The sequence below is a fragment of the Roseateles sp. 22389 genome, from assembly GCF_052044995.1.
Classification (GTDB): Bacteria; Pseudomonadota; Gammaproteobacteria; order Burkholderiales; family Burkholderiaceae_C; genus Roseateles.
The window spans coordinates 1-56,068 of the sequence record NZ_JBQEOF010000018.1; the positions used below are offsets into that span (position 1 = coordinate 1).

A 56,068-nucleotide genomic window follows, 5' to 3' on the forward strand; every position below is an offset into this window, starting at 1 on the left:
TACACAAGAACCTGCGTGGCGGTTTCGCCGAAAACGCGCCGTGGGTGAAGGTCGACCGGTGCGGTCGATGCCTAGACTTTCTTCTCCAGCGCGACGCCATGGATGTCGCCACGACGTCGTGCTGGAACTTTGAGAAAGGAAGTTCCCATGAATGAATCGCCGCGCAGCACGTGCCAGTATTCGGTCGACGACTTTGAATGGATGGGCGAGGGTCTCCCGCCGCCCGATCTGGCGGAGCGCATGGCGGCCTACGTCGCCGCCCATCCAGACATGCAACGGCCGCTCCCGCCGGGGGAGAAAAGCTCCGCCGACTGGATTCGCGAAGGACGTCGGTCCCATGGTCGTCGTTGATGCCTGTGTCGCCATCAGCTGGGTCGCGCCTCATTCGAAGGAGGATGAGGTGTATGGCGAGCGCGTGTCCACCTTGGGGCGCATGGTGCCGCGCTCGCTGATCGCGCCGGTGATCATGCCGGACGAGTGTTGTCATGCGCTGCTCAAGCGCAGTCGGCGCGAGCGCTGGAGCAAGAGCCGGCTGCGCAGTGCCGCCGACCTGATCGAGCAGCACGCCGTGGGCCTGCTCAAGCAACGCAAGACGATGTCCGACCGGGCGCTGTTTGCGTTGGAGGCCAACGTCCAGGGGTATGACGCCCACTACCTGTCGCTGGCGATCGACACGGGCGCCGCGATCGCCACGATGGACAAGGGGCTGCGTGCCGCGGCCGCGCGATTGAATGTCCCGATCTTCTGACCGTCGAGGCCCGGGCCCTCAGTGCCCCTGCTCCCTCGCCCGCCGGAGCAACAGCTCCCGTTCCCGCGCATTGGCGGTCATCGCGGCGGCGCGCTCGAATTCCTCTTTCGCCTCGGCATTGCGTCCCAGCCTGGCGAGCAGGTCCGCACGCACGCTCGGCAGCCAGGGGTACTGCTTCAGCGCCGGCTCCTCCATCAGCTGGTCGACGATCTCCAGACCGACCGCCGGCCCGAAGGCCATCGACAGCGCCACCGCGCGGTTCAGCTCCACCACCGGCGACGGCTGCCGGATCGCCAGCACCTCGTAGAGCGCGGCGATGCGCGGCCAGTCGGTGTCCTCGGCGCGCCGGGCCCGCGCGTGGCAGGCCGCGATCGCCGCCTGCAGCGCGTATGGCCCCGGACCCTCGCCGGCACCCTCGTCGTCCCCGGGCTCGGCGGCCAGTCGCTCGGCGGTCGCCAGCGCCGCCAGCCCCCGCTCGATCGATCCCTGGTCCCAGGTCGACCGGTCCTGCTCCAGCAGCAGCACCGGCTGCCCCTGCGCATCGACGCGCGCCGAGGCCCGCGAGGCCTGCAGTTCCATCAGCGCCAGCAGCCCGTGGACCTCGCCCTCGCGCGGCGCCAGCCGCACCAGCATCCGCGCCAGCCGCAGCGCCTCGTCGCACAGGTCCTGACGGATCCAGCGCTCGCCGCTGGTGGCGGCGTAGCCCTCGTTGAAGATCAGGTAGAGCACCTCCAGCACCGCCGCCAGGCGGCCGGTCAGGGCCTCGCCGCGCGGCAGCTCGAAGGGCACGTTCGCCTCGCCCAGCGTGCGCTTGGCGCGGACCAGCCGCTGCGCCACCGTCGGCTCCGACTGCAGGTAGGCGCGGGCGATCTCGCCGGTCGTCAGGCCGGCCACCATCTTCAGGGTCAGCGCCACCCGCGCCTCCAGCCCCAGCACCGGGTGGCAGGCGCAGAACATCAGCCGCAGCACGTCGTCGCCGATCTCCCGCGCGGCGCGCTCGTCGTCCAGGTCGTCGACGAAGTCCGGCACGATCATCGCCTCGCGCGCATCGAGCTCATGCCCCAGCTGCTCGAGCTTGTCGCCGCTGAGCTTCACATGGCGCAGCCGGTCCAGCGCCCGGTGCTTGGCGGTGGTCATCAGCCAGGCCGCCGGCTTGTCGGGCAGGCCCTGCCTCGGCCAAGTCTCCAGCGCGGCCACCAGCGCGTCCTGCGCCAGCTCCTCCGCCAGCGACACGTCGCGGGTCAGCCGTGACAGGGCACCGATGATCTTGGCGGACTCCTGCCGCCAGACGGTGGTGATCGCGCGATGGGTCTCGTCGGTCATGCGCGCGATCGTACGGCCTGGGCGGCGGGGATGCCGCTCCGCATGCCGCACCTGCCGCGCGTGCCGCGCCTGACGGGCATGCAGCCGGGCGCCGGACCGCAGGCTTCGGCGGGGACGGCGATGTCGCCGCCCGGCGGTGCCCGCAGGGACTCAGGCGCCGGGGAACTGCGTGATGTCCATGTACATCAGCTCCCAGATGTGCCCGTCCGGGTCGGCATAGGCCTGGGAGTACATGAAGCCCATGTCCTGCGGCTCGCGCGGCACGGTGCCGCCGGCGGCCCGGGCCTTGGCGATCAGCTCGTCCACCTGCGCCTTGCTCTCGCAGGACAGGCAGGTCAGCACTTCGGTCGTGGTGTGCGCGTCCGAGATCTTGCGCGGCGTGAAGGTCTGGAAGAACTCCTCGACCAGCAGCATCGCGTAGATGTCGTCCGAGATGACCATCGACAGCGCCTGCTCGTTGGAGAACTGCGGGTTGAATTCGTAACCCATCGCGCTGTAGAAGCGCTTGCTGCGCTCGACGTCCTTGACGGGCAGGTTCACGAAGATTTGTTTGTGGCGCATGGTGCTTGTCCTGAAGCGGGGTGAGGGGGTCGAGCCCGAGCGGGTGAAGAAGCGGTCGCATCGTGCCCTCCGGCGGGCGGCGCCCCGGTCCTTCCGAGGCGTCCACACTGGCACGACGGCCCAGGCCCGCCGGTTTCGACAGGTCTCGACACGATCAACGAGAAAAACCGGGACGAGCTGTCCCGACGCGCCCTCAGGCCTTCGATTCCTCGTAGCAGGGCACCAGCGAGCGCACTTCCACCGTGCACCATTCGGCGGCTGGGCATTCGCGGGCGATCGCCAGCGCCTCCTCGCGGGTCTTCACGTTCAGCCAGAAGAAGCCGCCGACCATCTCCTTGGCCTCGGCGAAGGGGCCGTCGATCGTCGTCATGCGGCCGTCGCGCTTGGCGACGCGGGTCGAGCCGTTGACCGACTGCAGCGACTGCGCCGCCTGCAGCAGGCCTTGCGCCTGCAACTGGCCGGCGAAGGCGGTCATGCGCGCATAGGCCTCGCGGCCCTCTTCCGGCGTGCGCGCCTCGCGTTGGCCGACAGGTTCGTTGATCAGCAGGATGTAGCTCATGCGGGTCTCCGTGGGATGCGGGCGAAATGCCGGGGAGGCGGGTCAGCGGGCTATTGGACACCATGGACCGGATGTCCAGCCGAAGGTCAGGGGCATCGGCGGCGCCGGGGCGGTCGTCCGCGCCGCCGGCCGTCGATCCATCCAGCGGACTGTCGATCCGTCGTTTCCCCGGGCGGGTGCCGGGCGACCGCTTCCTACACTGCAGCGCATGACTCCCGCCCCGTCCCGACCGCTCTGGCGCGATGCCCGTCGCCTGCGTGCCTCCTGGCATGCCTGGATCAGCAACGATGTCCAGCCCAGCGGCCCCGCCTGGATGCAATGGATCTGGACCCTGGTCTTCTGCGCCGCGCTCTCGGCCGGCTTCACCGTGCTGGGGTTCGTCATGAACTTCCGGGTGGTGGACTGGTTCGACCTGCGCCTCTGGGGATGGTGGTACGGGAAGAACCTGACGGTGTGCCTCACCATCGGCGTGGTCATCCAGGTCCTGTTCGCGATCCTGACGCCGCGCCTGGGCGGCCGCGCCCGCATCCGCCAATGGGGCGACTGGCGCCGCACGCTGTTCTTCTCCGGCGTGCCCATCCTCGGCACCGTGATCGGCTGGCTGCCCGGCATGTGGCTGGCGGGGCTCACCTCCTGGGTCCGGCTGGACTGGGCGCAGGGCGGCAAGGTCATCGGCATCACCTCGGTGCTGTCGCTGGGCATCACCTTCGTGCTGCATCACTGGTTCGCGTCGAAGAACCGCCAGCTCAAGGCCGAGCGCCGCGCCACCGAGGCCCAGCTGCGCCTGCTGCAGGGCCAGATCGAGCCGCATTTCCTGTTCAACACGCTGGCCAACGTCCACTCGCTGATCGATTACGACGCGGCCAAGGCCAAGGACATGCTGGGAGCCTTCACCGCCTACCTGCGGGCCTCGCTCGGTGGCCTGCGGCGCGAGACCGGCCCGCTGGAGGACGAGCTCGCGCTGGCCGAGGCCTACCTGACGGTGTTGCGCACGCGCATGGAGGACCGGCTGCGCTTCGAGGTCCGTGCCACCCCTGAGGCCCGCGCGGTGATGCTGCCGCCGATGCTGCTGCAGCCGCTGGTGGAGAACGCGGTGCACCACGGCCTGGAGCCGAAGATCGACGGCGGGACGGTCCAGGTCGATGCGGCGCTGCGCGCCGGCTTCCTGGTTGTCGAGGTCCGGGACGACGGTGTGGGGCCGGGCGCGTCGCGCCGCGCGGGCAACGGCATCGCCCTGTCCAACCTGCGCGAGCGCTTGATGACGCATTACGGCGACCGTGCCTCGCTGGACCTGGTGGCCGCCGAGCCGGGATGCCTCGTCACGCTGCGCGTGCCGCTGGACGGCTGAACGTCGCCACCGCCACCGCCACCGCCACCGCCACTGCCCTGCCGCCCTCATTCGCTCCGTCCTTCGCTCCCTTCCATCCGCCCCTCCCGACCATGACCGCACCCACCGCCCTGATCGCCGACGACGAACCCCACCTGGCCCGCGCGCTCGCCGCGCAGCTGGCCGCCGTCTGGCCCGAGCTGAATGTCGTCCACGTCGCCCGCAACGGCTCGGAGGCGGCCGAGCGGATCGCCGCGCTGCGGCCGGACCTGGCCTTCCTCGACATCCAGATGCCGGGCCTGACCGGCCTGGAAGTCGCCGAGGGCATCGAGGGCGCGACCCGCGTCGTCTTCGTCACCGCCTATGACCAGTACGCGGTGCAGGCCTTCGAGCAGGAAGCGATCGACTACGTGCTCAAGCCGGTGGAGCCGGAGCGGCTGGGCCGCACGGTCGAGCGCATCCGGCGCGCGCTCGCGAAGCCGGGGGCGGACGCCGACGCGGCGCTCGACGCCCGGCTGCTGGCGGCGCTGCGAACGCTGCACGCGCCCGCGGGCGGCGGGGCCCGGCCCGCCGGCCCGCTGCGCTGGGTCCGCGCGACGCAGGGCGACCTGATGCACCAGGTCTGCGTCGACGAGGTGCTGTTCTTCCGCGCCGACGACAAGTACACCTGCGTCCAGACCGCCGAGGCCGAATACCTGATCCGCACGCCGATCCACGAGCTGGTCGCGCAGCTGGACGGCGAGCGCTTCTGGCAGGTGCATCGCTCGACCATCGTCAACCTGGACCATGTGGCCGGCACGCGGCGCGACGAACTGAGCCGGCTGTTCGTCCGCGTGCGCGGGCATGCGAGCGAGCTGCCGGTCAGCCGCGCCTACGTCCACCTCTTCCGGTCGATGTGAACGGCGGGGCGCGCACCGCGCCCGCGACCGGCCAGCGGCGGCCCGCCTGTCATCGGCGCCGCCTACACTGCCGGCCTCATGCAGCTCGATCCCCGCTCGATCACCGTCATGACCGCGCTGATGGCGGCGGTCCTGGGGCTGGTGCTGCTCGGGGTGCGGCGCAACTATCCGTCGACGATCCACGGGCTGCGGCCCTGGGCGATGGCGCCGATGACCTGCGCCTTCGCCGCCGGCGTGTACGCGCTGCAGGGGCTGTGGCCCGAATTCGTCGTCGCGCAGACCGGCAACGCGCTGCTGCTGACGGGCTGCGGGCTCTTCTATTTCGGCTCGCAGCGCTTCTTCGGCCGGCCGGTGAGCTGGCGGCTGTGGGGCGCGATCGCGCTGCTGAGCCTGGCGGTGCTGACCTGGTTCCTGATCCGGCCCGACTACCGCGTGCGCATGGTCGTGTTCACCGGGACGATGACGGCCTGCGTACTGGCGCACGCGCGGTTGGTCCTGCGCGACGGCCGCGGCTTCGCCGCGCGCCTGATCGCGGGCACGCTGCTGCTGCAGGCCGCCGTGCTGGTCGGCCGCGGCCTGGCGAGCTTCTGGGTGGACGGCGCGCAGTCCTCGCGCTTCGCGATGACGACGGTGCAGACCGCCTACATCGCCAGCTACTGCTTCAGCGTGCTGCTGCTGAGCGTGGGCGTCCTGCTGATGGCCAGCGAGCGGGTGCGCGAGGAATTCGAGCTGCTCGCCACCCGCGACGCGCTGACCGGCGCGCTGACGCGCCGCGCGGTGCTGGAGGCCGGCGGCGAGGAATTCGACCGCTGGCGTCGCTACGGCCAGCCGCTGTCGCTGGTGCTGCTGGACATCGACCACTTCAAGCAGGTCAACGACCGGCACGGCCACCAGGCCGGCGACCGGGTGCTGAGCGGCGCGGTGGCGGCGATGCGCGGGGAACTGCGGGTGAACGACCGGCTGGGTCGTTATGGCGGCGAGGAGTTCGTGATCCTGCTGCCGTCCACCGACGCCGAGGCGGCGCGGGCCTCGGCCGAGCGCGTGCGCGCCGCGCTGGCCGCGCATGCGCCGGAGCCCGGCATCCCGCCCTGCTCGGCCAGCCTGGGCGTGGCCTGGGCGCAGCCCGGGGACACCAGCCTGGACGCGCTGCTCGCGCGCGCCGACGCGGCGCTCTATCGCGCCAAGGCCAACGGGCGCAACCGGGTGGAGTGAGGCGCGCCCGTCGCGCAGCTCACTTGAAGAACCAGTAGCCCACCAGGATCGCGCCGACCAGGCCCACCGCATCGGCGAGCAGGCCGCAGCTCAGCGCATAACGCGTCTTCTTGATGTTGACGCTGCCGAAGTAGACGGCCAGCACGTAGAAGGTCGTCTCGGTCGAGCCCTGGATGATCGCGGCGAGCTTGCCCTCGAAGCTGTCCACGCCATAGGTCTTGAGCACGTCCACCATCAGGCCGCGCGCGCCGCTGCCCGACAGCGTCTTCATCAGCCCGACCGGCAGCGCCGGCACGAAGTCGGTGGGCAGGCCCAGCGCCGCCACGCCCGCGGCGATGCCCTGGACGACGAAGTCCATGCAGCCCGTCGTGCGGAACACCGAGATCGCCACCAGGATCGCGATCAGGTAGGGAATGATCTGCACCGCGACGCCGAAGCCTTCCTTGGCGCCCTCGACGAAAGCCTCGTAGACGTTGATCCGGCGCCAGGCGCCGACCGCGATGAACATCACGATGATGCTCAGGATCACGCCGCTGCCCAGCAGCCCGATGTACCTGGACATCAGCTCCGGCGGATAGCTGTGCAGCCAGCCGAAGACCGCGGCCATGATCGCGATGAAGCCGCCGACGAACACCAGCACCGGCGCGCTGAACAGGTTGATGCGCTGCACCCATGCCACCGCGACCAGGCCCGACATGAAGGAGATGAAGGTCGCGATCAGCGTGGGCAGGAAGATGTCCGCGGCGTTGAAGCCGACCAGGCCCTGGTCCACCGCCATCGCCTGGCGGATCGCGATCACCGAAGTCGGGATCAGCGTGATGCCGGCGGTGTTCAGCACCAGGAACATGATCATCGCGTTCGACGCGGTGTCCTTCCGCGGATTCAGCTCCTGCAGCTCCTTCATCGCCTTGAGCCCGAGCGGCGTAGCGGCGTTGTCCAGCCCGAGCATGTTGGCCGAGAAGTTCATCACCATCGAGCCCCCGGCCGGATGGCCGCGCGGCACCTCGGGGAAGATCCTCGCGAAGAACGGTCCCATCGCGCGGGCGAAGAGCTGGATCACGCCGGCGGTCTCGCCGACCTTCATCAGGCCCAGCCACAGGCTCATCACGCCGACCAGGCCGAGCGAGATGTCGAAGCCGGTCTTGGCGGTGTCGAAGATGCCGGTCAGCACCTGCGTGAAGATGGTCAGGTCGCCCTGGAACAGCCGCGCCAGCGCGACCGCGAAGCCGATCAGGAAGAACCCGATCCAGATGAAGTTCAGCACCATGGGCGCGGATTATTCCGGGCCGCGGCGATGCCGGGCGCTGCGCACGCTCGGTGTTGCGGGAATGCGAGCATCACGATCTGGCGGGCGGCCATAACCGGCCGCGGGGCCTAGCCTTCCTCCAGGAAGCGGTCCCGCACCTCCAGCACCTGCGGCAGCACGCCGATGAACAGCTCCACCAGCGCCGGATCGAAGTGTCGGCCGGCCTGCGCGCGCAGGTGCGCCACCGCCTGCTCCACCGGCCAGGCCGGCTTGTAGGGGCGGATGCTGGTCAGCGCGTCGAAGACGTCGGCGATCGCGACGATGCGGGCGTCCTGCGGGATGGACTCCCCGGCCAGGCCTTCGGGATAACCGCTGCCGTCCCATTTCTCGTGATGGGCCAGCGCGATGCGCCGCGCCATGCCGAGCAGGCCGGTCGCCTGATCGCCCAGGATCTCGGCGCCGATGGCCGGATGGCGGCGCATCACCATCCATTCCGCCTCGGTCAGCGGACCCGGCTTCTGCAGGATCGCGTCCGGGATGCCGAGCTTGCCGACGTCATGCATGGGCGCGGCATGCAGCAGGTCGTCGGCGTCCTGGTCGGTCCAGCCGGCCGCCAGCGCCAGCAGCTGGGCGTAGTGGCTCATCCGCACGACGTGCCAGCCGGTCTCGTTGTCCTTGTACTCGGCGGCGCGGCCCAGGCGCTGCACGATCTGCAGCCGGGTCTCGCGCAGTTCGTCCGCGCGCACCAGCGACAGGTGGGTCCGCACCCGCGCCCGCACCACCGGCGGGCTGACCGGCTTGGTGATGTAGTCGACCGCGCCGGCCTCGAAGCCCTCGGTCTCGTCGCTGGTGTCGGCCAGCGCGGTGACGAAGATCACCGGCGTGCGCCGCGTCGCCGGCTGCGACTTGAGCACGCGGCAGACATCCAGCCCGGAGAGCCCCGGCATCATGATGTCCAGCAGGATCAGCTGCGGCGCCTCGCTCTTCGCGAGCTCCAGGGCCTTCTGGCCGTCGCGGGCGAACAGCAGCCGGTAGTCGTCCTGCAGCACATGCCGCAGGACCTGCAGGTTGGCGGGCTCGTCGTCGACGAGCAGCAGCTTGGGACGGTGATCGGCGTTCACGACAGGCCTTGCGGGGCATTCGGCGTGCTTAGCCGGGTGCGCAGCGACTGCAGCAGCAGCAGGGCGGCGTCGAAGTCGAAGTCGTCCAGCGCGCGCGTCAAGGGCCCCAGCGCCTCGGCGCCGAGCGCCAGCCGCAGCGCGCTCAGCGACTCGTCGTCGAGTTCGCTGCGCTTGAGCGCGGCCGCCAGGCGGTCCACCAGCTGCTTCGCGGCGCGCAGGTCGCGCGCGGCCGCCTCGGCCGACGGATCGGCGGGCCGATCGGCCGACATCGGCATCGGCGCGCTGGCCGCGAAGCCCGAGGGCCGGCCATCCAGCTCCGCGACCGCGTCCAGCGTGTCCTGCAGCGTCAGCGCCAGCGTGTCGACCAGCGCCATCAGATCCTCTTCGCGCCCCAGGCGCAGGGCGGTCTCGACCGGCTGCGCGGCGGCGAGCAGCCGCGGCATCGCCAGGCTGCCGGCCACACCGCGCCAGCGGTGCACCAGCCCGCGCAGTTCGATCCACTGGCGCGCCTGCGTCAGCTGGTGCAGCCGCGCGACGCCTTCGCGCTGTTCCTCGGCAAAGCGGCGCAGGCCGCGTTGCCACGCGGTGACGCTGCCCCACAGCCGCAGCCCCTGCTGCCAGTCGAGCGGCTCGGTGCCGGGGCCCGCGGGGCCCAGGCCCGCCGCATGGCGCGTCGACGGCGCCGGCCCGGCGTCCCCGGCGCCACGGCCCGGCGACAGGCCCAGCACCCGGGCGAGTTCGGCGAACAGCCGGGCCGGCTCCACCGGCTTGACCGCGAAGCCGTCCATGCCGGCGGCCAGCGCCGCCTGCCGGTCTTCCTCCAGCACGCTGGCCGTCAGCGCGACCACCGGCGTGTGGCCGCGGCCCTGCGCATGCTCGAAGTTGCGGATCCGCCGCGTTGCGCCAAGGCCGTCCAACCCCGGCATGTGCACGTCCATCAGCACCGCGTCGAAGCGTTCGTCGGAGAAGGCCTTCAGCGCCTGCAGCCCGTCGGCGGCGAGCGTGACCTGATGCCCCTCGCGGCCCAGGATCAGCTGCAGCAGCTCGCCGTTCTGCGCGACGTCGTCGGCCACCAGCAGCCGCAGCGGCGGGAGGGCGACGGCCGCTTCGCTCGCCTGGGCCTCGGCGAGCGCCGCGTTGCCGGCCGGCAGCGGCAGCCAGACGTGGAAGGTGCTGCCCTGGCCGAGTTCGCTCTCGACGGTGATGCGGCCGCCCATGCGCTCGACCAGCTGCCGCGAGATGGTGGTGCCCAGGCCGGTGCCGCCGAAGCGGCGCGTCGTCGACGCGTCGGCCTGCGCGAAGGCGTCGAAGATGCGGTCCAGCCGGTCGGGCGCGATGCCGATGCCGGTGTCGACGACGGCCAGGTGGACCTGGCCGCCTTCGTGCCGCATGCGCAGCGTGACCACGCCGCGCTCGGTGAACTTGATCGCATTGCCGACCAGGTTCAGCAGCACCTGCTGCACCCGCAGCGGATCGCCCTGGAAAAAGCGCGGCGCGGCGGACGGGTAATCGAGGTGCAGCACCAGGTTTTTGCGCTGCGCCAGCAGCCGCAGCGAGTTCAGCGCCTGCTCGCAGACGGTGCGCAGCGAGAAGTCGACCGACTCCAGCTCCATCGCGCCCTTGTCGAGCTTGGCGGTGTCCAGGATGTCGTTGAGCAGCGCCAGCAGCGAGCGCGCCGAGCCGCGCACCGTCGTCAGGTGGCGGCGCTGGGCCTCGGTCAGCGTGGTGTCCAGCAGCAGCTCGGTGAAGCCGAGGATGGCGTTCATCGGCGTGCGGATCTCGTGGCTCATGTTGGCCAGGAAGGCGCTCTTGGCGGCGGCGGCGGACTCGGCGCGCTCCTTGGCTTCCTCGAGCTGGCGCTGCAGCCGCTTGGGCTCGGTGATGTCGAGGATCACGCCGTCGATCCACTGCGGCGCGCCCTGCGCGTCGCGCACCGCGCGGCCGCGCTCGGAGACCCAGCGCTCGCCGGCGTCGCGGGTGTGGACGCGGTACTCGAGCGCATAGGGCGTGTCGGCGGCGACGGCGGTTTCCACGGCCGCGTTCACCCGCGCCTGGTCGTGGCGATGGATCAGCGCGGCGAAGTGCTGGCGGCCTTCCAGGAAGTCGCGGGCGGTCCAGCCGGTCAGGTCCTCGACGGCGTCGTTGATCAGCAGCATCGACCAGTTCTCGTCCAGGCGGCAGCGGAAGGTCACCCCCGGGCTGTTGGCGATCACGGTGCGGTACTTGGTCTCGCTGTCGCGCAGCGCGGTCTCCATCACCAGCATGCGGCCGCGTTCCTCGACCAGCTCGGTGTTGAGCCGGCGCAGCACCAGCAGGCCGTTGGCGCCGGCGGTGATGGCGCTGATGGCCAGCGCCATCACGGTCACGGCCAGGGCGAGCCAGCCGGCGTTCTCGATCGAGGTGTTGCAGGGGCCGTCGGCCAGGCCGACGAAGCGCGCGGCGCCCATCGCCGTGTAATGCATGCCGGCGATGGCGCCGCCCATCACCACGCCGCCCAGCGCGATCGCCCAGGGCCGGCTGAGGCGGCCGGCCAGGCCGAAGCGGATCCACAGCGCGAGCATCGCCAGCAGGACCGCGACCACGATGGAGGCGCCGAACCAGGCGGGGTCGTAGCGCAGCGCGGCGGACATCTCCATCGCCGCCATGCCGGTGTAGTGCATCGCGCCGATGCCGGCGCCGACCAGCACGCCGCCGGCGAACAGGCGCCAGCGGTCGAGTTCGCGGCGCGAGAGCAGGGCCAGCGCGACCCAGGAGGCGATCAGCGCCGGGACCATGGAGGCGGCGGTGATGTGGGCGTTGAAGGCGATCTGCGCGCACAGCTGGAAGGCCAGCATGCCGATGAAGTGCATCGACCAGATGCCGCCGCCCAATGCCAGCGCGCCCGTGGCCAGGATGGACTGGCGACGCCAGCCCGTGGCCGGCTTGGCCATGCCGGCGACCTGCAGCGCCAGCGCCGAGGTCAGCGAGGCGACGGCCAGCGACAGCAGCACCAGGGCCCCGTCGTAATGGCCGGTGAGCAGCAGCGTCGGGGCGCCATCGCGAAGCAGGAAGAACTGCGGCAGCGCCGCGGAGAGTTCGGACACGGACGGGCGAGGAGCGGCATCCTGGCGGCGCCATTCCGAGGGACAAGGGAGGAGGCCGCCATGGTGCCAAGAAGCCGGGACGGCGGCCCGGCACAAATCCTCGATATCCAGCGCCCAAATGAAAGCGCCCCGCGATCGCGGGGCGCTGTACGGAATCAATCCTGGCCGCAGCCGTCGTCAGAAGGCGGGCACCACCGCACCTTTGTATTGGGCCTGGATGAAGCGCTTGACGGCCTCGCTCTGCAGCGCGGCCGCCAGCTTCTTCACCGCGGGAGCGTTCTGGTTGTCGTCGCGGGTGACCAGCCAGTTGGCATAGGGCGACTCGCCGCCCTCGATCGCCAGCGCGTCCTTGGCCGGGTTCAGCTTCGCCTCCAGCGCGTAGTTCGTGTTGATCAGCGCCAGGTCCACCTGCGGCAGGATGCGCGGCAGCGTGGCGGCCTCGATCTCACGGAACTTCAGCTTCTTGGGGTTGTCGGCGATGTCCTTGGTCGTCGCCAGGATGTTGGCCTTGTCCTTGAGCTTGATCACGCCGGCCTTGTCCAGCAGCAGCAGCGCGCGGCCGCCGTTGGTCGGATCGTTGGGGATCGCGACGGTGCCGCCCTCGGGCAGCGCGGCCAGCGTTTTGTGCTTGGTCGAATAGGCGCCGAACGGCTCCACATGCACCGCCGCGACGGCCACCAGCCGCGTGCCCTTGCCCTTGTTGAACTCGTTCAGGTAGGGCTTGTGCTGGAAGAAATTGGCGTCCAGGCGCTTCTCGGCCACCTGCACGTTGGGCTGGACGTAGTCGGTGAAGACCTTGACCTCGAGCTCCACGCCCTGCTTGGCCAGCTCCGGCTTGACCAGGTTCAGGATCTCGGCGTGCGGCACCGCGGTGGCGGCGACGCTCAGCTTCTCGGCGGAGGCGGTGCCGGCGGTGGCCAGCGACAGGGCCGCGACGGTGGCGGCGAACAGCTTCTTCATGCTTGCAAACTCCTCTGAGGAATGATGCCGCTCGCCTGCTTGGGGCGATCGGCGCTGAAAAGGGGGAGGCGGGGTCTGGTCGATGCCGGACGGGCTCAGCGGTGCGACACGCGGGTCACCAGCCAGTCGCCCAGCATCTGCAGCAGTTGCACCAGCACCAGCAGCAGCACCACGGTCACGACCATGACCTCGGTCTGGAAACGCTGGTAGCCGAAGCGGATCGCCAGGTCGCCCAGGCCGCCTCCGCCGATGACGCCCGACATGGCCGTGTAGCCGACCAGCGTGATCGCGGTGACGGTGAGCGCCGAGACGATGCCGGGCAGCGCCTCGGGCAGCAGTGCCTGGACGACGATCTGGCGGGTGCTGGCGCCCATGGCCAGGCCGGCCTCGACGATGCCGCGGTCGACGCCGCGCAGCGCGGTTTCCACCAGCCGGGCCAGGAAGGGCGTTGCGCCGACGACCAGCGGCGGGATCGCGCCGGCCACGCCCAGCGAGGTGCCGGTCACCAGCAGCGTGAACGGGATCAGCACGATCAGCAGGATCACGAACGGCAGCGAGCGCAGCACGTTCACCACCAGCGACAGCAGCGCGTACAGCCGGGGCGAGGACACCAGCCGGCCGCGGTCGAACAGGTACAGGGCGATGCCCAGCGGCAGGCCCAGCAGCGCGGTGAAGAGCAGCGAACCGCCCAGCATCAGCAGCGTGTCGCCGCTGGCGGTGGCGATCTCGGGCCAGTCGATGCTCCGCAGGGTCTCGATCAGCGAGGGGGTGACGCTCATGCGCGCAGCTCCTCGACCTGCACGCCGCGCTCGGCCAGCAGCTGGCGGGCGGCCTGGCGATCGCCGCCGCTGACGGCGATGGTCAGCTGGCCGTAGGGCTGCCGCTTGATGCGGTCGATGCGGCCGGCCAGGATGCCGAAATCCAGGTTCGCGCGCCGGGCGACCTCGCCCAGCAGCGGCTCGTAGGTGCGCTCGCCGAAGAAGGTCAGGCGCCACAGGCTGCCGGCGACATGCGCGTAGTCGTCGCGCTGCTCGCCCTCGTCGACATGCTCGGCCGCCAGCACGAAACGCCGCGCCGTGTCCGAGCGCGGATGCAGGAAGACCTGCGCCACGGGGCCGAGCTCGACGATGCGGCCGCCTTCCAGCACCGCGACGCGGTCGCAGACGCGGCGCACCACGTCCATCTCGTGGGTGATCAGCACGATGCTCAGCTTCAGCTCCTCGTTGAGCTCGGCGAGCAGGTCCAGGATCGAGCGGGTGGTTTCGGGGTCGAGGGCGCTGGTGGCCTCGTCGCAGAGCAGCACCTGCGGGTCCAGCGCCAGCGCGCGGGCGATGCCGACGCGCTGCTTCTGGCCGCCGGAGAGCTGGGCCGGATACTTGTCCGCCTGGTCGGACAGGCCGACGCGGGCGAGCAGCTGCTGCACGCGCGGCGCGATGCGCGCGGCCTCCCAGCCGGCGATGCGCAGCGGCCAGGCGATGTTCTGCGCGACGGTGCGCGAGCTCAGCAGGTTGAAGTGCTGGAAGATCATCGCGATCTTCTGGCGGGCGGCGCGCAGGCCGGCCGCGTCCAGCGCCTGCAGGTCCTGGCCGGCCACCACCACGCGGCCGCTGTCCGGGCGCTCCAGCAGGTTGATCACCCGCAGCAGCGTGCTCTTGCCGGCGCCCGAGGCGCCGATGATTCCGAACACTTCTCCCGGTTCCAACCGCAGGTCGATTCCTTGGAGCGCCGGCACGCGGCGCCCCTCGACCTCATAGGATTTGTGCAGCTGTTGGAGTTCGATCACGGACGAAAGACGGACGCTCGCGCCAGCTGGCCGCCGTTTCGGGACCTTTTGCCGGCATGCGCCTTTTTGGGGCGGAAAGCCGTGATGCTTAGGGATAACCCGGCCGTTGGCAAGCAATCAATGCTTATATGCATATGCCGGGGTGGGAATTCCGCTGAATTCTTATATCGGGAAGGCGGGGTTTCCGGTTGCTCAGGCGGGGAGTGAAAGGGACGCGAGGTCGCGGATCAGGTCCGCGATGTTGTTGCGCAGCGCGGCCTCGGTGGCGATGCGCAGCTGCTCCGAGGGGTTCAGGCTGTCGTCGACGCCCGCCTTCTGCGTCGTGCGCAGCGTGCGCTGGTAGAGCACCTTGCCGCCGTCGGCGGCGCGCTCCGTCAGCGTGTAGCGGACCGAGATCGCCACCTCCGGCAGCACCGGCACATTCGGCTGCGCCAGCGCCAGCACCTCAACCTGCAGCTGGTAGCGGCCGGTGTCGGGCACGTCAGGCATGAGGCCCAGGCGCCGCAGCGATTCCTGGTAGGTCTGGTTCAGCGTCATCGCGTTGATGCGGCTGCCCCACCAGCGCGAGGTCTCCTGGCCGCCGCTCACCGGCAGCAGGTCGATGTTGCGCCGCAACTGCGGGCTCAGCCAGGAGCGCAGCTGCAGCGACTCCATGTCGGTCAGCGAGGACTCCAGCGGCCGCGCCGGCGTGCCGCAGGCCGCCAGCAGCGCGCAGGCCATGGCGGCCAGCAGCGCCGGCATGGAGCGAAGAGGGCGGGCAGGGCGGCGGTCGATCATGCCGGGCATCTTGCCTCCAGGAAGCGGCCGCCGATCGCCCGATCTGAACCGGATTCCGGCGCCGGATCGCAGGACCGGAACGCGGACGCGCTCGCGGACCTGCTCACGGAACGGGGCCGCAGCCGCGGCTCAGAGCCGACGGTGCTGCAGCGCCGGCAACTGCTCGCGCACCTGCGCGATGCGCGCCGGATCGAGGCGGGCGATCGCCAGGCCCTCGCCCTCGGGCAGGCAGGCCAGCACTTCGCCCCAGGGATCGACGATGAGGCTGTGGCCCCAGGTGCGGCGTCCGTTCTCGTGCGTGCCCCCCTGGGCCGCGGCGATGACGTAGGCCTGGTTCTCGACCGCGCGGGCGCGCAGCAGCAGCTCCCAATGCGCCTGGCCGGTCGTGTAGGTGAAGGCCGCCGGGACGCTGATCAGGTCCAGCGGCCGCGGGCCGCCGAAGCTCATCGCGCGGAAGAGCTCCGGGAAGCGCAGGTCGTAGCAGATGGACAGGCCCACGCGCAGCGTGGCGCCGTCGGCGATCGGCGCATCGAAGCTCACCGGCGCCTCGCCGGCCTGGAGCACGCGGGCCTCGTCGTAGCGCTCGCGGCCGTTGTCGTAGCAGAAGAGGTGCAGCTTGTCGTAGCGCGCGGCCATCGTGCCGTCCGGCGCGAACACGCAGGTGGTGTTGCGCACCCGCTCGGCGGGCAGGGCCGCGCCGTCGATCGCCATCGGCAAGGTGCCGCCGAGGATCCACACGCCATGCGCGCGCGCCGCCCGGCGCAGCGCGCCCTGGATGGGCGCGTCGACGTCGCCGGGCCGCTCGGCGTAGGGCAGCTTGTCGGTGTCCTTGTGGCCCATGAGGCAGAAGTATTCGGGCAGCGAGACCAGCCGCGCGCCCTGGCGCGCCGCCTCGCCGATCCAGTGGGCGGCGCGCTCGAGGTTCTCCTCCAGCCGCGGGCCGGAGACCATCTGGATCGCGGCGATCGTGACCGGCGGCGCCGCCTGCGGGTTCGAGGTGCTCATTGGACGGACTCTCCTTGCGCGGTGGTGGCGTTGTTGTAGCTGCCCTGCGGCTGCGCGCGACGCGGCAGCTGCTCGATGCGCGGATCGGACCAGGTGCCGGTGACGCGGAACTCCTCGGAGTTGGCCGCCGCCAGCGGCTTGCGCAGCAGCCACTGGGCCAGGAAGGCGCCCAGGCCGATGGCCGGATTCACCGCCGCGTAGGCGAGCGCCGCGCCGCCGGCATTGATCTCGGGCAGCACCAGGACATGCAGGTCCTGGGTCTCGGCCGCCAGGTCGGCGCTGCCTTCCATCAGCACCGCCGCCTGCAGGCCCTTCATGCGCAGGTTGTCGCTGCGCGCGACGCCCTTGGCGATGCGGATGTCGCCGGTGACGTTGTCGAAGGCGAAGCCTTCGGAGAACACGTCGCGGAAGTCCAGCATCAGCCGCCGGGGGATGGATTGCAGGCTGAGCACCCCCAGCAGCCGGCCCACGCCGGGCTCGGCCTTGAGGAACTGCCCCGATTCCATCGAGACGTTGAGCTGGCCGCTCATGCTGGCGTAGTCCGGCGACAGCGGCGAGCCATTCCAGGCCACCTGACCGGTCAGCAGACCCTTGCCGCCGCGCAGCACCTGGCCCTGGCCCAGGCGCTCCATCAGCTTGCCGCCATCGGCGACGTCGAGCTTCCAGTCGAGCTCGGTCCGGCGCGTCGGCAGGCCGGGCTCCGGCGCCCATTTGCCGGAGGCGCTCAGCGTCGCGTCGGCGCTCTTGAGAACCAGGCGGTTGAGCTTCCAGTCGCGCGCGTCGCTCTGCTGCTGTGCGTCGATCTCGAGCCGGCCCAGGCGCTTGCCGCGCAGCTCGAAGTCCTCGACGACGATGTCCAGCGTCGGCACCGAGCGTGGCTGCTTGTCGAGCAGTTGCTCGACGCCGTCGACGTCGCTGCGCGGCACCGACAGCCGCGACAGCCGAGCGTAGACGCGGCCTGGGAGGTTGGGTTTGGCGGCGCGGACCTCGATCAGGCCGCTGAGCTGCTGCGCGTCCATCGATACCCGCCAGCCCGCGCCCGCGTCGTGCGAGACGCCGGCCGTGACGCCGTTGAGCGTGCGGCCCGACACCTGCAGCGTCTGCGCCTTGATCGTCAGCTGCGAGGGCGAGTAGCCGCCCTCCGGCGCGGCTTCGGCTTCGAAGCTGCCGGCGTCCTTGTCGCCGGTGAGGCCGGGCAGCGCGGTCTGCCAGGCGTCGGCATTGAACTGGTCGAAGCTGGCGCGCGCGATCACGCCCTGCGCGGGCAGCTCGGGCAGCTTCTCGCGCACCGCGATGGCGCCGCGCAGCACCTTGGCCTCGTGGGTCACGTCGCGCTGGTACAGCGCCTGCAGCGGGCCGGCCTCGACGCGCAATTCATCGCGCAAGGCCGCGCCGGCCGGCGCCAGCGCCTTGGTGGCGATGCGCATCGGCCAGGCCTCCTCGGCCGCCTTGTGCATCGGCGCCGGCAGGTTCACCGCGATGCCCTGCAGCGGACTGGTCACCGCGATCTCGGTCTGCCCGTTCTTGAGCACGCCCAGCTCGAAGCGCACCGCCGCCTGGCCGGTCATCACCGAGGCCACCTGCTGCAGTCCCAGCTCCGGCGCGTTGCGCAGGGCCTCGGCCGTGACCGTGCCCTGCGCGGCGAAACGCATCGTGCCGTCGGGCAGGCTGCCGCCGTCGAAGCTGGCGTCGCCGCCCAGCACGCGCGCCTGGCCGCCGCGGATCTGCAGGCCCTTCTGGTCGAAGCTGACCTGCGCGCGCGCCTGGCCCAGCAGCGGCGTGTCGGGCCGGATGCGGACGTCGTTGCCGGTCAAGGTGACCAGGCCCTTGACCGTCGTGTCGTCGACATGCATCAGCGGCAGCCGCAGGTTGAGCTTCAGCGCCATCGGACCGGTCGCGGTGGTCGTGTCCAGCACGTGGCTGGTGAGCGCGGCGACGGGCGAGGCCTTCACGTAGCGCAGCGCGTCGGCGAGCGCCCCGCGCGCCTGGCCGTCGATCTCCAGCACCGGCGCGTGGTGGTACAGGTCGGCGATGGACCCTTGCACGTTGACCAGGTCCACGCCCATCAGCCGGGCCTTGGCGTTGCGGATGCTCATCGCGGCGCGGTCGAAGACCAGCTCGGCGTCGAGCTGCTCCATCGCCGGCCACGGCGACTGGAAGGCGGGCAGTTCGCCCTCGGCCGGATGGCTGGGCACGTAGGCCAGCGTCAGGCCGCGGACCTGCCCCGACACCCGGAACTGCCCCTTGCTGCGCGGCGCGTCGAAGGGAAAGTCGATCAGGTCGCCCTGCAGGCGCACCTGGATGCGGTGCACCGTGCCGTCGCGGATGGCGTCGCGCACGTAGCGCCGCGCGTCGTGGCCCATCGAGGCCGGCAGGTAGCGCAGCACGCGCGGGGCCCGGATCTCGTCGATGCGGCCGGTCAAGTCGAGGCGGCCGTGGTCATGCGGACGCTTGCCGTCACCGCTCTGCCAGCTGCCGTCGACTTCGGCGCGCAGGTCGTCGTTGCTGAAGCGCACGTCGTTGAACTGCACCGTCCAGCGCGTGGCGGGCTCGGCCGGCGCCGACGCGGCGGTAGCCACCGCCGAGGCCGCGGCCAGCGGACGCGTCGCCGGCAGGGACAAGGGAGCGGGCGCCGGCGCGCGCTTGGCGCCGCCGACCGCCACCGGACGCTGGGCGCGCCACTGCACGCTGGCCTGCGCCTGCTTCAGCGGGACCGTCGCTTCCTCGAAGACGCCGGGCAGCGTCACCTCGCCGTCGGTCACGGCCAGGGTCGCACTGCCGCCCTGGTCGGTGGCTTCGAACTGCAGGTCGGCGCCGCGCACGCCGGGTCGTCCGGTCGGCGGCGAGGAGGCGGGATCCGACGGCGGCTCCGGCGTCGCGGCCGCCAGTTGCAGGCCCTGCAGCCGGCCTTTGGCGCGATAGCCGCGCGGCGCGTCGAGCGGGCCGTCCCAGTGCAGCTGCAGCGCATTGAGCAGGCCGCCCGGTTTCATGTCGGCGATCAGCTGGCGCTGCGCCTCGGCGAGCGGCAGGCGGGCCAGGATCTGCGCGCCCAGCGCCAGGTCCAGCTGCTGCGCCTGGAAGTCGCCGCCGGTGATGGTGCCGGTCCGGGCGTCGCGCTTGACCTCGAGCGCCCAGTCCGAGCGCGGCCAGTCCAGCCCGTCCCCCGCCTGGAAGCCCAGCTGCTTCGCTTCCAGCGAGAGCGATTGCGGCGTCTGCTTCAGCACCAGCCGGCCGCCGATCCGCGCCAGCGCGAGTTCGGGCAGGCCGGGCGCGACGCGCAGCTTCACCGCGCGCAGGCCCATGTCCAGCGTCAGGCTGCGCGGCTCGCCGCGGTCCACGTCCAGCCAGGCGCGCAGCGCGCCGTCGCCCTCGTTGAGCTCGAAGGGCAGGTCCACGTAGCGGCGCAGCTCGCTGACATCGGTGCGCGGCAGGTGGGCGAAGAGCTGGCCGCTCCAGCGCTGCACCGCGCCGGGCCGGTCCAGCAGCGACTGGGTGAACTCGCCGCGCAGCGTGAAGCGCTCGCCCCAGCCGGCCGGCGGCGTCGCGTCCAGCCGCAGCCGGTGGCGGCGCAGGCCGTTGCGCAGCACCAGGTTGAGGTCGAAGAGCTCCAGCGGCGGCGCGGCGCGCAGGTCGTCGACCCAGCGGATGCGGCCGTGAAGGATGACGAACTCGTGCTGCTCGAAGAACCAGTCGGTCGCCGCTTCGGAGGCCTGCGTGTCCGAGGGGCCGTCGACGCTGAGGCCGGCCACGAAGACCCGGCCCTGCGCGTCGCGGCGCAGCAGCAGCTCGGGGCTGTCCAGCAGCAGTTGGGAGAAGCGCAGTTCGAAGGCCAGCAGCGAGCGCGGCGACAGCGCGGCGCTGACGCGGGGCAGGTGCAGCGCTTCGCGGCCGGAGGCCTCGACGATGCGCACGTCGCGCAGGTCCAGCGTGGGGATCCAGCCCGACGATCGGGCGCTGATGGCGCCGATCTTCACGGGTACCCCCAATGCCTGGGTGGCTTGCTTTTCGAGCTGGGGCCGCCAGTCGTCGATGTGCGGCAGAATCGCCCAGTGCAATGCCAGCCAGGCCGCGATCAGCAGGGAGAACAGGCCCAGCGAAGCCAGACCGAGCCAGAGGGCGCAGCGTGCCCACCAGCGTCGCTTCGCGACCGCGGAACCGGAGTCAGAACTGGTGACGGCGGACGAAGACATGTAAGAGGGGACGGCGGTCGCCGAATCTAGCACAGCCATTTCCGGCCATGAGCCAGCGAGAGCTTTCTTTACCGATGGATTCAGTTGCCCCGGCAACCGCCGATCCGGCAGGCGTTTCGACGCCGGCCGCGAGCGCGGACCACAGCCGATTCGTTCAGCGCATCCGCCGCCGTTACGCGGCCGAATTGACCCTGCTGCCACCCGGCCTGCCGGATGACGCGGTCATGCGCGCCGTCGTCGACCGCCTGTGCGAAGGCGGTCGTGCGCTGCCCGCCGCGCTGCGCGTGATGCGCCAGCTGGTGATGGAACGGCTGGCGGTGCTCGACGTCGAGCAGGGCGCGCCGATGACCGACGTCACGCAGGCGATGACCCACCTGGCCGAGGTGGCGCTGGACATCGGCGTCGCGCACTGCCGCGCGGAGCTCGACGCGCTGTACGGCCCGCCGCGCGACGCGGTCGGCCAGGACATCGACTTCTGGGTCGTGGGCATGGGCAAGCTCGGCGGGCGGGAGCTGAATGTCTCGTCCGACATCGACCTGATCTACGTCTACGAGGACGACGGCCAGACCGAGGGCCCGGACAGCGGCGCGGGCCGCCAGCGGATCTCCGCGCACGAATATTTCGCGCAGCTCTCGCGCCGGCTGTCGACGCTGATCGGCGACGTGACCGAGGACGGCCAGGTCTTCCGCGTCGACCTCGCGCTGCGCCCCAACGGCAACTCCGGTCCCCCCGCGGTGAGCATGGCGATGCTGGAGGAGTACTTCCTCGTCCAGGGCCGCGAGTGGGAGCGCTTCGCCTGGCTGAAGAGCCGCGTCGTCGCGCCGCGCGCCAGCGTCAAGAGCGGTCGCGCGATGCAGCTGCGCAGCCTGGTCACGCCCTTCGTCTATCGGCGCTACCTGGATTACGGCGTCTTCGAGGGCCTGCGGCAGCTGCACCGCAAGATCCGCGACGAGGCCCAGCGCCGCGCCGCCGGCCGGCCCGAGCGCGCCAACGACGTGAAGCTCTCGCGCGGCGGCATCCGCGAGATCGAGTTCATCGTCCAGCTGCTGCAGGTGGTGCGCGGCGGACAGTTCCCGGAGATCCGCACCCGCTCGACGTTGAAGGCGCTGACGCGCCTGGCGGCGCGCGGCCTGATGAAGCCCGAGACCGCCACCGCGCTGGCCAAGGGCTACGACTTCCTGCGTCGCGTCGAGCACCGCATCCAGTACCTGGACGACCAGCAGACCCACTGCCTGCCGGCCTCGGACGAGGACATCGGCTGGATCGCGCGCAGCCTCTGCCTGACCTGCAACAGCCACGCCTGCCCGCTGCTGGACCGGCTGATGGAGGTGCGCGAGCTGGTGGCGACCGAGTTCGACGCCTTGCTGCATGACGGCGTCGCGCCGGGCAAGGGCAACTGCAAGAACGGCATGTGCGGCGGCCCGCCGCTGCCGATCGACAGCGAGGAGTTCCTCGACAAGCTGCAGCCCGAGCTGGCCGCCAACGTGCGGCGCTGGGCGCAGCAGGCGCGGGTGCAGAACCTGCGCGAGGACTCCCGGCTGCGGCTGGCCAAGCTGGTCGGGCGCGCGGCGCTGGCGGTGCGCCAGGGCGAGTGCACGCTGGACGCGGCGCAGCGCTTCGTCGACTGGATCGAGCCGCTGCTGCGCCGCGAGAGCTACCTGGCGCTGCTGGTCGAGCGGCCGGCGGTGCAGGGCCGGCTGCTGCGGCTGCTGGGCCTGGCGCGCTGGCCGATGCGCTACCTGATGCAGCATCCCGGCGTCATCGACGAGCTCGCCGACGCGCGCCTGCTGCACGAGCGCTTCGATGGCGCGGCCTTCATCCAGGACCTGCAGGCGCGCCACGACGCCTGGGCCGAGCATGGCGAGGCCAGCGAGGACGCGCTGCTGGACAGCGTGCGCCGCGCGCATCACGCCGAGGTCTTCCGCACGCTGGTGCGCGACGTGGAGGGGCAGATCAGCGTCGAGCAGGTGGCGGACGAGCTGTCGCTGCTCGCCGACGCGACGGTGCAGTGCGTGCTGGACTGGGCCTGGGACCGGCTCAAGCAGAAGCACCGGCCGTCGCCGCGGCTGGCGGTGATCGCCTACGGCAAGCTCGGCGGCAAGGAACTGGGCTACGGCAGCGACCTGGATCTGGTCTTCCTCTTCGACGACGAGGACGACAACGCCGCGGAGATCTACGGTGCCTTCATCCGCAAGCTGATCACCTGGCTGACGATCCGCACCGCCGCGGGCGAGCTCTTCGACATCGACACCGCGCTGCGGCCCAACGGCAACTCGGGGCTGCTGGTGACGTCGATCACCTCGTTCGAGAACTACCAGGGCGGCCGCGGCAGCAACACCGCGTGGACCTGGGAGCACCAGGCGATCACGCGGGCGCGCTTCTGCGCCGGCGACGCATCGCTGGCCGAGCGCTTCGAGGCCACCCGCCGCGCGGTGCTGACCGCGCCGCGCGATCCGGCGGCGCTGCGTGACGAGGTCGTCGCCATGCGCGAGAAGCTGCGCGCCGCGCGCTCGGTGCGGACCGGTTTCTTCGACGTGAAGCACAGCCCGGGTGGCATGGTGGACGCCGAATTCGCGCTGCAGTACCTGATCCTGGCGCACTCGGCGCGCCACCCCGAGCTGCTGGCCAACGCCGGCAACATCGCGCTGCTGCAACGTGCCGAGTCCGCCGGGCTGCTGCCTGCCAACGTCGGCCGCGACGCCGCCGATGCCTATCGCGAGCTGCGCCGCGTGCAGCACCGGGCCCGGCTCAACGAGCAGTCCACCGCGCTCGACGGCGAGGCCGCCGAGGCGCTCGCGCCGCAGCGCGACGCGGTGCTGGCGCTCTGGCGGGCCGTCTTCGGCTGACGCATCGCGGACGAGGCCCCGATGCCGGGACGCGCGTGGCTGCTGGTGGCGATGGCGCTCGCGATCGGCTCGCTGGTCGCCTGGGTCCAGCCCGCGCCGGTGCAGGCCGCGCTCGAGTGGCGGCCCGGGTTCGCGGCCAGCGAGCCGTGGCGCGCGCTCAGCGCCGCGTGGTTGCATTGGAGTCCCCAGCACCTGATCGCCAACCTGGCCGGCTGTGCCGTCGTGGGCCTGCTGGGCGTCGCCGCGCGCCTGGGACCGTGGGACGCGGTCGCCTGGTTGCTGGCCTGGCCGCTGACGCAGGTCGGGCTGCTGATCGAACCGTCGCTCGAGCGCTTCGGTGGCGCCTCGGGCGTGCTGCATGCGGGCGTCGCCGTCGCCGCGATCGGGATGATGCGGATGCGCGCCTCGCATGGGCGCGAGCGCGTCATCGGCCTGCTGATCGGGCTGGGACTGATCGCGAAGGTCGCGGCGGAGCGCCCCTTGGCCGGCCCGCCGCTGCGGCATTGGGACGGCTGGAACATCGCGATCGCGCCGCTGTCGCATTTCACCGGCCTGATCGCGGGCGCCGCGGCGGCGCTGCTGTGTGCGTTGGCCGCGCGGGCCTGGACACGCCGCCGGGCATGATCCGGCGCCATGGAACGCAAACAGCGACTCGACGGCGCGGCGGTGCTCATCCTGCTGGGATGCTGCGTGCTGTGGGGCCTGAACCAGGTCGCGGCCAAGGCCGCGCTGGCGGAGATCGGCCCGCTGTGGCAGGCCGCGCTGCGCTCGGGCCTGGCCGGCCTGCTGGTGTGGGGCTTCGCCGCGGCGCGCGGCATCGCGCTCTTCCGCCCTGACGGCAGCCTGCCCGGCGGCCTGCTTGCTGGCCTGCTGTTCGCGGCCGAGTTCGCCTGCATCTTCGTCGGGCTGCAGTACACGACGGCGTCGCGGATGGTGGTGTTCCTCTACCTGTCGCCCTTCGTCGTCGCGCTGGGCATGCCGCTGATCTCGCCCGCCGAGCGATTGACGATGCGCCAGACGGTGGGCCTGCTGATCGCCTTCGGCGCGGTGGCGTTCGCCTTCGGCGAGGGCCTGCAGGGCACCGGGCAGGCGATGCAATGGCTCGGCGACGCGCTGGGCGTGCTGGCCGCGCTGCTGTGGGGTGGCACGACGCTGGCGATCCGTGCGACGCGGCTGTCGTCGGCGAGCGCGGAGAAGACGCTGCTGTACCAGCTCGGCGTGTCGGCGCTGGCGCTGGCGGCGGGCGCGCTCGCCACCGGCGAGGTCCTGCCGCTGGCCTGGTCCTGGCGGCTGGTCGGGCTCTTCGGCTTTCAGGCGGTGATCGTCTCCTTCGCCAGCTACCTGCTGTGGTTCTGGCTGATCCGCCATTACCCGGCGACCCGGCTGTCCAGCTTCACGCTGAGCACGCCGCTGTTCGGGCTGCTCGCGGGCGCGCTGCTGCTCGGCGAGCCGATCACGCCGCGGCTGATGCTCGCGCTCGCTGGTCTCGCGGCCGGCATCGTGATGGTCAATCGCTGAGCGCCGGCTTCAACGCCCGCGCTGCGCGCCGTCACGGCGCACTCCCTCCGCCAACCCCCGATAAACCCTCGGACTAACTCTTTCGAGGGAGTTGTCGCGCGGGTGTCGCCTTGCGGTCGTCGAGGTCGGCCCATATCATCGAATTTCATGTAGTGTTCCCTACATTGAAGCCAGCGATGAACGACCTTGCCCGCCTTCCCTTCCTCGAGTTGACCCCGCGCGGGACTCGCCTGCACCGGGCCAGTCCGCAGCGCGGTCCGTCCGTCCTCGTGGCCGGACGCGGCCATCAGGCGCCGGCCGCGCTGGCGCTGCTGCAGCGTGAATACGCGCTGCGCGGCGCGCTCCGGCCGGACTGGGCCGCGGTGCCGCAGGCGCTGCAGCCCAGTGGCGAGGGCGTCGTGCTGCTGCTCCAGGACCCGGGCGGCCGGCTGCTCGGCGAGACCGCCCGGCCGCCGATGACGCCGGCGGCCTTCCTGCGCCTGGCGCGGGCCATCGTGTCCGCGGTGGCCGGGATGCATGCCGCCGGCATCGTCCATCGCGCGCTCGGCCCGGATTGCATCCTGGTCGACGAGGCGGCCGGCAGAGCGACGTTGACCGGCTTCGGCTTCGCGCTGCGCCAGGGCGAGCCCCAGGCCCGCGGCGAGGAAGCGCTGGCCTGGGACGATGCCCGCTTCGACTACATGGCGCCGGAGCTGGGCGGGCGGATGAATGTCGAGGTCGACGCGCGCGCCGATCTCTACGCCCTGGGCTGCCTGTTCCACGAACTGCTGACCGGGGCGCCGCCCTTCGATGGCGACAACGCCGCCTCCCGCATCCACGCCCATGCGACCCGCCTGCCGTCGCCGGTGCACGCGCTGCGGCCGGAGGTCCCGGCGCAGCTCTCGCGCCTGGTGCTGCGCCTGCTGCAGAAGTCGCCGGACCGCCGCTATGCCGACGCCGGCGCGCTGCTGGCCGACCTGCGCAGCTGCGACGAACTGCTGCGTCGCCACGGCACCATCCCCGACTTCGTGCTCGATGCCGGCGCCGCGCTGGCCGGCGCGCACGATCCCGGCCCGGTGGTCGGCCGCGACGACGAGCTCGCCCAGCTCGCCGCGCTCTATCGCGCGGTGGCCGAGGGCGAAGGCGCCCGCACCGCCTGGGTCTGGGGCGGACCGGGCATCGGCAAGTCGGCGCTGCTGCGCGAAGCGGTCGCGCGGATGCGGCAGCCCGTCGCGCCGCTGGTGGCCGCCGGCAAGTGCGACGCCGCGCGCAGTGGCGTGCCCTTCGACGCGCTGGCGCGGGCGCTGGAGCCCTTGCTGCAGGGCGTGCTTGGCAGCGCCGAGGCCGACTTCGAGACCTGGCGGGACCGCCTGCGCCGCGCCGCGCAACCGGTCGGCGCGACGCTCGCCGGCTGGGTGCCGGGCCTGGCCGCCGTGCTCGGTCCGCAGGAGGGGCCGGCCGCGCCGGTGCCGGGCGACGCGGCGCTGGTCTTCGAGCGCGAGATCGTCCTGCGCGCCATGGCCCGGCTGTTCGCCGCCTTCGCGCGACCGGAGCGTCCGCTGGTGCTGCTGATCGACGACCTGCAGTGGGCGGACGTCGACACGCTCAAGGTGCTGGAGCGCCTGCTGATCGACCACGCCGATGCGCCGCTGCTGCTGGCGGGCTCGATGCGGTCGGGCGAGACGGACGCGCCGCATCCGCTGCGCGCGGCGCCCCTGTTCAGCCGCGCCGGCGCCTGCCATCTGGCGCTGCGGCCGCTGGACGACGACGCCGTGCGGGCCCTGGTCGCGCAGGTGCTGCACCAGGACGTCTCGGCGCTGGGGCCGCTGCTGGACCTGGTCCAGCACCTGACCGGCCACAACCCCTTCTTCATCCGCCGGCTGCTGGGGCGCCTGGTCGCGAAGGGCCTGCTCGCCTACGACCCCGCGACCACGCGCTGGGCCTGGCATGCCGAGCGCAGCGCGGCCAGCCCGGTCATCCACGACGTCGGCGAGCTGCTCGCGCGCGAGCTCGACGAGCTGCCCGACACCGCGCTCGCCCTGCTGCGCGCGATGGCCAGCCTGGGCGACCGCGCGGCGCCGGCGCTGCTCGCGGTGGCCGTCGACAGCACCGAGGGCCCGCTCGCGGCCGCGATGGCGCCGGCGCTGCAGGCGGGCTTTGTCGTGCTCGACCGCGGCGACTGGACCTTCACCCATGACCATGTCCGCGAGGCGGTCCTCGGCGCGATCGCGCCGGCCGAGCGGGCCGCGCTGCACCTGGCGATCACGCGCCGGCTGCGCGCCGCCAACGACGAACGCATCCCCGCCTTCCTGATCGCCACGCAGGCCAACCTCGCGCGGCCGGCGGTGGTGCATCCGATCGAGCATCGCGCCTTCGCGCTGATCAACCTGGAAGCGGGCAAGCGCGCGAAGGCGGCCACCGCGCATCACGCGGCGCTGGATTTCTTCGGCTGGACGCTGACCTGGCTGGGCGACGAGCAGACCAGTCCCGAGGCGCTGGAGGCCAGCCTGCTCTGCGGCGAGGCCGAGTTCATGACCGGTGCGCTCGAGGCCGCCGAGATGCGCCTGGCGGCGCTGCAGGGCCTGGCCGGCGACGGACTGTTCAGCGCCGAGGTGGCCCGGCTGCGGGTGGCCCTGTACACGACGCTGGGCCGCTACGACCTGGCGCTGGACATCGGCCTGGCCTTCCTGGCCAGCGCGGCGGGCATCGTGCTGCCGCGCCATCCGACGCCGGCGCAGGTCGACGCGGAATACGCGCCGCTGCGCGCCTGGATCGACGAACACGGCGTCGACGCGCTGCGCGACTGGCCGGTCGATCCGGACCCGCGCCGCCGGGCGCTGGTCAACGTCTTCGCCGACCTGGTCCCGCCGGCGATGTATTCGGACCAGCAGCTGGTCGACCTGATGCTGCTGCGCGTGGTCCGGTTGGCGATCGCGCATGGCCATTGCGACGCCTCCGCCAACGCCTACGTCTGCCTGATCCAGGTGCTCGGCGCGCGTTATGGCGATTTCGCCAGCTCGCGCGCCTTCGGCGAGCTGGCGCTGCACCTCATCGGCGAGCGCGGCCTGCGCCGCTACCAGGCGCGCGTGCTGCACACCTATGCGACCTTCGTCGTGCCCTGGACCCAGCCGGCGCGCGGCGCGCGCGAGGTCTTCGGCCGCGCCTTCGAGATCGCCACCCGCGAGGGCGACCACACCTTCGCGCTGTACTGCGGCCGCAACCAGGCCACCGGCATGCTTTTCGCGGGCGAGTTCCTCGAGGACGTGCGCCAGACCGTCGAGGGCGCGCTCGCGCGGGCGAAGGACGCCAACTTCCGGCTGGTCGTCGACGCGGTGCTGGCACAGCGCACGCTGCTGGGCGTGCTGCAGGACGGCGAGCCGCGCGGCGAGCGCATGGCCGAGCCGGTCGAGGGCGCACCGGTCACGCTGGTGGACCTGGCCTACTGGACCTACCGGCTGCAGGCGGGGCTGCTCTTCGGCGACCTGGCCGAGGCGCTCGAATCGCGCCGGCGCGCGCAAGCCTGCGTGGCCGTCGCCCGCAACTTCGCCGAATGCGGCGACCTGGCCTTCTACGGCGCCCTCGCGCTGCTGCAGCTGCGTGAGCGCGACCAGGCGCAGGAGGCGGCGCTGCGTCACCACCTCGCGTCGCTGGACGGCTGGGCCGCGGAATGCCCGGAGAACTTCGGCGCGCGCCGCGCGCTGGTGCTGGCCGAGCAGGCGCGGGCGCTGGGCCACCTGGCCGAGGCGGCGGACCTGTTCTCCACCGCGGTGACGCAGGCGCGGCGCCACGGCTTCACCCAGGTGGAGGCGCTGGCGGCGGAGCTGGCCGCGGCTTTCCACGCCGGCCTCGGTCGCGAGATCGAGCGCCGCGCCTACCTGCGCCATGCCCTGGCCGCCTGGCAGCGCTGGGGCGCGGCCGCCAAGGCGCGCCAGCTGCAGCAGCGTCATCCGGAGCTGCAGGAGGCCGACGCGCCGGGGCCGACCAGCCGCCTGCACGAGCTCGATGTCCAGGCGGTGCTGCGCATCACCCACGCGCTGGCCAGCGACATCGTCCCCGAGCGCATCGTCGAGACGACCATGCGCACCGCGCTCGAATCGGCGGGCGCCGACTACGGCGCGCTCGCGTTGTGGCGCGACGGCGAATGGACGGTGCGGGCCAGCGCGCGCATGGTCGCGGGGCAGATCGCGGTGACGCAGACGCCGGCGGCCTTCAGCGCCGGGCAGCTGCCGGTGACCATCGCCCATGCGGTCGCGCGCACGCAGCATGCGACCCAGTACGACGACGCGCGCGAGGCCCTGGCGCTGGCGCAGGACGACTACGTGAAGCGCGCGCGGCCGCGCTCGCTGCTGTGCGTGCCGATGATGCGCTACGCGCGCCTGATCGGCGTGCTGTACCTGGAGAACAGCCTGGCGCCGCGCGTGTTCACGCCGGCCAAGGCGGAGCTGCTGGAGGTGATCGCCTCGCAGGCGGCCTTCTCGCTCGAGAACACGCGACTGTACGAGGAGCTCGTCGACCAGAACCGCCAGCGCGCCGAGGCCGAGGAGCGGCTGCGCGCGGCGCTGGCCGAGCTCGGCCGCGCGAGCCGGCTCAAGGCGATGGGCGAGCTGGTGGCCTCCATCGTCCACGAGATCGGCCAGCCGCTGAGCGCCATCGACACCTCGGCCAGCGCCGCCTCACGCTGGCTGGAGCGCGACGAGCCCGACATCGGCGAGGCGCTGGCGATGGTCTCGCATGTCCGGCTCAGCGCCAAGCGCGCCAAGAGCATCATCCAGGGCCTGCGCGCGATGGCACGCAAGGCCGAGCCGCAGTTCGCCGACATCGACCTGTGCGACGCGCTGCGCGAATGCGTGTCGCTGGTGGCCGGCTCGATGGCGGAGCTCGGGGTGACGCTCTCGGTGCTCGGCCCGGCGCAGCCCTGCCGCGTGCGCGGCGACCGGGTGCAGCTGCAGCAGGTCGCCATCAACCTGCTGATGAACGGCGCCGAGGCGATGGCCGAGGTGCCCGAGGGACAGCGTCGCCTGACGATGCGCTGGGGCGCGGCGCTGCCGGACCTGATCCGCGTCGAGATCGAGGATCGCGGCACCGGCATCCCGCCCGATGCGGCGGCGCAGCTGACCGAGCCCTTCTTCACGACCAAGTCCCACGGCATGGGCATGGGGCTGGCGATCTGCAAGTCCATCGTCGACGCCCATGCCGGCACGCTGGCCTTCGAGCCGGGCCGCGAGGGCGGCACGCTGGTCACCTTGCAGCTGCCCAGCGCCGGCGCACGGAGCACGCCGACGGCGCCGCATCCCAGCGGCGTCGCGGCGATGGCGGACGCGTGATCGTGGACTCGGCAGGATCTGTGGTCGTCGTTGGGCGGGGCGGTCGTGTCCTTGGCTCCGAGGCCGGCCAGGCGCGACCCGGCAAAAGCCTCTGCGAAGGGATGAGGAGGGCGGAGCGCGGGTCTCGGACGCGTCGCCCTGGGAAGGGGAGGGATGAAACCCAGGTATGGGAAGGACCGCCGCTCGGTCGGATAGGCCGGCGGGCCGCGCTCTGGTCCGATCGATCCCATCGCGGAGACGGTGTCCCCGGACCCGGCGCACCGCGATCCGCCGTCCCGTCGGCGGTCCGCCGCACAGGGTGGCGGGCCTGTGCCGCCGGGCAACCCCGATCCAAGGAGTTCCAGATGAATCCGTCCCCAATGACTTTCCGTCCGCGCTTCCAGCCGCAACGCCTGGTGCTGGCCCTCACCTTCGGCGGCGCCTTGCTGGCCGGCCTGATGTCGGTCGCCTTCGCCGGCGAACCCGCCGCCGCCGCGCCGGTGACCCGCGCGCAGGTGGAGCAGGACCTGGCCGTCTACCAGCAGTCCGGCCTGGCCGCGCTGGAGCGCGACGACTCGCAGTCGCAGGTCGGCACCGCGGCCTGGCGGGAGGCGCGCCGGCGCTACCTGGCGCTGCGCGGCCTGCCGGTGTCCCGCATGCAGGCGCTGAGCCGCGCCGATGTCCTCAAGGACCTGAAGGCCTACCGTGACTCCGGCCTGGCCGACGCGGAGCGCCGCGACGGTGAGGAGTCCAACACCTCCGCCGCGCTGCTGGCCGCGCGGGAGCGCTACGACGAGCTGACGATGATGGACATGATGGAGCGCCCGCTCAGTCGCGCCGAGGTGCTGGCCGACCTGCAGGTCTACCGCGAGTCCGGCCTGGCCGCCTTCGATCGCAGCGAGGGCGAGCCGTCCGCCAACACCGCCGCCTACGCCGCCGCCCGCGCGCGCTACGAAGCGCTCAAGCGCGATGGCCGCTACCAGACGCTGGTGACGGCGCTGGGCCGCCAGGGCTGACGGCCATGGAGACGCTGGCCCTGATCGCCGTCGGCGCCTGCGCGCTGGCGCTCGGACTCGCGGCCGGCGCCTGCGCCGTCGCGCCGCCGCGGCGCCTGTTCGCGGCGGTCGCGATGGCCGCCGGCCTGTCGACCGGCGTGCCCGCCGTCGCACAGGGCCGCCCGGTCGCGACGCCGCCCGTCGAGGGCGTCGCGCCCGGCTTCGCCGGCGCCACCGGCTGGCTCAACTCGCCGCCGCTGGCGCTCGAGGCGCTGCGCGGCAAGGTCGTCGTCGTCAGCTTCTGGACCTACTCCTGCATCAACTGCCTGCGCACGCTGCCCCACGTCCGCGCCTGGGCGCAGCGCTACGCCGGGCAGGGGCTGGTGGTGATCGGCGTGCACTCGCCGGAATTCGCCTTCGAGAAGGACCCGGCCAACGTGACGCGCGCGGCCAAGGACCTGAAGCTCGACTACCCGATCGCGCTGGACGACGGCTACCGGATCTGGCGCGCGTACCGCAACCGCTTCTGGCCGGCGATCTACCTGGTCGACGCGCAGGGGCGACTGCGCCATCACCAGTTCGGCGAGGAAGGCGCGGACGCCACCGAGCAGGCGATCCAGGCGCTGCTGCGCGAGGCCACGCCGGCGGGCACCGCGCCATCGGCCGCGCGCGCCGGCACCGACCTGAGCGGCGTCGGCATGCCCGCGGACCTCGACAACCTGCGCTCGCCGGAAAGCTACCTCGGGTATGCGCAGGCCAACGCGATGGCGTCGCCGGAGCCGCTGCTGCGCGACCAGCCACGGCGCTACTCGGCGGGCCGCCTGGGCCTGAACGAATGGGCGCTGTCGGGGATCTGGACCGTGGGGCCGGAGTTCGCGCAGCTGGGCGGCATGACGGCCGGCAGCGATGCCAGCGGCCCTGCCGGCGCGGGCGGTGCCGGCGCGATCGCGATCCGCTTCCATGCGCGGGACCTGCACCTGGTGATGGCCGGGCCACCCGACGGCGCGCGTTTCGTGCTGACGATCGACGGCCAGCCGCCCGGCGAGGAACACGGCCTGGACGTGGATGCGCAGGGGCGCGGGCGCGTGAACGCCAGCCGGCTCTACCAGCTGGTGCGCCAGCGCGGCGCGGTGCGCGACCGGCGCCTCGAGATCCGCTTCCTGGACCCCGGCGTGCGCGCCTATGCCTTCACCTTCGGCTGAGCGCCCGCTCATACATGCGTATAGGGACGCCCTCGCGGGCGTCCCTGGCGCCGTTGCTTCTGCTACCTTGCGCGCCTGCGCATCGAGGTGTCCGTCATGCAGTCCCTGATCCCATCGTCCGTCCGACCCGGCCCTCCCGCCGTGGCGACCGCGGACGCGGCCGCCCGCCGCACCGTCTACATCGTCGACGACGAGGACCTGATCCGCGGCTCGCTCGCCAGCCTGCTGCGGTCGATGGGCCTGGAGGTGCGCGACTTCCCGACCACCGCCGCCTTCCTCGCCGCGCCCAAGGGCACCGGGCCCGGCTGCCTGGTGCTGGACGTGCGCCTGCGCGGCGAGAGCGGCCTGGCCTTCCAGCAGTCGATGGCGGGTCGCGGGCTCGGGCCGATGCCGGTGATCTTCATGACCGGCCACGGCGACGTGTCGATGACGGTGCGGGCGATGAAGGCGGGCGCGCGCGACTTCCTCGAGAAGCCGTTCCGCGACCAGGACATGATCGATGCGGTGGTCGCCGCGCTGGACGCGGATGCGCGCCGGCTGGCGGTGGAGCGCGCGCTCGACGACGTGCGCGGCTGCTGGGCTTCGCTCACGCCGCGCGAGCGCGAGGTGCTGGGGCATGTCGCCGCGGGGCGCATGAACAAGCAGATCGCCGGCGAGATGGGCATCGCCGAGATCACCGCCAAGATCCACCGCGGGCAGGCGATGCGCAAGATGCGTTCGCGCTCGGTGGCGGAGCTGGTGCGCAAGATGCAGGCCATCGGCGTGATCCGCGAGGCCGCCTGATGCCCGGCATCGGCCACCCGTCGGCGCCGCCGCGCGCGCTCGTGGCCATCGTCGACGACGATCCCTTCGTCCGCGCCGCCACCAGCAGCCTGGTGCGCGCGGTCGGCTGGGAGGCGCGCAGCTACGCGTCCGCGATCGAGTTCCTGGAGGACGAGGTGGCGCCGCGGGTCGGCTGCCTGGTCTGCGACATCCACATGACCCGCCTCGATGGCATCGGGCTGCTGGCGCGGCTGCAGCGCGACGGCCTGGCCGTGCCCACCGTGTTCATCACCGCGCTGACCTCGCCGTCGGTGCGCGAGCGGGCGATGGGGCAGGGCGCGCTGTGCGTCATCGAGAAACCGGTCGACGCAGGGGAACTCGAGGACTGGGTGCGCCGCGCGCTGGCGCCAGCCGGCTGACGCCCAGCATCACCACCAGGTTGAGCGCGAGCCCGACGATGCCGATGTTGAGGTCATGCACCCAGCCGGGCGCGGCGGGCAGCAGCGTGCGCGTGGTCGCGCCGGTGACGACGGTGAAGGCGACGAATCCGACGCCGACCAGCAGGCCCGCGATCGCGCCGTGCCGGCTGGCGAGCCGCGGCGCCACCAGCGCCGCCAGCAGCGCGGGCGCCAGCTGCGTGACGATGCCGAAGCCCATCAGCAGCAGCGCGACGATGCTGGCGCCGCCGCCCAGCGTCAGCAGCACCGCGATCAGGGTCAGCAGCGGCGCGGCCAGCCGCGAGACCGTGGCCAGCCGCGCATCGTCGCTGCGCGGGAACAGCGGCCGGTAGAGGTTGCGCGCCAGCAGCGTCGAGGCCGAGATCAGCATGATCGAGCCCGGCACCAGCGCGGTGAGCATGCCGGCCGCGCCGATGACGCCGACGAACCAGGGGTCGAAGGTCTTCAGCGACAGCTTCAGCAGCGCCAGGTCGATCTGGCCGCCGTTCAGGCCCGGCACCTCCAGCACCGCCGCGAAGCCGGCGAACATCGAGAACAGCATCACCAGCGCGTACAGCGGCATGACGACCGCGTTCTTGCGGAAACTGCGCTCGGACTTTGCGGTGAACACGGCGCTGAACGCATGCGGCCAGAGGTACATGCCCAGCGCCGACAGCGCCACGGTCGAGCTGAACCACACGGCGTTGCGGCCCTCGGCGGGCAGCGCGAGGAAGCCGGGCCGCGCCGCTTCGATGCGCTCGAACATCGGGCCGATGCCGCCATGGTGGTGGTACGGCAGGTAGAGCCCCAGGAACACGCAGACCAGCAGCACCAGCACGTCCTTCACCACCGCGGTCAGCGCCGAGCCGTGGATGCCCGACAGCATCACGTAGACCGTCATGACGCTGGCGCCGATCCAGACCGCGGTCGCCGGCGAGAGCGTGCCGTAGGAGGTCAGCTCGACGATCAGGCCCAGGCCCTTCATCTGCACCACCAGGTAGGGCACCAGCGCCAGCAGCGCGACCACGGCGACCAGCAGGCCCAGCGCGGGGCTGTCGTAGAGCCGCGCGAAGACCTCGGGCTGCGTCATCGCGCCATGCCGCTTGGCGAAGCGCCAGATCGGCGGCAGCAGCCAGTACGACATCACGAAGGCCAGGCAGGTGTAGACCAGGATGTAGAGCGCCGCGCCGCCGTGGCCGTAGGCGTAGCCGCTGGCGCCCAGGAAGGTGAAGGTGGTGTAGAGCTCGCCGGCCATCAGCACGAACACGAGCAACGCGGAGAAGCCGCGCCCGCCGACGCTCCACTGGGCCAGGTCCATCGTGACGCCACGCCGCGCGCGCAGGCCGGTCCAGAGCGCGAAGGCCAGCGTCAGCAGCAGGATGACGGTGGCCGCGTTCATGCGTCGCTCCCGGCGTGGGCGCTGGCGCTGGCGCTGCCATTGCCGCTGCGGTGCCCGCTGATGTGCTCGCTGATATTCCCGCCGATATTCCCGCTGACGTCGTCGCCGAGGTCGGGCGCCGCTTCCGCGTCGCCGCGGTTGGCGGGGTCGAGGCGGTAGATCGCCGCCATCACCAGCGCGGTCAGCAGCATGCCGGCGATGGTCCAGGCCATGAAGAACGGCAGTCCCAGAACGAAGGGCTGGACGCGGTTGGCGACGGTCACGCCGGCCAGCGCGTGCAGCACCGGCAGCAGGGCCAGCCAACGGTGGCGCCGCGACGGCGACTCGAGGTGGGTGTCGGACATCACCGGGTCATTCCTTCCGGGAGGCGGGCATTGCCGCCGGCGCCCGCGAGGCGCGGCGGATCGACGGAGATCGAAGCATCCAGCGCATCACCGGGCACCGGGAGCGAGCGGCAAGCCGCGGCCGGCGGCGGCCAGCGCGCGCAGCACGACGTCCGGCGTGGCCGGCGCCTCGCGCACCCGCGCGCCAGTGGCGTGGTGGATCGCGTTCAGGATCGCGGCGGCGGTCGGCACCAGCGCCGGCTCGCCGATGCCCTTGGCGCCGTAGGGCCCGATCGGCGTCGGTGCCTCGACGAACAGCACCTCGACCTCGGGCACGTCGTGCACCGTCGGGATCAGGTAGTCGTGCAGGTTGTTGTTGCGGCCGGGCAGGTACTGCTCCATCAGCGCCAGGCCGACGCCCTGCGCCACCGCGCCCTCGATCTGGCCCTCGAGCAGCGTCGGGTTGACGCGCCGGCCGACGTCGTGCGCCGCGACCACCCGGCGCACCCGCACGCGTCCGGTCTCGAGGTCGACCTCCACCTCCGCCATCTGCGCGCCGAAGGCGTAGGTCGCATAGGGGCGGCCCTGGCCGGTGGCGTCCAGCGAGCGCGTCGGCGGATCGAAGCGCTCCTCGGCGCACAGCGCGTAGCCATGGGCATCCAGCGGCAGCTCGCGCAGCGACAGGCGTGCGTCGCCCGCGCCGACCCAGCCCTCGCCGAAGTGGACCGGCGCGTCCTCGGCGGCGCGCAGCAGCGCGCGGATGCGCCGCCGCAGCGCGGTGCCGGCCAGGAAGGCCGCGCGTCCGGTCACGAAGGTCTGGCGCGAGGCCGAGGTGCGTCCGCAGTCGGGCGTCAGGTGGGTGTCGGGCCCGACGATGTGGAGCCGGCCCACCGGCACGCCGAGCGCGTCGGCCGCGATCTGCGGGATCACCGTGTTCGAGCCCTGGCCGGCGTCGACCGCACCCTGGTGCAGCACCAGCGTGCCGTCGGGCCGCACGCCGATGCGCACCGTCGACGGATTGGGCGTGCCGGTGTTGCCGCAGCCGTAGAAGAACGCGGCCAGGCCGACGCCGTGACGCCGCTGCGGCGGCGCCTCGGCATTGCGCGCGGCGATCCGCGCGAGCGCCTCGGTCCAGCGCGGTCGCAGCGCGTCGAGGCACTCGACCAGGCCGACGCTCTCGTCCAGCAGCTGGCCGGTCGGCAGCGTGTCGCCGGGCCGCAGCGCGTTGAGCGCGCGGAATTCGAGCGGATCCCAGCCGGTCTTCAGCGCCAGCTCGTCGATCAGCTGTTCCTGCGACATCGTCGTCTGCGGCACGCCGAAGCCCCGGAAGGCGCCGGCCGGCGTGACATGCGTGTGGATGGCGCGCGCGCGGGCCGCGTAATGCGGCAGGCGGTAGGGACCGCCCGCATGCACCGGCACGCGGTTGGCGACGGCCGTGCCCCAGGAGGCGAAGGCGCCGGTGTTGTAGTCGCCCTCGAATTCGACGGCCCGCAGCCGGCCATCGCTGCCGGCCGCCATCGTCGAGACGATGCGGGCCGGATGGCGCTTGGTCGACGAGGCCATCGACTCCTCGCGGCTGAACACGATCGCGACCGGCCGGTCCAGGTGCCAGGCGGCGACCGCGAGCAGCGGCTGCACCGTCATGTCCAGCTTGCCGCCGAAGCCGCCGCCCACGGCGGTCGGCACGACGCGCACAAGCGGCTCCGGCACGCCCAGCACGCGGGCCAGGTCCTCGCGGTGCGGGTGCGGCGCCTGCGTCGGCGAATGCAGTTCGATCGTGTCGCCGACGCGGCGCGCCCAGCCGGCCTCGGGCTCGAGGTAGGCGTGTTCGACGAAGCTCGATGCGAAGCGGCCGGTGACCACGTGCGCGGCCTCGCGCAGCGCGGCGGCGGCGTCGCCTCGCAGCACGCGGCCCTCGACCAGCAGGTTGCCGGCGCGGTTCGCATGCAGCAGCGGGGCGTCGGGGCGGGCGGCCTCGTCGACGGTGAAGACGGCGGGCAGCGGCTCCCACTCGACCGGGAAGCCGGCGAGGTCCAGCGCCGCGACGGCCGCGCGCTCTCCGACGACCAGCGCGATCGCCTCGAGGTGGTGGCGCGCCTCGCTGGCGGGCAGCACCGGCTGGTCGGCATACGCCGGCGCGATGCCATGCAGGTTGCGGCCCGGCACGTCGGCATGCGTCAGCACGCGATGCAGGCCGGGGTGGGCGCGCAGATAGGCGTCGAGGTCGCCGAGCACGAAGCGCGCGCGCGGAAAGGGACAGCGCACCGCGCGCAGGTAGAGGCTGTCGGCGGGAATGCCGTCGGCGCCGAAGCATTGGCTGCCGTCGACCTTCTCGGGCCCGTCCAGGCGCGTCAGCGGGCGGCCGACCGCCGCGCCCTCGCCGGCACCGGGCGGCGGGGTGAGCGGGCGCGGTGCCGCGCCGGTGCCGACCTCGGTCACCGCGTCGACGATCTTGCGATAGCCGGTGCAGCGGCACAGCACGCCGTCGATCGCGGCGCAGGCGCCGGCGCGGTCGCGCACCTCGCCGGCGTCGATCGCCGCCGAGGCCGCCATCAGCATGCCGGGAATGCAGAAGCCGCATTGCACCGCCTGGTGCGCCAGGAAGGCCTGCTGCAGGCGCGCGCCGCAGGGGCTGGCCGTGGCTAGGCCCTCGACCGTCGTCACGCGGCGGCCGTCGAGCTGCGCGACCGGCGTCACGCAGGCGTAGCGCGGCTCGCCGTCGACGACGATCGTGCAGCTGCCGCAGTCGCCCTGGCCGCAGCCGACCTTGGTCCCGCGCAGCCGCAGGTCCTCGCGCAGGAAGTCGACCGCGGTGCGCGACAGATCGGTCGGCAGGCGGTGTGGGTGGCCGTTGATCTCGACCCAGCCCGGCGCCGTGGCCGTTGCGCTCAAGGGCGGATTCGCCGCACGCGGGCAGGTCGGATCAGGCGGGTGCGCCATCGATGGCCTCCTGCAGGCAGCGCGCGCAGGCGCGTTCGACGGCGACGCGCGCCAGGTGGCGGCGCAGGCTGGCGGAACCGCGCACATCGTCGATCGGCGCGAGCTCGGGCAGCCGGCTTTCGCGGATCAGCGGCGACAGGGACTCGGGCCGGGCGCCTTCCAGGCCTTGCTCGAGCGCGCGCAGGCGGACCGGCACCTCGGACGCCGCGCCGACCGCCACGGCGGCCTGCGCCACGACGCCGCGCCCGGACCAGCGCAGGCGGACCGCGGCCGAGACCACGGCCAGCGCGGTGCCATCGCGGTTGGCGCACTTCAGGAAGGCGGTGCGGCCGGTGGTCGCGGCGGCGGGAAGGAGCACGGCGGTGAGCAGCTCGTCGGCGGCGAGCGCGGTGCGGCGGCGGCCGAGCAGGAATTCATCGAGCCGCAGGCGGCGCACGCCGCGCAGGCTGGCCAGCTCGACGCAGGCGTCCAGCGTCAGCAGCGGCGGCACGCCATCCGCCGCTGGCGCCGCGTGGCAGAGGTTGCCGCCCACGCTGCCCGCGACGCGGATCTGGCGCGAGCCCACCTGGTGCGCCGCTTCGCGCAGCGAGGCCGGCAGCAGCGCGCAGCGCTCGATCGCGTCCCAGCTCGTGGCGGCGCCGATGCGCAGCTCGCCGTCGCGCGGCGCGATGCCGTGCAGCGCGTCCAGTCGGCTGATGTCGATCCACCCGCCCGCGGGCGGCCGCGCGCCGGGATCGGCGTAGGCATCGGTGCCGCCGCACAGGACGCGGCGCGGCGAGGGCAGCGGCTCGGCCAGCGCGGCGAGCGCGTCCTCCAGCGAGGTGGGACGGAAGTAGGTCATCGGGGCAGTCGGCGGGGGCCCGTCCTGGCACGCGCGGCGCTCGCGCGCAGGGGGCACGGGCCATGCCGGACCGGATGAATTCATCCTACAAGTCGCGATGCGCCTCGCGAACGCCCGCCGGCATCGATGTCCACCGCAGCGGCGACGCCCTACCTCGAACGGGGTACCCGATCCGGGAAAGCGCGATCCCCGTGCGCACCGATGGAGCGCTGCGCTGAACGCGCGGCGCGATCGCGCAGTCGGTTCAGGCCGTGAGCGGAAGCGGCGCCGCATCGGCGCGCACCACGCGCAGCACGCTGTCGATGACGAAGCGCTCCCAGGCGGCAACGGCCTCGGGCGTCTCCAGCGATTCGCCCAGGAAGGCGGACAGCGTGTGGCGGTTGGAGGTGAAGAAATAAGCCGTCGACACGATCAGCAGGTAGACGTCGCGCGCGCGCAGGTCGGCGCGGAACAGCCCTTGCGCGGCGCCGGCATCGAGGATGTCGCGGATCAGGTCGACCGCGGTGGACGAGTACTCGACCGCCTTCTCCGACTTGGCCACATGCTTGCCCTTGTGCAGGTTCTCGGTGTTGAGCAGCGTGACGAACTCGGGGTGGCGGCGGTAGTAGTCGATCTTGAAGCGGATCACCGTCTTCAGCGCCGCGACCGGATCGGCGGTGTCCGGCGCGCAGGTGGCTTCGGCCCGGTCCATGCGGTCGTAGATGCCCTCGAGCACCGCGATGAACAGGCCCTCCTTGCTGCCGAAGTAGTAATAGATCATCCGGTCGTGCGTCTTGGCCGAGCTGGAGATCTTCTCGATGCTGCCGCCGTCGTAGCCGTAGCGCGCGAACACCTTGGTCGCCGCCTTGAGGATGCTGTCGCGGGTGGCCTGCGCGGCGGCCTCGCGCACGCCGGTGCCGCGCACCGCCTGGGTCTGCTTCTTCTGAGCCATGAATGTCCTGAATGCGATTTCATGTAGCGGGCACTACATGAATCGCCTCATGATACGCAGGGCGGAGGCCAGCGGCAACCGGGTTGTCCACGGTCCGCGGACCATACACAGGTAGGGGGCGGCGCGCCCGCAGGTTCAATTTGCCGCGCAGGGCGGCGCTGCTCTGATGGCGGACAGTGGCGGGACAGGGGTTCCGCCGACCTCCACCCGATCCTGCAGAGGCAGTCACCATGTCTTCATCTTCGTCCCGTTCCCTCCGCTCCCGCGCTTCGGCCGCGCTGGGCGCCTTCGCCGCGCTGGGCGTCACGGTCGCGCTGACGGCCGCCGGGCCCGCGTTCGCCAAGGACGCATCGCCCGCTGACGTTAAGCCCACCATCGTGCTGGTCCACGGCGCCTTCGCCGACGCCTCCAGCTGGAACGGCGTGGCCGGCGAGCTGCGCGGCAAGGGCTATCCCGTCGTCGCGGTCGCCAATCCGCTGCGCAGCGTCTCCGGCGACGCGCGCTACACCGCCAGCCTGCTCGACAAGATCCCCGGGCCGGTGGTGCTGGTCGGGCACTCCTACGGGGGCTCGGTAATCAGCAGTGCCGCCACCGGCAACGCCCGGGTGAAGGCGCTGGTGTATGTGTCGGCCTTCGCGCCCGAGCAGGGCGAGTCGGTGGTCGAGCTGGCCGGCAAGTTCCCCGGCAGCACGCTGGGCGACGCACTGGCCGCTCCGGTGCCGCTGCCCGAGGGCGGCGTGGACCTGTACATCGACCAGGACAAGTTCCGCAACCAGTTCGCCGCCGATGTGAAGCCCGATGCCGCGCGCCTGATGGCCGTCGGCCAGCGCCCGGTGGCCGAGGCGGCGCTGAAGGAACCCAGCCAGGGCACCGCGTGGAAGGACCACCCGGTGTACTTCGTCTACGGCGCCGCGGACAAGAACATCCCGCCCGCCGCGATGGCCTGGATGGCTGAGCGCGCGCATGCGCGCCGCACCGTCGTGATCCCCAACGCGTCGCACGTGCCGATGGTCAGCCATGCCCACGAGGTCGCCGCGCTGATCGAAACCGCCGCGAAGTCCGCCGACTGAGCCGGCCACAGGAGACCCCATGACCGCAGACACGAACCGCCGCGACTTCCTGTCGCTCGCCGCCGCGACCGGTGCCGGCCTGGCCCTGAGCGGGCTGACCGGCCCGGCGACCGCCGCCACCGCCGCCCCGGTCGCCGTCGGCCGCGCCGCCTTCGGCCCGGTGCGCCAGATCGACGCCGGCCCGCTGAACATCGGCTACATCGACCTCGGTCCGCGCAACGGCACGCCGGTGATGCTGTTCCACGGCTGGCCTTACGACATCCACGGCTACGAGGACGTCGCGCCGATGCTGGCGTCGCAGGGCTTCCGCGTCATCGTGCCGCACCTGCGCGGCTACGGCACGACGCGTTTCCTCTCGGACGCCACGATGCGCTCGGCGCAGCAGACCGCGCTGGCGGCGGACGGCATCGCGCTGATGGACGCGCTGGGCATCCGCAAGGCCATCTTCGGCGGCTGCGACTGGGGAGCGCGCAATGCCTGCGTGATGGCCGCGCTGTGGCCCGAGCGTTGCCAGGCGCTGGTGTCGGTGAGCGGTTTCCTGGTGCTGGACCGGACGACCGCGCTGACGCCGCTGTCGCCGGCCGACGAGTTCACGTGGTGGTACCAGTACTACTTCGCCACCGAGCGCGGCCGCATCGGCTACGAGAAGAACCTGAAGGCCTTCGCCCGCTTCATCTGGCACCAGGCCTCGCCGAAGTGGAACTTCGACGACGCGACCTTCGAGCGCAGTGCCGCGAACCTGGTGAACCCGGACCATGTCGCGCTGGTGGTGCACAACTACCGCTCGCGCATCGGCGCGGCCGAGACCGACGCGCAGTACGAGCCGCTCGAGGTCCGGCTGGCGCAGGTGAAGACGGTGGCGATGCCCACGATCACGCTGGAGGGCGATGCCAACGGCGCGCCGCATCCGCCGGCGGCCGCCTACCGTTCGCGCTTCACCGGCAAGTACGAGCACCGCGCGCTGACTGGCGGCATCGGCCACAACCTGCCGCAGGAAGCGCCGGCCGACTTCGCCAAGGCCGTCGTCGACGTCGCGCAGTGGTGAGCCCCGAGCCCGCCGCCGCTGACTACACCCCTGCCTTCCATTCCACTTTCCGACTTCGAGGGATTTCTCCATGACCCGCACGATCGACAAGGTCCTCTACACCGGTTCCACGCGGACCACTGGCGGCCGCGACGGCACCGGCAAGTCCAGCGACGGCGCGCTCGATGTCCGGCTGAGCCTGCCGGGCTCGGGCGGTCCGGGCACCAACCCCGAGCAGCTGCTGGCCGTGGGCTGGTCGGCCTGCTTCATGGGCGCGATGCGCCGCGTGAAGACGGCCGAGCCGATCCGCGTGCCCGACGACGCGTCCATCGAGGCCGACATCTCGCTCGGCACGACCGCCGACGGCGGCTTCGCGCTGGCGGCGAAGCTGCACGTGGTGCTGCCCGGCCTGACCGAGGCGCAGAAGTGGGCGCTGGTGGACGGCGCGCATCAGATCTGCCCGTACTCGCTGGCGACGCGGGGGAACATCGAGGTGACGTTCACGGTGGCGTGAATGCCGGGGCCCGGCCGTGACGGCCACGTCGGCCGGCCGGGCTTCAGAGCTCGATGATCCCGCGCTTGAGCGCGATGGTGACCGCGTGGGTGCGGTCCTTCGCGGAGAGCTTGCCGAGGATGGTCCGCATGTGGACCTTCACCGTCTCCTCGGTCAGCGACAGGCTCTCGGCCACTTCCTTGTTGGCGTGGCCCAGCGCCACCAGGCGCAGCACCTGCGTCTCGCGCAGCGAGAGCGTGCGGCTGCCCGCGTGCTCCGCGATGGCGGCCTCGATCACCGCCGGCACCATCAGCTGCCCCGCATGCACGCCGCGGATGGTCTCGATCAGCTCGGTGCGCATCAGGCCCTTGAGCAGGTAGCCGCTCGCGCCGGCCTTCATCGCCCGCACCGCCTGGAAGTCGCCCGGGAAGGTGGTCAGGATCACCACTCGCGCCTGCGGGAACTCCCGGCGGATCGCCGTCATCGCCTCGATGCCGTCCATGTCGCGCATGCGCAGGTCCATCAGCGTGACGTCGGGCTGGTGCTGGCGGAAACGCGCCACCGCTTCCAGCCCGGTCGAGGCCTCGGCCACCAGGCGCATGTCGGGCTCGGCATCGATGACGGACGCGATGCCGCTGCGCATCAGCGCATGGTCATCGACGGCCATCACGGTGATGGCCGGGGAAGTGAGGGCGGGATCGATCACGCGGGCTCGGGTCGGAAGCGTCAGGGCCGAAGCGTAGCCGCAGCGGCCCCTCCCGCGCCTGCGCAAGGTCCCGCGCCCTCCCTCGAAAGAGTTAGCGCCCGGCGCGCGATCCCGTGCCTCGCGCGCTGATCGCCCGACCGTCCCCGACCGACGGCGCCGCCGCCAAGTTCTGATAGCGTTCCGGCCCGATGACGCCGCCCCGCCCGAAGCCCGTTACGACCCGCCGCGCCGAGCGTGCGGCGCGCGCCGTGCCGGCGTGGACGGCCTGGCTGCCGCCCGCCTTGCTGGCGGCTTGGCTGCTGGCCGGTGGCCGGCCGGCCTGGGCGCTGGACCGCACGCTGCACCTGCAGCAGTTCCATCACCACGCCTGGACCGCCGCCGACGGCGTGCCGATGGAAACCTGGGCGATGGCCCAGACCCCCGACGGCCTGCTCTGGATGGGCGGGCCGAACGGGCTGACCGCCTTCGACGGCGTGCGCTTCGAGCGCTTCCGGCCGAACCCGCCCGAGCTCTTCCCCTCCGCGGCGGTGGGGCGCCTGGTGGCGATGTCCAACGGCGATCTCTGGGCGGCCTTCTTCCCGCGCGGCCTGGTGCGGATCCGCGGCGGCCAGGTGTGGCGGGTGCCGGAGGACGAAGCCGTCGCCGCGGCGCGCATCCGCTTCATCGCCGAGGGCTCGGGCGGCACGGTCTGGGCGGGCAGCCCGACCGGCTTGTTCCGCTTCGACGGGACGAGCTGGACCCGCATCGGCCCCGAGCACGGCGTGCCGACGCGCGCGATCGACGGCGTGGTGGCCGATGGCCGCGGCACGGTGTGGGTGTGCGACGACGAGCGGCTGCTGGCGCTGCCGCAGGGGGAGACGCGCTTCCGTCCGGTCGGCGATTGCGCCGGCGCCGTCAGCCTGCAGGTGATCCGCGGCGAGATGTGGTTCGTCCACCCGCAGGAGATGCGCAAGGCGCCTGCCGTGTCGCAGGCGCCGCTCACCCGCGATCCCGTACTCGCGACGCGGCGCGGGTCGTCGACCATCGCCGATCGCGAGGGCAACCTGTGGACCGTGTACTGCCCGGCCGGGTTGTGCCGCCGTCGCCTGCCGTGGCCGCTGGAGGGCGACCGCGTGCCGCTGACCGGCGAGCCCGAGCGCATGGCCGCGCCGGAAGGGCTGTCGGGCGACTTCGGGATGATGATCCTGGAGGACGCCGAGGGCAGCCTCTGGGTGGCGACCAAGAGCGGGCTCGACCGCTTCCGCCGCTCGCCGCTGGTGCCGGCACCGATGCCGCGCGCGACCAGCAACTACGCGTTGTCGGCCGAGGCGGACGGCGCGGTGATGGTGTCGGCGTATTCGCCGGTGGCATCGTCGCTGTGGCGCATGGCCGGCCCGGCGGGCGAGGGCCAGCGCGAGGCCGGGCCGCAGGGGCAGATCACCGCGATGGGGCGCGACCGCGCCGGACGGCTGTGGATGGGGGGACCGAGCGGGCTGTGGCGCCGTGAGGGCGCGCGTTGGACGGAGGTGCCGCGGCCACCGGCGCTCGGGGAGCGCTGGATCAACGGCATCGTGCCGAGCGGGGACGGCGTGCTGGTGGCCTTCCAGCGGGCCGGCGTGCAGCGCTGGGAGGACGGCCGCTGGACGCCGCTGACGTTGCCGGGCGTGGCCGGCCCGATCGAGGCGGCCGTCGCCGCCTCCGCGGACGGGACGCTCTGGCTGGGCCTGCAGGGCAACCAGCTGTGGCGCTGGCGCGATGGCGAGGCCCGGCGTTTCGGGCCGGAAGAGGGCGTCGACGTCGGGGACGTGCGGCATGTCCACGCGGGGCGCAGGCGCTTGTTGATCGCCGGCGACTTCGGCGTGAGCCTGCTGCGCGGCGATCGTTTCATTCCGCTGGTCGCCGACGGCCAGGAGACGCTGGCCGGTGTGTCGGGCATCGTCGAGACGGCGAATGGCGACCTGTGGCTCAACGCGCGCAAGGGCGCGGTGCATGTGCGCCGCGAGGCGCTCGAGCGCTTCCTCGCCGATCCGCGCCAGCCGCTGGCGCTGGAGGTGCTGGACGCGCTCGACGGGTATCCCGGCAGCGCGACCTCGTTCTGGCCGCAGCCGAGCGTGGTCGAGGGCCGGGACGGCCGCTTGTGGTTCGCCGGCACGACCGGCGTCGCCTGGCTGGACCCGCTGCAGCCGCGCCGCAACACGGTGGCGCCGGTGGTGCGGATCACCGGGCTGCGCGCGGGCGGCGCGGAGTACCCGGTCGGCGCGCCGCTCGTGCTGCCGCGGCTCACGGACATGATGGAGCTGCGCTTCTCCGCTGCGAGCCTGGCGGTGCCCGAGCGGGTGCGCTTCCGATATCGGCTCGAGGGCGTGGACGCGCGCTGGCGCGAAGCGGGCGCGCGGCGCGAGACGGTCTACACCAGCCTGAGCCCGGGGCGTTACCGCTTCCGCGTGCTGGCACTCAACAACGACGGCCTGGCCGCGCGCGAGGAGGCGGTGCAGGAGATCGAGATTCCCGCCGCCTTCCACCAGACCCTGTGGTTCCGCGCGCTCTGCGTGGCGGCCGCGGCGGCGCTCGCCTGGGGGCTGCACCGGCTGCGGCTGCGGCAGGCCGCACGGCGCGCCCGCGAGCAGATGCGCACTCGCATGGCCGAGCGCGAGCGCATCGCCCGTGAGCTGCACGACACGCTGCTGCAGGGCGTGCAGGGGCTGATCCTGCGCGTCGAGGCGCACTCGGCGCAGCTGCCCACGGCGCATCCGGTGAGGGCGGCCATCGATGCCGACCTGGTGATGGCCGATGAGGTGCTCGACGAAAGCCGTCGCCGCGTGATGGCGCTGCGCGGCGCCGGCGAGACCGGGAGCAGCCTGCCGCGCGAGCTGGAGGACATCGCCGCGCAACTGGCGCGGGACTACGACGGCGAGTTCCATCTGGTGACGGTGGGCCGGGAGCGGCCGCTGCGGCCGGAGGTGAGGGACGAGCTGCGGCTGATCCTCGGCGAGGCGCTGCTGAACGCGTTCCGGCATGCGCATGCGGACCGCATCGCGATGAGCTGGCGCTTCGGCGGATGGTGGCTTCGGGTCACGCTGCGCGACGACGGCGCCGGCATGTCGCCCGCACTGGCGGCGCAGGGACGGCCGGGACACCTGGGGCTGGCCTCGATGCGCGAGCGGGCGAAGGGCCTGGGCGCGCGGCTGCGCATCACGAGCACGCCGGGCCGCGGGACGGTGGTCGCGCTGGTGATGCGGGCGTCCAAGGCATACGGCAATGAGGCGGCGCCGGCTTCACCGGCTGAAGGCGACGAACAGGCAGGCACCGCTCGAGCCTGAGATCGCCGCGCTCGCCCGTGCCTTCGGGTCCTGGCGCCTACACGTGCTGCCGGCACCGCAGCGTGCCGATCAGGAAGCTCTCCCGGCTGTCGTCGACCAGGATCGCCTTCGTCGTGGTGGCGATGTGGGTCGCGCCCCGCGCGGGCGTGATGACTTCCTCGTTGGTGCTTTCCTCGCGGGACCGCAGCACCACGTCGTCCTGCTGCCAGAAGACGTCGGCCTGTCGCTCGGGGAAGAAGTCGTAGTCGGACTTGCCGAGGAGGTCCTCGCGCGCCTGGCCGATGAGGCGGCAGAACGCCCGGTTGAGGAACACCCACCGATGCGCCTGGTCCTTGATGAAGATCGGGTCGGGCGACTGATCGAGGGCGTGGTACAGGAGATGGCGACCATCGCGAGCCTCCCAGGGCGGTGCCTCGGAGGCCATCAGGCGCATGACCTCGTTGAGGTGCAGCCGCGCCAGGCAGGAGGCGCCCTGGCGCTCATGCAGGCGGGCCAGCACGCGATGCACCGCGGCTTCCATCGGCACGAGTCCCGCCGCATGCGCCTGCTCCAGCAGTCGACCGGCGACCGTCAGCGCCGCGGCGTCGTCGGCGCGGGCCAGGCGCTCCAGCCATCCGATCAGCGAGCCGTCGACTTGCGGCGCAAGCAGCAGTGGCCGATTGGCCAGGAGCAGGGAGGCGGGCTGTTGCGGCGCGGCGCCCGGGCGGACGTTGTCCAGCATCCGCGGCGCGTCCGGCTCGCCGACGAAGCGATAGCCGCGCCGCGGCACGGTGACGAGCAGCCTCGCTCGCCTGCTGCTGTCGCCGATCGCCAGTCGCGCCTTCTGCACCGCCACCGAGATCACGGCTTCGCCGAGGTGCCGGTTGCGCCACACCTCGTCGAGCAGACGGGCTTTCGTGACGACCTGATGCCGCTGGCGAATCAGGTAGACCAGCAGGTCGAAAGGCAAGGGTTCGAGCGGCCGGAGATGGCCCTCGAGCAGGACTTGCCGCTGCGCGACACGTACCTCGCAGCGTCCGAAGACGAAGATCTCACCGCTCACGGACGTGGCCGGATGTTGGGATGCGCGATTGTCGAACGAACGTTGTCGCCGTCGCTACGTTCTGGCTGCTGCGGACCCATGGGTTTGAGGTTGGTGACGACGGCGTGAGAACGGAGTGATGAATCGGTTGTTCAAGCTTTGGAGTTCCTTTCGAACGGCCGCGCGGCGCTTGCGCAAACTGGGCGACGTCATCAGACATCCCCGAAACCAGCCGTACCAACGCACGTTCAACGAAGCACGCCCATGCAGACCGCACGCTCCCACGCCCCGCACACGAAGCACCTTTTCCTCACGACCGTCCTCTGCGCCGTCCTGGCCGCCTGCGGTGGCGGCGATGACGACGCCTCTCCCGCCACGCCGCCGGCACCGGACGCCCCGGTCGCACCGGCCGGACCCACCCTGGCCGCTTGCTTCAACCTGACGCCCGGCACGGCGTACACCATGACCGACCCCGATGGGGGAAGCACCTCCGGCAAGGTCCTCGTCGTGAACGAGAGCTTCGACGGGGCCGCCCGCAATGGCAGCGTGGAATTCGCTGGCGCCACCGACATCCGGAGCGCCGCGAGCTATTGGTCAGCGGAGACCAACGGCATTCGCTTCTGGGGTCTCGTCGAGTACGACGAGTCCGGCACGGCGCAGGCCAAGACCGTCCATTCCGCGGCCTTCCTGCTGCCGCTGACCTTGCAGGCCGGCCAATCGACGGTCCTGAAGTACACCGACACGGTGCAGCAGTTGACCGGCCCGCAGGCCGGGCAGACCGACACCGAAGCGCTGGAGGAAACCTGGACCTTCGAGGGCTTTGAAACCCTGACGCTGGCCGGCAAGACCTTCGCCGACACCTGCCGGATCAAGACCCAGACCGCCGCGGCGGGCGAGGATGGTCCGTCGACCTTGTGGTTCGCGAAGGGCTTCGGCGTGATTCGCGTGCGACACACCAACAGCGCCGGCCAAGTGGTCGAGGAATCGTCGCTGAACGCGGTCACCGCGCAGCCCTGAGCGTGGCGCCGTGATGGCGGCACCTGAGGCGACTTGGCAGTCCAAGCCTCAGGTGCCATGCCGCGGACGCCGGCGGTGGCGGACGTGACTTGGACAGCTGCGATCGCGTCTTCACGCGCGCTTGATCAGTCGTCGACCCGGGCTTCATCTCTTCGGACTTCTTTACCCATTCGCGACCGTATCCACCGGCATTCCTGTCCGCTGGTTCACGGGAGGGGACGTTGACTGGCCGTGGGGCCATCGGCCTCTCTTCTCAACGAATCGGAATGGAAGGATCGATATGAAGCTCAATGCTCGACTGCTGGCCGTCTCTGCGCTGATGGCGGTGTGCAGCGCAAGCTTCGCGCAGTCCACGGCCACGACCGTGCAGCGCGACGTCAATCAACAGCGCCGCATCGAAGACGGATTGAAGAGCGGCGAATTGACCGTGCAGGAAGCCGGCAAGCTCGAACGCGAGGAAGGCCGCATCGACAAGCTGCAATCGCGGGAGCTGAAGGATGGGCATCTGTCGGACGCGGAGCGCGCTCGCCTGCGAGCCGCGCAGAACCGGGCCAGCGCCGACATCAACCGGCTCGAGAGCAATGGCCAGGTGGCTTCTCCGAATTCCCGATCGGCCAAGCGCATGGAGGCCGACGTGCAGCACAACATCAACCAGCAGCGGCGCATCGAGTCGGGACTGCAGGACGGCTCACTGTCTCGCCGGGAGGTGGGGCAGCTGGAGCGCGGACAAGCGGAAGTCAGCCACAAGGAAGCGGTCGCGGCGCACAACGGGCACATCGCGCGCGGCGAGCAGATCGCGGTGAATCGGGCGGAGAAGCATCAGAGTGCTCGGATTCATCGTGAGCGGATGGAGGCGGGTGGCGCGAACTGAGCGAGGAGCGCCGCACGGACCGCGGCGGCCAAGGACGTCAAATGGCCGTGATCTGACTCCGTGCGGCAGCACCGTTGATGTAGAAGAGGACCTGTCCGTCGTCCGAGTCCTTGGCATGCATCTGGGTCACCTGGTCCGTCACGTTGTAATGTGCGTGGATGACGTACGACATGTCGCCTTCGAAGTTGTGTCCAAGGAGATCCAGCACATTGGTGTTATAGGTCACCGTCCACTTCTTGCTCTCTCCAACCTGTTGCCGATCCTGTGTCGTGTGGAATGTCCGACCCGATGACACCGTCACGTTTTGGGCGTTGATGTCATTGATCAGCTCGGTTTCATTGGCTGGCATTCGATGCTTGTTGTTGGACTGCAGGACGCGCTGGACCGGCGCGAGACCTGCGGCGGGCCCTAGCGCCCAGCCGTATTTGTGCCGCGAATAGCTGTCCGCCATTCGTTGTATCTGCAGCTGAATGGCCGTCGTTGGCAGGGCGTCTGTGGCGTATGGAACCTGACGCGGTCGGTCCCCGGCTCGCCGTTGTGCCAGCGCGGCAGGGGCCCCGCACCGAGTGGACGAATCCCTGAGGTGATTGGACATGGGAGAACTCCTGCGGGGTGGATGGGAGCGGGCAAGGATTGAGGTAACTGTTCTGGACCAGCATGAAGGCCTGACAGGCCACGGTCCATCGGAATTTCGCTGAATCCGGAGCGCTGGAGTGCTGATCGATTGTCAGATCCGCAGCGCCGATGCGAATGGATATTCGGAGCCCGTTCGCCTGATCGTTCTGGATGCCATGATGGCGAGCGATCGCCAGTCATCGAGGCGCCACGGAAATATCGCTTCGGCGACCGCGCTTCGGATATGTCGCGAGAGCAGATCTACCAACGCCAGCACCATGACCGACATCTCGAATCTCCATAACGTCGACGACTTGCTGCGCGCGCTCGACGCCGGTGCCAGGCCGAAATACGTGCTCTTCTGGGGGCATCAGCCCAACGCCGATGGCTCCATCGGTAAAGGCTGCTTCAGCCAATGGTTCGAAGCGAGCTTCGAGGTGGAAGGCCAGCGCTATCTGACCGCCGAGCATTTCATGATGGCCGAGAAGGCCCGCCTCTTCGATGACGTGGAGACCCGTGCCGGCATCCTGGCAGCCCGAACACCTGCGGAGGCGAAGAAGCTGGGGCGAGGCGTGCAGGGCTTCGACGAAGCGCTTTGGGAACAGGCGCGTTTTGACATCGTCGTGCGTGCCAACGAGGCCAAGTTCTCGCAGAACCGGGTACTGCGGGAGTACCTGCTCACCACGGGCGACCGCGTGCTTGTCGAGGCCAGTCCCGTTGACCGCATCTGGGGGATCGGCCTGGCAGCGAACGACGAACGAGCGTTGGATCCGCGCGCGTGGTGCGGCCTGAACCTGCTGGGTTTCGCCCTGATGGAAGTGCGGGCGCGGTTGGCGTCTAACCGCAGGCCCGCAACCGCCGGACGAGACTGAGCCAGCGAACGGCCTCGCGTCGGCATCCAGTTCCCCGCTTCATCCCCCCATTTCTGCAGTCTGTCGCCCCCCGCTGGGGGCGGGCCGGGGCCGGTTGATATGGTGTGCTACATCAGCAACACACCGGCGCTCCGGCGCCTCGCGTCATGCACAGCTGGAACGATCAAGCGCCGATCTATCAGCAGCTCGCCGACCGCCTCGCGTCGCAGCTGCTGGACGGCGATCCCCCCGAGGGCGAGGCGCTGCCATCCGTGCGCGCGCTCGCCAGCCAGTACCTCATCAATCCGTTGACCGTCAGCCGCGCGCTGCAGGCCCTCGTGGACGAGGGCCTGGTCGAGAGCCGCCGCGGCCTGGGCATGTACGTCCGCGACGGCGCCCGCGTCCGGTTGCTGCGCAGCGAGCGCGAGCAGTTCCTCCAGGAGGAATGGCCCCGCCTGCGGGAGAAACTTCGCCGCCTGGGCCTCCGCCCCCAGGACCTGAATTGGGAGGACGCATGAAGACGCTCATCGAGGCCAGCCACCTGAGCCTCCACTACGGCCGCAAGGCGGCCCTGCAGGACCTGACCTTCTCCATCCCGGCGGGCCGCGTCGTCGGCCTGCTCGGCCACAACGGCGCCGGCAAGACCACGCTGATGAAGACGCTGGTCGGCCTGAAGCAGCCCACCGGCCAGCTCCGCGTGCTGGGCCTGGACCCGCATGCGGACCGCGCCCGGCTGCTGACCTCGCTCTGCTACATCCCCGACGTCGCCGTCCTGCCCAGCTGGGCGCGGGTGTCGGAACTGATCCGCCTGATGGCCGGCCTGCAGCCGCGCTTCTCCACCGAGCGCGCGCGCCAGCTGCTGCGCCGCACCTCCGTCGGCGAGAACGACAAGGTCAAGCACCTGTCCAAGGGCATGGTCACCCAGCTGCACCTGGCACTGGTCGCGGCCATCGACGCGAAGCTCATGATCCTGGACGAGCCCACGCTCGGCCTGGACGTGATGTCGCGCAAGAGCTTCTACGAGATGCTCATCGACGAGTGGTGCGACGGCGAGCGCTCCGTGCTGATCTCCACCCATCAGGTGGAGGAGGTCGAGTCGCTGCTGTCGGACGTGATCATGCTGGACGAGGGCCGGCTGGTGCTGGACATCTCGCTGGCGGAGATGGACGAGCGCTTCGTCGCGCTGTCGCACGATCCGGAGGCCGCGGAGGCCGTCGCGGCCAACCACCCGCTGCTGCGCTACCGCGTGCAGGGCCGGCCGGCCGCGCTGTTCGACGGCGTCGCGCCGGACTCGGTCGCCCACCTGGGGCAGCGCGTCCGCCCCAGCCTCGTGGACCTGTTCATGGCCCTGACCCGCAAGCCCGAGATCCAGGCGCGCACGCCGGAATCGGCCTGACCCGCGACCCCTCCTCAAGGACATCCCATGACGCTCTTCAACACGCTGCTGCTGCGCGAGTGGCTGCAATACAAGCGCGCCTGGCTCGGCCTGGTGCTGGCGCCCATCCTGGTGCTGCTGGCGCTGGTGCCGTTCAGCCAGGTCGACGGCATCGACGTGCCCAGTCCGGAGCCGGTCGCGCTGATCGCCGGCCTGCTGACGGTCGCGCTGGTGCTGACCCTGGCCATGGCCGTCTCCGGCTACCAGCTGCTGGGCCTGGCCCGGCGCGACCAGCAGGACCGCTCGATCGAGTTCTGGTCCTCGCTGCCCGGCAGCCATGCGGCGAGCCTGGGCGCGCCGATCGTCGCGCACGGCGTGCTGATGCCGGCGGTCGCCGTGCTGCTTGGCGTCGCCGGTGGCGTGGTCGTCGGCTCGGCGATGGCGTTCAAGGAGTTCGGCCTCTCGGCGCTGCAGCAGACGCAGTGGGCCGCGCTGTTCCAGGCCACGCTCTGGCTGAGCCTGCGGCTGGTCGTCGGCGTGGTGCTGGCGTCGCTGTGGATCGCGCCGATCGCGCTGGCGCTGATGGCCGCCTCGGCCTGGCTCCGGCGCTGGGGAGCGCCGCTGCTGGTGATCGGCGTGGGCGCCTTCCTCAAGATCTACAAGGACGAGCCCGTCGCCCAGACGCTGAAGCAGCTGCTCAAGACGCAGATGGAAGGCGTCGCCAGCGCCTGGGTGCAGAGTGGCACCCGGCTGGTCGAGTCCAACGGCGACGGGCGGCTCGACATGCAGGACTTCTTCGACATGCTGTTCCGCTTCCCCGACTTCGCCCGCGAAGGCCTGCCGCAGGTCCTGCATGCGGCGCTGCATCCGCAGTTCTTCGGCGGGCTGGCGCTGGCCGGCGTGTGCTTCTGGCTGCTGGTGCTGCAGCGCAAGCGCAGTCTCTGATCCGCGGCGCCGGGCGCGCTCGAGGGGCCCCGCCAGCGCGCGGGGCTTCTTTCATCCGACGGTCGGGAACGGGCTGACGCCGATGAGCGCGCGGTGCAGTCCAGCCACGAACACGATCCAGACCACGACGCCGATCGCCACCACGATGGCGGTTCCGCGCGCCGTGCCGGCCGGCGGGCGCGGCTCGGCCCGACGACGCGCCGAGCGGAAGTCCAGGACCGCCCAGACCAGGAAGGCGCCGAACAGCACGAGGTCCGCGACGGTGTTGTTGGCCAGCAGGTGACCCAGGGCCCAGAGCTTCACCGCCAGCACCATCGGGTGTCCCAGCCTGGCCTTGAGGTGGTTGCGCGGCACGTAGGCGGCCGCCAGCAGGATCAGCGATCCCAGCATCAGCAGCCCCGCCAGGTGATTCATGCCGCGCGGCGTCGCCCAGAGCGGATGCGGATTCAGCCGTGCCTGGCCATACCCCCAGAGGATGAGCAGCAGGCCGACGAGGGAGACGGCGGTGTAGCTGAGCTTCCAGCGGCGCTCGCCCCAGGCGGCGAGGCGGGCGTCGCGCCAAGCCGGCGCGACGATGCGGACCGAATGCGGTCCGAGGAACAGGATCAATCCGAGGATCAGTGCCCACATGGTGAAGTCGCTCCTTGTCGGCGCGGACTATGCCCGCGCCGGGAGCGGCTCACCAGTGCGGTCCGGATCAAGAGACCGTTGTCGGTGGCGGGGCGAATGCGGGCGGGACGGGGGCCGCGGGCGAGGCCCGGACCTGGCGCAGGTCGCCTTCGGCATGGTCGAGCCAGGCCAGCGCGGCCAGCAGCGCCAGCAGGGCGACGGCGATGCCGAGCGCGCGCAGCAGGACGCGGCGCCAGCGGTGATCGGACGCGGGGCGCGGCGCGGGTACGTGCGCGCCGCCGAGGCGGGCGGGGGCTTTCATGGCGGAACTCCAGCGAGGCTTGCCGCCGGGCTCAGGGCAACACGGCGCCCAGACCCCACAGCAGCGCCGGATAAACCGCGCCCCAGGCGACCGCGAGGATCGCGACGGCCTTCATGCCGAGGAAGATCGGCGGGACATGCTTGGCTGTGACGGATGGCTTCGACATGGTGCGCTCCTGGAGCTGTCAGCTCATGTCGTGCAAACGGCGTGCCAACTTGCGCCGTTGACTGTCGAATGCGTCAAAAACACAGCGTTACGCGGGCTTGACGAGCAGGACATGCCCGTCCGTGATCGACGTCACGGTGGTCACTTCCCGTCACGTGGCCCGTCCCGCGTTCGCGTCGGCCCTCAGGCGCTCCGGTCCACCCGCAGCGCCAGCAGCACGGAGGTGTGCGTCTTGATCACGCCTTCGATCTCGCCGATCTCGTCCAGCAGCGCGTCCAGACGCGCGGTGCTGTCGGCGCGCAGCGTGGCCATGTAGTCGAACTCCCCGCTGACGGACGCCAGCTGGCGCAGCTCCGGCAGCCGGGAGAGCCGCTTCACGACTTCCCGCCCCGCGCGCGGCTGCACGGTGATGCCGACGAAGGCCTGTACGCCCCGCTCGACTGCCTCGCCGCCCAGCCGCACCGTGTAGCCGGCGATCAGGCCCTCCGCCTCCAGCCGCGCCAGCCGCGCCACCACCGTGGTGCGTGCCACGCCCAATTGGCGGGCGAGGTCGGCGGTGCTCGCGCGCGCATTGGCCTGCAGCAGCGCGATCAGCTCGCGGTCGGTCTGGTCGCGCAGCGTCGCCGGCGTGGCGGGTGAGGGCGACGACGCGCTCTTCTTCGCGTTCATGAGGGCCTCGGCGAATCGTGATGGAGTGCTCGGGATAAACCCTTGTTTTCGCCGGAATGAATGATCTTGCCGACGAATCGTCAGCATAGAGGCGTTTTTCGTCGAAGTCGCGCTTTCTTTCGTCAGCAGAGGTTCCGACACTGCGGCCATCGCATCTCTCCGGCGTGCTGCGCGCGCCGGGACCTCTTCTTCCAGGATCACAAGGAGCACGACATGAAAGTGGCATTGCTGGGCGCCGGACACATCGGCCAGACGATCGCGCGACTGCTGCAGGGCAGCGGCGACTACCAGGTCACCGTGATGGACAAGAACGCCGCGGCGCTCAAGCACCTGGCCGGCCAGGGCCTGGCGACCAAGGCCGTCGACACCGAGGACAAAGGCCAGCTCGCCGCCGCGCTGCGCGGCAATGATGTCGTCGTCAACGCGCTGCCGTACCACCTGGCGATCACCGCCGCGCACATGGCGCTGGAAGCCGGCTGCCACTACTTCGACCTGACCGAGGACGTGGCCGCCACCAAGGAGATCAAGCGCATCGCCCAAGGCGCCAAGACCGCGTTCATGCCGCAATGCGGCCTCGCCCCCGGCTTCATCGGCATCGTCGCGCACCACCTGGCCAAGCGCTTCGATTCGCTGCAGGACGTGAAGATGCGCGTCGGCGCGCTGCCCGCCTTCCCCACCAATGCGCTGAAGTACAACCTGACCTGGTCGGTCGACGGCCTCATCAACGAGTACTGCCATCCCTGCGA

At 71.7% G+C, this 56,068-nt stretch carries 48 protein-coding genes (1 of these 48 cut by a window edge); 24 read left to right on the plus strand and 24 right to left on the minus strand.

What is annotated here, in order from left to right; all coding sequences use genetic code 11:
- Nucleotides 1–147: 147 nt before the first annotated feature.
- A complete protein-coding gene (locus ACTJKJ_RS20940) occupies nt 148–351 on the plus strand; it encodes a hypothetical protein (protein WP_440821787.1) in 204 nt (67 codons plus the stop codon).
- Nucleotides 338–748: a type II toxin-antitoxin system VapC family toxin gene (locus ACTJKJ_RS20945; protein WP_297386623.1), complete on the plus strand. Its 411-nt coding sequence runs from the start codon at nt 338–340 to the stop codon at nt 746–748. The genes ACTJKJ_RS20940 and ACTJKJ_RS20945 overlap by 14 nt, the downstream gene beginning before the upstream one ends.
- A gap of 18 nt (nt 749–766) precedes the next feature.
- Here the strand turns inward: ACTJKJ_RS20945 and ACTJKJ_RS20950 are convergent, their stop codons facing one another.
- The 3 genes from ACTJKJ_RS20950 to ACTJKJ_RS20960 all read right to left on the minus strand — a co-directional run bounded on the left by ACTJKJ_RS20950 (nt 767) and on the right by ACTJKJ_RS20960 (nt 3,191).
- Entirely contained in the window at nt 767–2,071 is a 1,305-nt protein-coding gene (locus ACTJKJ_RS20950; protein WP_440821789.1) for an RNA polymerase sigma factor, read from the minus strand.
- A 150-nt stretch (nt 2,072–2,221) separates the two neighbouring features.
- Nucleotides 2,222–2,632, minus strand: coding sequence for a VOC family protein (locus tag ACTJKJ_RS20955; RefSeq protein WP_091730975.1), 411 nt, complete (start codon nt 2,630–2,632; stop codon nt 2,222–2,224).
- 193 nt (nt 2,633–2,825) lie between these two features.
- The gene (locus tag ACTJKJ_RS20960) at nt 2,826–3,191 is read right to left on the minus strand and encodes a YciI family protein (RefSeq protein WP_091730979.1); all 366 of its coding nucleotides are present in this window, start codon (nt 3,189–3,191) and stop codon (nt 2,826–2,828) included.
- 208 nt (nt 3,192–3,399) lie between these two features.
- Between ACTJKJ_RS20960 and ACTJKJ_RS20965 the strand changes: the two genes are divergently transcribed.
- The 3 genes from ACTJKJ_RS20965 to ACTJKJ_RS20975 all read left to right on the plus strand — a co-directional run bounded on the left by ACTJKJ_RS20965 (nt 3,400) and on the right by ACTJKJ_RS20975 (nt 6,629).
- Nucleotides 3,400–4,539, plus strand: a complete 1,140-nt coding sequence (locus tag ACTJKJ_RS20965) for a sensor histidine kinase (protein WP_440821791.1) — start codon at nt 3,400–3,402, stop codon at nt 4,537–4,539.
- Nucleotides 4,540–4,631: 92 nt separating this feature from the next.
- Nucleotides 4,632–5,417 carry a LytR/AlgR family response regulator transcription factor gene (locus ACTJKJ_RS20970; RefSeq protein WP_440821793.1) on the plus strand — a complete coding sequence of 262 codons (786 nt, stop codon included), beginning with the start codon at nt 4,632–4,634 and terminating at the stop codon, nt 5,415–5,417.
- Nucleotides 5,418–5,495: 78 nt separating this feature from the next.
- Nucleotides 5,496–6,629, plus strand: a complete 1,134-nt coding sequence (locus tag ACTJKJ_RS20975) for a GGDEF domain-containing protein (protein WP_440821795.1) — start codon at nt 5,496–5,498, stop codon at nt 6,627–6,629.
- Nucleotides 6,630–6,648: 19 nt separating this feature from the next.
- Here the strand turns inward: ACTJKJ_RS20975 and ACTJKJ_RS20980 are convergent, their stop codons facing one another.
- The 9 genes from ACTJKJ_RS20980 to ACTJKJ_RS21020 all read right to left on the minus strand — a co-directional run bounded on the left by ACTJKJ_RS20980 (nt 6,649) and on the right by ACTJKJ_RS21020 (nt 20,794).
- Nucleotides 6,649–7,896 carry a nucleoside recognition domain-containing protein gene (locus ACTJKJ_RS20980; RefSeq protein ID WP_440821797.1) on the minus strand — a complete coding sequence of 416 codons (1,248 nt, stop codon included), beginning with the start codon at nt 7,894–7,896 and terminating at the stop codon, nt 6,649–6,651.
- 107 nt (nt 7,897–8,003) lie between these two features.
- Nucleotides 8,004–8,996, minus strand: coding sequence for an HD-GYP domain-containing protein (locus ACTJKJ_RS20985; protein WP_091730997.1), 993 nt, complete (start codon nt 8,994–8,996; stop codon nt 8,004–8,006).
- Entirely contained in the window at nt 8,993–12,079 is a 3,087-nt protein-coding gene (locus tag ACTJKJ_RS20990; RefSeq protein ID WP_440821799.1) for an MHYT domain-containing protein, read from the minus strand. Before ACTJKJ_RS20990 ends, ACTJKJ_RS20985 begins: the two co-directional genes overlap by 4 nt.
- A gap of 177 nt (nt 12,080–12,256) precedes the next feature.
- Complete coding sequence (locus tag ACTJKJ_RS20995; protein ID WP_183484041.1) at nt 12,257–13,039, minus strand: MetQ/NlpA family ABC transporter substrate-binding protein; 783 nt, start codon at nt 13,037–13,039, stop codon at nt 12,257–12,259.
- A gap of 95 nt (nt 13,040–13,134) precedes the next feature.
- The gene (locus ACTJKJ_RS21000; protein ID WP_440821802.1) at nt 13,135–13,818 is read right to left on the minus strand and encodes a methionine ABC transporter permease; all 684 of its coding nucleotides are present in this window, start codon (nt 13,816–13,818) and stop codon (nt 13,135–13,137) included.
- On the minus strand, nt 13,815–14,822 hold the full coding sequence (locus ACTJKJ_RS21005) for a methionine ABC transporter ATP-binding protein (RefSeq protein ID WP_440821804.1): 1,008 nt from the start codon (nt 14,820–14,822) through the stop codon (nt 13,815–13,817). The genes ACTJKJ_RS21000 and ACTJKJ_RS21005 overlap by 4 nt, the downstream gene beginning before the upstream one ends.
- Before the next feature lie 192 nt (nt 14,823–15,014).
- On the minus strand, nt 15,015–15,608 hold the full coding sequence (locus tag ACTJKJ_RS21010) for a hypothetical protein (RefSeq protein ID WP_440821806.1): 594 nt from the start codon (nt 15,606–15,608) through the stop codon (nt 15,015–15,017).
- A 120-nt stretch (nt 15,609–15,728) separates the two neighbouring features.
- Nucleotides 15,729–16,604 carry a carbon-nitrogen hydrolase family protein gene (locus ACTJKJ_RS21015; RefSeq protein WP_440821808.1) on the minus strand — a complete coding sequence of 292 codons (876 nt, stop codon included), beginning with the start codon at nt 16,602–16,604 and terminating at the stop codon, nt 15,729–15,731.
- Nucleotides 16,601–20,794: a YhdP family protein gene (locus tag ACTJKJ_RS21020; protein WP_440821810.1), complete on the minus strand. Its 4,194-nt coding sequence runs from the start codon at nt 20,792–20,794 to the stop codon at nt 16,601–16,603. The genes ACTJKJ_RS21015 and ACTJKJ_RS21020 overlap by 4 nt, the downstream gene beginning before the upstream one ends.
- Before the next feature lie 74 nt (nt 20,795–20,868).
- Between ACTJKJ_RS21020 and glnE the strand changes: the two genes are divergently transcribed.
- From glnE to ACTJKJ_RS21060, 8 genes are all read left to right on the plus strand, one after another.
- Nucleotides 20,869–23,640, plus strand: a complete 2,772-nt coding sequence (gene glnE / locus ACTJKJ_RS21025; RefSeq protein WP_440821812.1) for a bifunctional [glutamate--ammonia ligase]-adenylyl-L-tyrosine phosphorylase/[glutamate--ammonia-ligase] adenylyltransferase — start codon at nt 20,869–20,871, stop codon at nt 23,638–23,640.
- 21 nt (nt 23,641–23,661) lie between these two features.
- Nucleotides 23,662–24,264 carry a rhomboid family intramembrane serine protease gene (locus ACTJKJ_RS21030; RefSeq protein ID WP_440821814.1) on the plus strand — a complete coding sequence of 201 codons (603 nt, stop codon included), beginning with the start codon at nt 23,662–23,664 and terminating at the stop codon, nt 24,262–24,264.
- 9 nt (nt 24,265–24,273) lie between these two features.
- Nucleotides 24,274–25,158, plus strand: a complete 885-nt coding sequence (locus ACTJKJ_RS21035; RefSeq protein WP_440821816.1) for a DMT family transporter — start codon at nt 24,274–24,276, stop codon at nt 25,156–25,158.
- A 176-nt stretch (nt 25,159–25,334) separates the two neighbouring features.
- On the plus strand, nt 25,335–30,461 hold the full coding sequence (locus tag ACTJKJ_RS21040) for an AAA family ATPase (RefSeq protein ID WP_440821818.1): 5,127 nt from the start codon (nt 25,335–25,337) through the stop codon (nt 30,459–30,461).
- A 344-nt stretch (nt 30,462–30,805) separates the two neighbouring features.
- Entirely contained in the window at nt 30,806–31,456 is a 651-nt protein-coding gene (locus tag ACTJKJ_RS21045) for a DUF4148 domain-containing protein (RefSeq protein WP_440821820.1), read from the plus strand.
- 5 nt (nt 31,457–31,461) lie between these two features.
- Nucleotides 31,462–32,637 carry a thioredoxin family protein gene (locus ACTJKJ_RS21050; protein ID WP_440821822.1) on the plus strand — a complete coding sequence of 392 codons (1,176 nt, stop codon included), beginning with the start codon at nt 31,462–31,464 and terminating at the stop codon, nt 32,635–32,637.
- Nucleotides 32,638–32,733: 96 nt separating this feature from the next.
- Nucleotides 32,734–33,420: a response regulator transcription factor gene (locus tag ACTJKJ_RS21055; RefSeq protein WP_440821824.1), complete on the plus strand. Its 687-nt coding sequence runs from the start codon at nt 32,734–32,736 to the stop codon at nt 33,418–33,420.
- Nucleotides 33,420–33,818 carry a response regulator transcription factor gene (locus ACTJKJ_RS21060; RefSeq protein WP_091731060.1) on the plus strand — a complete coding sequence of 133 codons (399 nt, stop codon included), beginning with the start codon at nt 33,420–33,422 and terminating at the stop codon, nt 33,816–33,818. Before ACTJKJ_RS21055 ends, ACTJKJ_RS21060 begins: the two co-directional genes overlap by 1 nt.
- Here the strand turns inward: ACTJKJ_RS21060 and ACTJKJ_RS21065 are convergent.
- The 5 genes from ACTJKJ_RS21065 to ACTJKJ_RS21085 all read right to left on the minus strand — a co-directional run bounded on the left by ACTJKJ_RS21065 (nt 33,748) and on the right by ACTJKJ_RS21085 (nt 40,270).
- A complete protein-coding gene (locus ACTJKJ_RS21065) occupies nt 33,748–35,235 on the minus strand; it encodes a sodium:solute symporter family protein (RefSeq protein WP_440821826.1) in 1,488 nt (495 codons plus the stop codon). The two genes, ACTJKJ_RS21060 and ACTJKJ_RS21065, sit on opposite strands and share 71 nt — an antisense overlap.
- Nucleotides 35,232–35,579 (minus strand): DUF3311 domain-containing protein, encoded by a 348-nt coding sequence (locus ACTJKJ_RS21070; RefSeq protein WP_440821828.1) that lies wholly within the window; start codon nt 35,577–35,579, stop codon nt 35,232–35,234. The genes ACTJKJ_RS21065 and ACTJKJ_RS21070 overlap by 4 nt, the downstream gene beginning before the upstream one ends.
- A gap of 87 nt (nt 35,580–35,666) precedes the next feature.
- A complete protein-coding gene (locus ACTJKJ_RS21075) occupies nt 35,667–38,450 on the minus strand; it encodes a molybdopterin-dependent oxidoreductase (RefSeq protein ID WP_440821830.1) in 2,784 nt (927 codons plus the stop codon).
- Between the two features lie 31 nt (nt 38,451–38,481).
- On the minus strand, nt 38,482–39,339 hold the full coding sequence (locus ACTJKJ_RS21080; protein ID WP_440821832.1) for an FAD binding domain-containing protein: 858 nt from the start codon (nt 39,337–39,339) through the stop codon (nt 38,482–38,484).
- Nucleotides 39,340–39,583: 244 nt separating this feature from the next.
- Nucleotides 39,584–40,270: a TetR family transcriptional regulator gene (locus ACTJKJ_RS21085; protein WP_297386548.1), complete on the minus strand. Its 687-nt coding sequence runs from the start codon at nt 40,268–40,270 to the stop codon at nt 39,584–39,586.
- Nucleotides 40,271–40,500: 230 nt separating this feature from the next.
- Between ACTJKJ_RS21085 and ACTJKJ_RS21090 the strand changes: the two genes are divergently transcribed.
- The 3 genes from ACTJKJ_RS21090 (at nt 40,501) to ACTJKJ_RS21100 (ending at nt 42,878) form a co-directional block, all read left to right on the plus strand.
- Nucleotides 40,501–41,340: an alpha/beta fold hydrolase gene (locus ACTJKJ_RS21090; protein ID WP_440821834.1), complete on the plus strand. Its 840-nt coding sequence runs from the start codon at nt 40,501–40,503 to the stop codon at nt 41,338–41,340.
- Between the two features lie 19 nt (nt 41,341–41,359).
- Entirely contained in the window at nt 41,360–42,385 is a 1,026-nt protein-coding gene (locus tag ACTJKJ_RS21095; protein WP_297386542.1) for an alpha/beta fold hydrolase, read from the plus strand.
- A 70-nt stretch (nt 42,386–42,455) separates the two neighbouring features.
- Nucleotides 42,456–42,878, plus strand: coding sequence for an organic hydroperoxide resistance protein (locus tag ACTJKJ_RS21100; RefSeq protein ID WP_297386539.1), 423 nt, complete (start codon nt 42,456–42,458; stop codon nt 42,876–42,878).
- Nucleotides 42,879–42,921: 43 nt separating this feature from the next.
- Here ACTJKJ_RS21100 and ACTJKJ_RS21105 read toward each other — a convergent pair whose 3' ends face one another.
- Complete coding sequence (locus ACTJKJ_RS21105) at nt 42,922–43,563, minus strand: response regulator transcription factor (RefSeq protein WP_321170207.1); 642 nt, start codon at nt 43,561–43,563, stop codon at nt 42,922–42,924.
- A gap of 188 nt (nt 43,564–43,751) precedes the next feature.
- On the opposite strand from ACTJKJ_RS21105, the gene ACTJKJ_RS21110 reads away from it, so the two are divergent.
- Nucleotides 43,752–46,862 (plus strand): sensor histidine kinase, encoded by a 3,111-nt coding sequence (locus ACTJKJ_RS21110; protein ID WP_440821837.1) that lies wholly within the window; start codon nt 43,752–43,754, stop codon nt 46,860–46,862.
- Nucleotides 46,863–46,899: 37 nt separating this feature from the next.
- Here the strand turns inward: ACTJKJ_RS21110 and ACTJKJ_RS21115 are convergent, their stop codons facing one another.
- Nucleotides 46,900–47,904 carry a PAS domain-containing protein gene (locus ACTJKJ_RS21115; RefSeq protein ID WP_440821839.1) on the minus strand — a complete coding sequence of 335 codons (1,005 nt, stop codon included), beginning with the start codon at nt 47,902–47,904 and terminating at the stop codon, nt 46,900–46,902.
- Nucleotides 47,905–48,147: 243 nt separating this feature from the next.
- Between ACTJKJ_RS21115 and ACTJKJ_RS21120 the strand changes: the two genes are divergently transcribed.
- Both ACTJKJ_RS21120 and ACTJKJ_RS21125 read left to right on the plus strand, forming a co-directional pair.
- Nucleotides 48,148–48,900, plus strand: coding sequence for a hypothetical protein (locus tag ACTJKJ_RS21120; protein WP_440821841.1), 753 nt, complete (start codon nt 48,148–48,150; stop codon nt 48,898–48,900).
- A gap of 280 nt (nt 48,901–49,180) precedes the next feature.
- On the plus strand, nt 49,181–49,771 hold the full coding sequence (locus ACTJKJ_RS21125) for a hypothetical protein (RefSeq protein ID WP_297386528.1): 591 nt from the start codon (nt 49,181–49,183) through the stop codon (nt 49,769–49,771).
- A 37-nt stretch (nt 49,772–49,808) separates the two neighbouring features.
- On the opposite strand, the gene ACTJKJ_RS21130 is transcribed toward ACTJKJ_RS21125, so the two are convergent.
- Nucleotides 49,809–50,222, minus strand: a complete 414-nt coding sequence (locus ACTJKJ_RS21130; RefSeq protein ID WP_297386526.1) for a hypothetical protein — start codon at nt 50,220–50,222, stop codon at nt 49,809–49,811.
- A 442-nt stretch (nt 50,223–50,664) separates the two neighbouring features.
- Between ACTJKJ_RS21130 and ACTJKJ_RS21135 the strand changes: the two genes are divergently transcribed.
- The 4 genes from ACTJKJ_RS21135 (at nt 50,665) to ACTJKJ_RS21150 (ending at nt 53,557) form a co-directional block, all read left to right on the plus strand.
- On the plus strand, nt 50,665–51,258 hold the full coding sequence (locus ACTJKJ_RS21135; RefSeq protein WP_440821908.1) for an NADAR family protein: 594 nt from the start codon (nt 50,665–50,667) through the stop codon (nt 51,256–51,258).
- 146 nt (nt 51,259–51,404) lie between these two features.
- The gene (locus ACTJKJ_RS21140; protein ID WP_091731914.1) at nt 51,405–51,755 is read left to right on the plus strand and encodes a GntR family transcriptional regulator; all 351 of its coding nucleotides are present in this window, start codon (nt 51,405–51,407) and stop codon (nt 51,753–51,755) included.
- Nucleotides 51,752–52,633 carry an ABC transporter ATP-binding protein gene (locus tag ACTJKJ_RS21145; RefSeq protein WP_297386854.1) on the plus strand — a complete coding sequence of 294 codons (882 nt, stop codon included), beginning with the start codon at nt 51,752–51,754 and terminating at the stop codon, nt 52,631–52,633. The genes ACTJKJ_RS21140 and ACTJKJ_RS21145 overlap by 4 nt, the downstream gene beginning before the upstream one ends.
- A 27-nt stretch (nt 52,634–52,660) precedes the next feature.
- The gene (locus ACTJKJ_RS21150) at nt 52,661–53,557 is read left to right on the plus strand and encodes a hypothetical protein (RefSeq protein ID WP_440821843.1); all 897 of its coding nucleotides are present in this window, start codon (nt 52,661–52,663) and stop codon (nt 53,555–53,557) included.
- 51 nt (nt 53,558–53,608) lie between these two features.
- Here the strand turns inward: ACTJKJ_RS21150 and ACTJKJ_RS21155 are convergent, their stop codons facing one another.
- From ACTJKJ_RS21155 to ACTJKJ_RS21170, 4 genes are all read right to left on the minus strand, one after another.
- A complete protein-coding gene (locus ACTJKJ_RS21155; RefSeq protein ID WP_440821845.1) occupies nt 53,609–54,187 on the minus strand; it encodes an NnrU family protein in 579 nt (192 codons plus the stop codon).
- A gap of 67 nt (nt 54,188–54,254) precedes the next feature.
- A complete protein-coding gene (locus tag ACTJKJ_RS21160; RefSeq protein ID WP_440821847.1) occupies nt 54,255–54,488 on the minus strand; it encodes a hypothetical protein in 234 nt (77 codons plus the stop codon).
- 31 nt (nt 54,489–54,519) lie between these two features.
- The gene (locus ACTJKJ_RS21165) at nt 54,520–54,654 is read right to left on the minus strand and encodes a hypothetical protein (RefSeq protein WP_255488915.1); all 135 of its coding nucleotides are present in this window, start codon (nt 54,652–54,654) and stop codon (nt 54,520–54,522) included.
- A 182-nt stretch (nt 54,655–54,836) separates the two neighbouring features.
- Nucleotides 54,837–55,322 carry an Lrp/AsnC family transcriptional regulator gene (locus tag ACTJKJ_RS21170; RefSeq protein ID WP_440821849.1) on the minus strand — a complete coding sequence of 162 codons (486 nt, stop codon included), beginning with the start codon at nt 55,320–55,322 and terminating at the stop codon, nt 54,837–54,839.
- Between the two features lie 213 nt (nt 55,323–55,535).
- On the opposite strand from ACTJKJ_RS21170, the gene ACTJKJ_RS21175 reads away from it, so the two are divergent.
- A protein-coding gene (locus tag ACTJKJ_RS21175) for a saccharopine dehydrogenase NADP-binding domain-containing protein (protein ID WP_440821851.1) crosses the window boundary here: on the plus strand, nt 55,536–56,068 show its beginning. The gene runs 562 nt beyond the window's last position; the window shows 533 of its 1,095 coding nt (coding positions 1–533); the start codon lies at nt 55,536–55,538; the stop codon falls past the right edge of the window.

Bases quoted from the DNA above. Each gene is read 5' to 3' on its own strand.
- ACTJKJ_RS21170 (WP_440821849.1), bottom strand. From the start codon at position 55,322: ATGAACGCGAAGAAGAGCGCGTCGTCGCCCTCACCCGCCACGCCGGCG.
- ACTJKJ_RS20970 (WP_440821793.1), top strand. From the start codon at position 4,632: ATGACCGCACCCACCGCCCTGATCGCCGACGACGAACCCCACCTGGCC.
- ACTJKJ_RS21070 (WP_440821828.1), bottom strand. From the start codon at position 35,579: ATGTCCGACACCCACCTCGAGTCGCCGTCGCGGCGCCACCGTTGGCTG.
- ACTJKJ_RS21150 (WP_440821843.1), top strand. From the start codon at position 52,661: ATGACGCTCTTCAACACGCTGCTGCTGCGCGAGTGGCTGCAATACAAG.
- ACTJKJ_RS21045 (WP_440821820.1), top strand. From the start codon at position 30,806: ATGAATCCGTCCCCAATGACTTTCCGTCCGCGCTTCCAGCCGCAACGC.
- ACTJKJ_RS21095 (WP_297386542.1), top strand. From the start codon at position 41,360: ATGACCGCAGACACGAACCGCCGCGACTTCCTGTCGCTCGCCGCCGCG.
- ACTJKJ_RS20950 (WP_440821789.1), bottom strand. From the start codon at position 2,071: ATGACCGACGAGACCCATCGCGCGATCACCACCGTCTGGCGGCAGGAG.
- glnE (WP_440821812.1), top strand. From the start codon at position 20,869: ATGGATTCAGTTGCCCCGGCAACCGCCGATCCGGCAGGCGTTTCGACG.
- ACTJKJ_RS21165 (WP_255488915.1), bottom strand. From the start codon at position 54,654: ATGTCGAAGCCATCCGTCACAGCCAAGCATGTCCCGCCGATCTTCCTC.
- ACTJKJ_RS21000 (WP_440821802.1), bottom strand. From the start codon at position 13,818: ATGAGCGTCACCCCCTCGCTGATCGAGACCCTGCGGAGCATCGACTGG.
- ACTJKJ_RS21020 (WP_440821810.1), bottom strand. From the start codon at position 20,794: ATGTCTTCGTCCGCCGTCACCAGTTCTGACTCCGGTTCCGCGGTCGCG.
- ACTJKJ_RS21125 (WP_297386528.1), top strand. From the start codon at position 49,181: ATGAAGCTCAATGCTCGACTGCTGGCCGTCTCTGCGCTGATGGCGGTG.
- ACTJKJ_RS21140 (WP_091731914.1), top strand. From the start codon at position 51,405: ATGCACAGCTGGAACGATCAAGCGCCGATCTATCAGCAGCTCGCCGAC.
- ACTJKJ_RS21160 (WP_440821847.1), bottom strand. From the start codon at position 54,488: ATGAAAGCCCCCGCCCGCCTCGGCGGCGCGCACGTACCCGCGCCGCGC.
- ACTJKJ_RS21120 (WP_440821841.1), top strand. From the start codon at position 48,148: ATGCAGACCGCACGCTCCCACGCCCCGCACACGAAGCACCTTTTCCTC.
- ACTJKJ_RS21100 (WP_297386539.1), top strand. From the start codon at position 42,456: ATGACCCGCACGATCGACAAGGTCCTCTACACCGGTTCCACGCGGACC.
- ACTJKJ_RS20945 (WP_297386623.1), top strand. From the start codon at position 338: ATGGTCGTCGTTGATGCCTGTGTCGCCATCAGCTGGGTCGCGCCTCAT.
- ACTJKJ_RS21130 (WP_297386526.1), bottom strand. From the start codon at position 50,222: ATGGCGGACAGCTATTCGCGGCACAAATACGGCTGGGCGCTAGGGCCC.
- ACTJKJ_RS21080 (WP_440821832.1), bottom strand. From the start codon at position 39,339: ATGACCTACTTCCGTCCCACCTCGCTGGAGGACGCGCTCGCCGCGCTG.
- ACTJKJ_RS21065 (WP_440821826.1), bottom strand. From the start codon at position 35,235: ATGAACGCGGCCACCGTCATCCTGCTGCTGACGCTGGCCTTCGCGCTC.
- ACTJKJ_RS21015 (WP_440821808.1), bottom strand. From the start codon at position 16,604: ATGAGCACCTCGAACCCGCAGGCGGCGCCGCCGGTCACGATCGCCGCG.
- ACTJKJ_RS20965 (WP_440821791.1), top strand. From the start codon at position 3,400: ATGACTCCCGCCCCGTCCCGACCGCTCTGGCGCGATGCCCGTCGCCTG.
- ACTJKJ_RS21090 (WP_440821834.1), top strand. From the start codon at position 40,501: ATGTCTTCATCTTCGTCCCGTTCCCTCCGCTCCCGCGCTTCGGCCGCG.
- ACTJKJ_RS21035 (WP_440821816.1), top strand. From the start codon at position 24,274: ATGGAACGCAAACAGCGACTCGACGGCGCGGCGGTGCTCATCCTGCTG.
- ACTJKJ_RS21135 (WP_440821908.1), top strand. From the start codon at position 50,665: ATGACCGACATCTCGAATCTCCATAACGTCGACGACTTGCTGCGCGCG.
- ACTJKJ_RS21155 (WP_440821845.1), bottom strand. From the start codon at position 54,187: ATGTGGGCACTGATCCTCGGATTGATCCTGTTCCTCGGACCGCATTCG.
- ACTJKJ_RS20975 (WP_440821795.1), top strand. From the start codon at position 5,496: ATGCAGCTCGATCCCCGCTCGATCACCGTCATGACCGCGCTGATGGCG.
- ACTJKJ_RS21085 (WP_297386548.1), bottom strand. From the start codon at position 40,270: ATGGCTCAGAAGAAGCAGACCCAGGCGGTGCGCGGCACCGGCGTGCGC.
- ACTJKJ_RS21030 (WP_440821814.1), top strand. From the start codon at position 23,662: ATGCCGGGACGCGCGTGGCTGCTGGTGGCGATGGCGCTCGCGATCGGC.
- ACTJKJ_RS21145 (WP_297386854.1), top strand. From the start codon at position 51,752: ATGAAGACGCTCATCGAGGCCAGCCACCTGAGCCTCCACTACGGCCGC.
- ACTJKJ_RS20960 (WP_091730979.1), bottom strand. From the start codon at position 3,191: ATGAGCTACATCCTGCTGATCAACGAACCTGTCGGCCAACGCGAGGCG.
- ACTJKJ_RS21110 (WP_440821837.1), top strand. From the start codon at position 43,752: ATGACGCCGCCCCGCCCGAAGCCCGTTACGACCCGCCGCGCCGAGCGT.
- ACTJKJ_RS21050 (WP_440821822.1), top strand. From the start codon at position 31,462: ATGGAGACGCTGGCCCTGATCGCCGTCGGCGCCTGCGCGCTGGCGCTC.
- ACTJKJ_RS21010 (WP_440821806.1), bottom strand. From the start codon at position 15,608: ATGCCCGGCATGATCGACCGCCGCCCTGCCCGCCCTCTTCGCTCCATG.
- ACTJKJ_RS20955 (WP_091730975.1), bottom strand. From the start codon at position 2,632: ATGCGCCACAAACAAATCTTCGTGAACCTGCCCGTCAAGGACGTCGAG.
- ACTJKJ_RS20980 (WP_440821797.1), bottom strand. From the start codon at position 7,896: ATGGTGCTGAACTTCATCTGGATCGGGTTCTTCCTGATCGGCTTCGCG.
- ACTJKJ_RS20995 (WP_183484041.1), bottom strand. From the start codon at position 13,039: ATGAAGAAGCTGTTCGCCGCCACCGTCGCGGCCCTGTCGCTGGCCACC.
- ACTJKJ_RS21060 (WP_091731060.1), top strand. From the start codon at position 33,420: ATGCCCGGCATCGGCCACCCGTCGGCGCCGCCGCGCGCGCTCGTGGCC.
- ACTJKJ_RS21055 (WP_440821824.1), top strand. From the start codon at position 32,734: ATGCAGTCCCTGATCCCATCGTCCGTCCGACCCGGCCCTCCCGCCGTG.
- ACTJKJ_RS20940 (WP_440821787.1), top strand. From the start codon at position 148: ATGAATGAATCGCCGCGCAGCACGTGCCAGTATTCGGTCGACGACTTT.
- ACTJKJ_RS21040 (WP_440821818.1), top strand. From the start codon at position 25,335: ATGAACGACCTTGCCCGCCTTCCCTTCCTCGAGTTGACCCCGCGCGGG.